This is a genomic window from Paraburkholderia sp. BL23I1N1 (genome assembly GCF_003610295.1).
In the GTDB taxonomy this organism is placed as follows: domain Bacteria; phylum Pseudomonadota; class Gammaproteobacteria; order Burkholderiales; family Burkholderiaceae; genus Paraburkholderia.
This window is the reverse complement of sequence record NZ_RAPV01000001.1, coordinates 861,964-918,122: the sequence shown is the minus strand read 5'-3', so window position 1 is coordinate 918,122 and position 56,159 is coordinate 861,964. Positions and strand designations below refer to the sequence as shown.

Annotated in this window: 53 protein-coding genes, 2 tRNA genes and 1 pseudogene (2 of these 56 only partly in view); 35 read left to right on the top strand and 21 right to left on the bottom strand. The window is 63.4% G+C overall.

The annotated features are described in order from the left end of the window. From plsX to B0G76_RS04400, 3 genes are all read right to left on the bottom strand, one after another. Positions 1-200, bottom strand: the start of a protein-coding gene (gene plsX / locus B0G76_RS04415) for a phosphate acyltransferase PlsX (RefSeq protein WP_120290401.1). It extends 907 nt beyond the left edge of the window; the window shows 200 of its 1,107 coding nt (coding positions 1-200); it begins with the start codon at positions 198-200; the stop codon falls past the left edge of the window. Between the two features lie 172 nt (positions 201-372). Further along, a complete protein-coding gene (gene rpmF / locus B0G76_RS04405) occupies positions 373-552 on the bottom strand; it encodes a 50S ribosomal protein L32 (protein ID WP_006051932.1) in 180 nt (59 codons plus the stop codon). 101 nt (positions 553-653) lie between these two features. Next, complete coding sequence (locus tag B0G76_RS04400) at positions 654-1,298, bottom strand: DUF177 domain-containing protein (protein ID WP_120290397.1); 645 nt, start codon at positions 1,296-1,298, stop codon at positions 654-656. 258 nt (positions 1,299-1,556) lie between these two features. On the opposite strand from B0G76_RS04400, the gene B0G76_RS04395 reads away from it, so the two are divergent. Both B0G76_RS04395 and B0G76_RS04390 read left to right on the top strand, forming a co-directional pair. Continuing rightward, complete coding sequence (locus B0G76_RS04395) at positions 1,557-2,174, top strand: Maf-like protein (RefSeq protein ID WP_120290395.1); 618 nt, start codon at positions 1,557-1,559, stop codon at positions 2,172-2,174. Beyond that, positions 2,171-2,890, top strand: a complete 720-nt coding sequence (locus B0G76_RS04390; protein WP_120290394.1) for an SAM-dependent methyltransferase — start codon at positions 2,171-2,173, stop codon at positions 2,888-2,890. Before B0G76_RS04395 ends, B0G76_RS04390 begins: the two co-directional genes overlap by 4 nt. Before the next feature lie 121 nt (positions 2,891-3,011). Here B0G76_RS04390 and B0G76_RS04385 read toward each other — a convergent pair whose 3' ends face one another. Genes B0G76_RS04385 through B0G76_RS04370 form a run of 4 tightly spaced genes read right to left on the bottom strand, consistent with a single transcriptional unit; the run spans position 3,012 to position 6,137 of the window. After that, complete coding sequence (locus tag B0G76_RS04385; RefSeq protein ID WP_120290393.1) at positions 3,012-4,016, bottom strand: S49 family peptidase; 1,005 nt, start codon at positions 4,014-4,016, stop codon at positions 3,012-3,014. Between the two features lie 33 nt (positions 4,017-4,049). After that, positions 4,050-4,454 carry a Rieske 2Fe-2S domain-containing protein gene (locus tag B0G76_RS04380; protein ID WP_120290392.1) on the bottom strand — a complete coding sequence of 135 codons (405 nt, stop codon included), beginning with the start codon at positions 4,452-4,454 and terminating at the stop codon, positions 4,050-4,052. Next, entirely contained in the window at positions 4,451-5,110 is a 660-nt protein-coding gene (locus tag B0G76_RS04375; protein WP_120290391.1) for an HAD-IA family hydrolase, read from the bottom strand. The genes B0G76_RS04380 and B0G76_RS04375 overlap by 4 nt, the downstream gene beginning before the upstream one ends. Further along, entirely contained in the window at positions 5,103-6,137 is a 1,035-nt protein-coding gene (locus tag B0G76_RS04370) for an RluA family pseudouridine synthase (protein WP_120290389.1), read from the bottom strand. The genes B0G76_RS04375 and B0G76_RS04370 overlap by 8 nt, the downstream gene beginning before the upstream one ends. A 733-nt stretch (positions 6,138-6,870) precedes the next feature. Between B0G76_RS04370 and B0G76_RS04365 the strand changes: the two genes are divergently transcribed. The 6 genes from B0G76_RS04365 to B0G76_RS04340 all read left to right on the top strand — a co-directional run bounded on the left by B0G76_RS04365 (position 6,871) and on the right by B0G76_RS04340 (position 14,417). Then, positions 6,871-10,197: an Rne/Rng family ribonuclease gene (locus B0G76_RS04365; protein ID WP_120290387.1), complete on the top strand. Its 3,327-nt coding sequence runs from the start codon at positions 6,871-6,873 to the stop codon at positions 10,195-10,197. A 242-nt stretch (positions 10,198-10,439) separates the two neighbouring features. Then, positions 10,440-11,549, top strand: a complete 1,110-nt coding sequence (gene moaA, locus B0G76_RS04360; protein WP_120296198.1) for a GTP 3',8-cyclase MoaA — start codon at positions 10,440-10,442, stop codon at positions 11,547-11,549. A gap of 13 nt (positions 11,550-11,562) precedes the next feature. After that, a complete protein-coding gene (gene mobA / locus B0G76_RS04355) occupies positions 11,563-12,177 on the top strand; it encodes a molybdenum cofactor guanylyltransferase MobA (protein ID WP_120290385.1) in 615 nt (204 codons plus the stop codon). A 74-nt stretch (positions 12,178-12,251) separates the two neighbouring features. Then, a complete protein-coding gene (glp, locus tag B0G76_RS04350) occupies positions 12,252-13,553 on the top strand; it encodes a gephyrin-like molybdotransferase Glp (protein WP_120290383.1) in 1,302 nt (433 codons plus the stop codon). Between the two features lie 100 nt (positions 13,554-13,653). Beyond that, positions 13,654-13,929 (top strand): hypothetical protein, encoded by a 276-nt coding sequence (locus B0G76_RS04345; protein ID WP_120290382.1) that lies wholly within the window; start codon positions 13,654-13,656, stop codon positions 13,927-13,929. Further along, positions 13,929-14,417, top strand: a complete 489-nt coding sequence (locus B0G76_RS04340) for a GNAT family N-acetyltransferase (protein WP_120290380.1) — start codon at positions 13,929-13,931, stop codon at positions 14,415-14,417. The genes B0G76_RS04345 and B0G76_RS04340 overlap by 1 nt, the downstream gene beginning before the upstream one ends. Positions 14,418-14,448: 31 nt before the next feature. Here the strand turns inward: B0G76_RS04340 and B0G76_RS04335 are convergent, their stop codons facing one another. From B0G76_RS04335 to pncB, 5 genes are all read right to left on the bottom strand, one after another. After that, complete coding sequence (locus B0G76_RS04335) at positions 14,449-15,897, bottom strand: DNA recombination protein RmuC (protein WP_120290378.1); 1,449 nt, start codon at positions 15,895-15,897, stop codon at positions 14,449-14,451. Further along, positions 15,894-16,883 carry a D-glycerate dehydrogenase gene (locus tag B0G76_RS04330; protein ID WP_120290376.1) on the bottom strand — a complete coding sequence of 330 codons (990 nt, stop codon included), beginning with the start codon at positions 16,881-16,883 and terminating at the stop codon, positions 15,894-15,896. The genes B0G76_RS04335 and B0G76_RS04330 overlap by 4 nt, the downstream gene beginning before the upstream one ends. 67 nt (positions 16,884-16,950) lie before the next feature. Then, positions 16,951-18,378: a sodium:proton antiporter gene (locus tag B0G76_RS04325; RefSeq protein ID WP_120296197.1), complete on the bottom strand. Its 1,428-nt coding sequence runs from the start codon at positions 18,376-18,378 to the stop codon at positions 16,951-16,953. Positions 18,379-18,442: 64 nt separating this feature from the next. Further along, positions 18,443-19,105, bottom strand: a complete 663-nt coding sequence (locus tag B0G76_RS04320) for a lactate utilization protein C (RefSeq protein WP_120290374.1) — start codon at positions 19,103-19,105, stop codon at positions 18,443-18,445. Between the two features lie 148 nt (positions 19,106-19,253). Beyond that, the gene (pncB, locus tag B0G76_RS04315) at positions 19,254-20,450 is read right to left on the bottom strand and encodes a nicotinate phosphoribosyltransferase (RefSeq protein ID WP_120290372.1); all 1,197 of its coding nucleotides are present in this window, start codon (positions 20,448-20,450) and stop codon (positions 19,254-19,256) included. Between the two features lie 278 nt (positions 20,451-20,728). On the opposite strand from pncB, the gene fdxA reads away from it, so the two are divergent. The 8 genes from fdxA to B0G76_RS04275 all read left to right on the top strand — a co-directional run bounded on the left by fdxA (position 20,729) and on the right by B0G76_RS04275 (position 25,523). After that, positions 20,729-21,052, top strand: coding sequence for a ferredoxin FdxA (fdxA, locus tag B0G76_RS04310; RefSeq protein ID WP_020069367.1), 324 nt, complete (start codon positions 20,729-20,731; stop codon positions 21,050-21,052). Between the two features lie 117 nt (positions 21,053-21,169). Further along, positions 21,170-21,245: transfer RNA gene (locus tag B0G76_RS04305), tRNA-Asn, on the top strand. A gap of 62 nt (positions 21,246-21,307) precedes the next feature. Next, positions 21,308-21,383 (top strand) — tRNA-Asn (locus B0G76_RS04300). A 257-nt stretch (positions 21,384-21,640) separates the two neighbouring features. Then, entirely contained in the window at positions 21,641-22,117 is a 477-nt protein-coding gene (locus B0G76_RS04295) for a CreA family protein (protein WP_120290371.1), read from the top strand. 117 nt (positions 22,118-22,234) lie between these two features. After that, on the top strand, positions 22,235-23,062 hold the full coding sequence (locus tag B0G76_RS04290; protein ID WP_120290369.1) for an AraC family transcriptional regulator: 828 nt from the start codon (positions 22,235-22,237) through the stop codon (positions 23,060-23,062). 236 nt (positions 23,063-23,298) lie between these two features. After that, positions 23,299-24,102, top strand: coding sequence for an AzlC family ABC transporter permease (locus B0G76_RS04285; RefSeq protein WP_259460502.1), 804 nt, complete (start codon positions 23,299-23,301; stop codon positions 24,100-24,102). Then, a complete protein-coding gene (locus B0G76_RS04280) occupies positions 24,099-24,422 on the top strand; it encodes an AzlD domain-containing protein (protein ID WP_120290367.1) in 324 nt (107 codons plus the stop codon). Before B0G76_RS04285 ends, B0G76_RS04280 begins: the two co-directional genes overlap by 4 nt. Before the next feature lie 330 nt (positions 24,423-24,752). Continuing rightward, a complete protein-coding gene (locus B0G76_RS04275; protein WP_120290365.1) occupies positions 24,753-25,523 on the top strand; it encodes a DUF4088 family protein in 771 nt (256 codons plus the stop codon). Between the two features lie 126 nt (positions 25,524-25,649). Here B0G76_RS04275 and B0G76_RS04270 read toward each other — a convergent pair whose 3' ends face one another. Further along, positions 25,650-26,093: a hypothetical protein gene (locus B0G76_RS04270; protein WP_120290363.1), complete on the bottom strand. Its 444-nt coding sequence runs from the start codon at positions 26,091-26,093 to the stop codon at positions 25,650-25,652. Positions 26,094-26,400: 307 nt separating this feature from the next. Between B0G76_RS04270 and B0G76_RS04265 the strand changes: the two genes are divergently transcribed. The 4 genes from B0G76_RS04265 to fumC all read left to right on the top strand — a co-directional run bounded on the left by B0G76_RS04265 (position 26,401) and on the right by fumC (position 31,768). Beyond that, the gene (locus tag B0G76_RS04265; protein WP_011489423.1) at positions 26,401-26,619 is read left to right on the top strand and encodes an RNA-binding S4 domain-containing protein; all 219 of its coding nucleotides are present in this window, start codon (positions 26,401-26,403) and stop codon (positions 26,617-26,619) included. 353 nt (positions 26,620-26,972) lie between these two features. Continuing rightward, positions 26,973-28,385 carry an MATE family efflux transporter gene (locus B0G76_RS04260; protein WP_120290361.1) on the top strand — a complete coding sequence of 471 codons (1,413 nt, stop codon included), beginning with the start codon at positions 26,973-26,975 and terminating at the stop codon, positions 28,383-28,385. A gap of 155 nt (positions 28,386-28,540) precedes the next feature. Next, on the top strand, positions 28,541-30,352 hold the full coding sequence (locus B0G76_RS04255; protein WP_259460501.1) for a phospholipase D family protein: 1,812 nt from the start codon (positions 28,541-28,543) through the stop codon (positions 30,350-30,352). Positions 30,353-30,367: 15 nt separating this feature from the next. Further along, positions 30,368-31,768, top strand: a complete 1,401-nt coding sequence (gene fumC, locus B0G76_RS04250) for a class II fumarate hydratase (RefSeq protein WP_120290359.1) — start codon at positions 30,368-30,370, stop codon at positions 31,766-31,768. A gap of 21 nt (positions 31,769-31,789) precedes the next feature. On the opposite strand, the gene B0G76_RS04245 is transcribed toward fumC, so the two are convergent. The 4 genes from B0G76_RS04245 to B0G76_RS42730 form a co-directional block, all read right to left on the bottom strand. Then, the gene (locus tag B0G76_RS04245) at positions 31,790-32,296 is read right to left on the bottom strand and encodes an acyl-CoA thioesterase (protein ID WP_028199238.1); all 507 of its coding nucleotides are present in this window, start codon (positions 32,294-32,296) and stop codon (positions 31,790-31,792) included. Between the two features lie 123 nt (positions 32,297-32,419). Further along, positions 32,420-33,529 carry a GlxA family transcriptional regulator gene (locus tag B0G76_RS04240; RefSeq protein WP_120290357.1) on the bottom strand — a complete coding sequence of 370 codons (1,110 nt, stop codon included), beginning with the start codon at positions 33,527-33,529 and terminating at the stop codon, positions 32,420-32,422. Beyond that, positions 33,529-34,812 (bottom strand): MFS transporter, encoded by a 1,284-nt coding sequence (locus tag B0G76_RS04235; protein WP_259460500.1) that lies wholly within the window; start codon positions 34,810-34,812, stop codon positions 33,529-33,531. Before B0G76_RS04235 ends, B0G76_RS04240 begins: the two co-directional genes overlap by 1 nt. Before the next feature lie 137 nt (positions 34,813-34,949). Beyond that, positions 34,950-35,093, bottom strand: a complete 144-nt coding sequence (locus tag B0G76_RS42730; RefSeq protein WP_183081989.1) for a hypothetical protein — start codon at positions 35,091-35,093, stop codon at positions 34,950-34,952. Positions 35,094-35,347: 254 nt separating this feature from the next. Here B0G76_RS42730 and B0G76_RS04230 point away from each other — a divergent pair, with 254 nt between their 5' ends. Both B0G76_RS04230 and B0G76_RS04225 read left to right on the top strand, forming a co-directional pair. Then, positions 35,348-36,061 carry a helix-turn-helix transcriptional regulator gene (locus tag B0G76_RS04230; protein ID WP_120296194.1) on the top strand — a complete coding sequence of 238 codons (714 nt, stop codon included), beginning with the start codon at positions 35,348-35,350 and terminating at the stop codon, positions 36,059-36,061. 183 nt (positions 36,062-36,244) lie between these two features. After that, positions 36,245-38,713: a DUF6600 domain-containing protein gene (locus B0G76_RS04225; protein ID WP_120290356.1), complete on the top strand. Its 2,469-nt coding sequence runs from the start codon at positions 36,245-36,247 to the stop codon at positions 38,711-38,713. 125 nt (positions 38,714-38,838) lie between these two features. Here B0G76_RS04225 and B0G76_RS04220 read toward each other — a convergent pair whose 3' ends face one another. Further along, positions 38,839-39,810, bottom strand: coding sequence for a thymidylate synthase (locus B0G76_RS04220; RefSeq protein ID WP_120290354.1), 972 nt, complete (start codon positions 39,808-39,810; stop codon positions 38,839-38,841). A 182-nt stretch (positions 39,811-39,992) separates the two neighbouring features. Further along, positions 39,993-41,387 carry a sigma-54 dependent transcriptional regulator gene (locus B0G76_RS04215; protein ID WP_120290352.1) on the bottom strand — a complete coding sequence of 465 codons (1,395 nt, stop codon included), beginning with the start codon at positions 41,385-41,387 and terminating at the stop codon, positions 39,993-39,995. Positions 41,388-41,923: 536 nt separating this feature from the next. On the opposite strand from B0G76_RS04215, the gene B0G76_RS04210 reads away from it, so the two are divergent. The 9 genes from B0G76_RS04210 (at position 41,924) to B0G76_RS04170 (ending at position 50,466) form a co-directional block, all read left to right on the top strand. Then, a complete protein-coding gene (locus B0G76_RS04210; RefSeq protein ID WP_120290350.1) occupies positions 41,924-42,475 on the top strand; it encodes a hypothetical protein in 552 nt (183 codons plus the stop codon). 64 nt (positions 42,476-42,539) lie between these two features. Next, positions 42,540-43,028: a hypothetical protein gene (locus tag B0G76_RS04205; RefSeq protein WP_147394002.1), complete on the top strand. Its 489-nt coding sequence runs from the start codon at positions 42,540-42,542 to the stop codon at positions 43,026-43,028. Further along, positions 43,025-43,675 (top strand): hypothetical protein, encoded by a 651-nt coding sequence (locus tag B0G76_RS04200; protein ID WP_259460499.1) that lies wholly within the window; start codon positions 43,025-43,027, stop codon positions 43,673-43,675. Before B0G76_RS04205 ends, B0G76_RS04200 begins: the two co-directional genes overlap by 4 nt. Positions 43,676-43,704: 29 nt before the next feature. Beyond that, positions 43,705-45,105 carry a hypothetical protein gene (locus B0G76_RS04195; protein WP_120290346.1) on the top strand — a complete coding sequence of 467 codons (1,401 nt, stop codon included), beginning with the start codon at positions 43,705-43,707 and terminating at the stop codon, positions 45,103-45,105. Positions 45,106-45,179: 74 nt separating this feature from the next. Beyond that, a complete protein-coding gene (locus B0G76_RS04190; RefSeq protein WP_120290344.1) occupies positions 45,180-45,890 on the top strand; it encodes a C39 family peptidase in 711 nt (236 codons plus the stop codon). 425 nt (positions 45,891-46,315) lie between these two features. Next, a complete protein-coding gene (locus tag B0G76_RS43460; RefSeq protein ID WP_259460498.1) occupies positions 46,316-46,696 on the top strand; it encodes a hypothetical protein in 381 nt (126 codons plus the stop codon). A 101-nt stretch (positions 46,697-46,797) separates the two neighbouring features. Further along, positions 46,798-48,231 (top strand): hypothetical protein, encoded by a 1,434-nt coding sequence (locus tag B0G76_RS04180; RefSeq protein ID WP_259460497.1) that lies wholly within the window; start codon positions 46,798-46,800, stop codon positions 48,229-48,231. Between the two features lie 185 nt (positions 48,232-48,416). Further along, positions 48,417-49,868: a sigma 54-interacting transcriptional regulator gene (locus B0G76_RS04175; RefSeq protein WP_409076745.1), complete on the top strand. Its 1,452-nt coding sequence runs from the start codon at positions 48,417-48,419 to the stop codon at positions 49,866-49,868. A gap of 97 nt (positions 49,869-49,965) precedes the next feature. Then, positions 49,966-50,466, top strand: a complete 501-nt coding sequence (locus B0G76_RS04170) for a dihydrofolate reductase (RefSeq protein WP_120290338.1) — start codon at positions 49,966-49,968, stop codon at positions 50,464-50,466. 156 nt (positions 50,467-50,622) lie between these two features. On the opposite strand, the gene pmbA is transcribed toward B0G76_RS04170, so the two are convergent. Continuing rightward, on the bottom strand, positions 50,623-51,993 hold the full coding sequence (gene pmbA, locus B0G76_RS04165) for a metalloprotease PmbA (protein ID WP_120290336.1): 1,371 nt from the start codon (positions 51,991-51,993) through the stop codon (positions 50,623-50,625). A gap of 317 nt (positions 51,994-52,310) precedes the next feature. Between pmbA and yjgA the strand changes: the two are divergent. Together yjgA and mog are read left to right on the top strand one after the other, a co-directional pair. Then, positions 52,311-52,932, top strand: a pseudogene (gene yjgA, locus B0G76_RS04160) (ribosome biogenesis factor YjgA). Next, positions 52,913-53,557, top strand: a complete 645-nt coding sequence (gene mog / locus B0G76_RS04155) for a molybdopterin adenylyltransferase (RefSeq protein ID WP_120290334.1) — start codon at positions 52,913-52,915, stop codon at positions 53,555-53,557. The pseudogene yjgA and the gene mog overlap by 20 nt, the downstream one beginning before the upstream one ends. A 34-nt stretch (positions 53,558-53,591) precedes the next feature. Here the strand turns inward: mog and orn are convergent, their stop codons facing one another. Next, positions 53,592-54,209 carry an oligoribonuclease gene (gene orn / locus B0G76_RS04150; RefSeq protein ID WP_120290332.1) on the bottom strand — a complete coding sequence of 206 codons (618 nt, stop codon included), beginning with the start codon at positions 54,207-54,209 and terminating at the stop codon, positions 53,592-53,594. A gap of 188 nt (positions 54,210-54,397) precedes the next feature. On the opposite strand from orn, the gene B0G76_RS04145 reads away from it, so the two are divergent. Beyond that, positions 54,398-55,657, top strand: coding sequence for a M48 family metallopeptidase (locus B0G76_RS04145; RefSeq protein ID WP_120290330.1), 1,260 nt, complete (start codon positions 54,398-54,400; stop codon positions 55,655-55,657). Continuing rightward, a protein-coding gene (gene rsgA / locus B0G76_RS04140; RefSeq protein ID WP_120290328.1) for a ribosome small subunit-dependent GTPase A crosses the window boundary here: on the top strand, positions 55,654-56,159 show its 5' portion. It continues 436 nt past the right edge of the window; 506 of the gene's 942 nt are visible here — the first part of the coding sequence; its start codon is at positions 55,654-55,656; its stop codon lies beyond the right edge, outside the window. Before B0G76_RS04145 ends, rsgA begins: the two co-directional genes overlap by 4 nt.

The window sequence follows — 56,159 nt, the reverse complement described above, 5'->3', positions numbered from 1 at the left end:
ATCTCGGAAGCAGGTACGACGGTCAGCGCCGGCAGGTCCTGAGCCTTCAACTTCTTCAGCTGCGCACGAATCGCACTTTCAATGCCAACGAGCAGCAGCTCAGCATCAGGATGCGAACGAACGAAGGTGACGGCAGCGGGAACGGTCACGGACGGCCCGTGGTCGCCTCCCATGCAATCTATCGTGAGCTTTACTGTCATGGAGTGCGACGAATTTCAGACGCCCCGCATGGGACCGCGGTAAGCGCTATAGCGCCAACTGCGATCGACACAAAAAAGCGGCAATTGAATGCCGCCTTTTTGCCGAGCCGGGAAAATGTCAAGCGAGCCGATCGCCACGCGAAACGCCAAGGGGCGCAACGCAGTGAAACGATTAGTCGTTCTTCGTCTTGACGACTTTCTTGCCGCGATAGTAGCCGTTCGGGCTAACGTGGTGACGCAGATGCACTTCGCCCGTGCTCGGCTCCACGGCCAGCGGCGCTGCCGTCAGGAAATCGTGCGAACGGTGCATGCCGCGCTTCGACGGCGACTTCTTATTTTGTTGAACTGCCATGACTAACTCCTAAAAATTTTCCGAATTCTAACACAGCCCGACCCGGTGTCCGCCATTGGCCGAATGGCCAATGCGCCCGCTTCGCGCTCCCATGCAACTGTTCAGTGCTTCTTGTCGCCCGGCTCACCGCGCTTGAGACTTTCGAGCGCCGCAAACGGATTGGGCCGCTCGGGCTCAGCGCCCTCATCAGCTTCGTCCGGCGCAGCCTCGTCGCCCTCGCCTTCTGTTCCGGCAACACCAGAGACGAGGCTCTCGTGCACTTCGGGACACACCTCGTGCTTGGGCACGAGCGGCAAGGAAAGCAGCAACTCTTCTTCGATCAAGTCGATGAGATCGAACTGGCGCGAGCCCACGATCACTTCGACTTCATCCTCGTCGAGCGGAAACTCTTCGGCTTCCGCCTCAGTGTTGACGATCCGGTAAGTTGCATCGACATTGAACGCCTGTAGATAAGGCGTCATGCACCGCTGACATTCGAGCCATGCCGCACCGTGAATCGCCAGCCTCAAATAAGGCTGCGGACCCTCGGTGCCGTCGTCCTGCAATTCCGGCTGCGTCGCCCCTTCGGCTTGCCAGGTGAACGCGGCATCGCGGTCTGGCGCTTCTGCCGGGACTTCGTTTAACATGCGCGGCAGTTGCGAGACGCGCACGACACCCGCGGCCTGACGCCCACTCCGCGCAAATTCGAACAGATCGATATCGTGCGGGTCGGACAGGCCAGCAGGGTTGCCAGGATGTTGAGTCATGTGCGCTCCTGCGTCGGCAAGGATTTCGCCGGGGGTAAATCAGTTTGCAATGCGGTTTGCAAAGTAGCCCGCGGAACTCGTGCGCAGCCTGTGTTGACCCCACGAGCCGCCCATGCGATGCCCCGCTTGTGCAATAGCATACCGATGAAAAGCCCGAAATCATATCTGTTTTGTCTTTTCGAGTCAAACACTTAAGCCCGTACACGCGCGATAGCCGCGCAATCCCGTACGACCCGCCTCTCTAGCCGTTGTTTGCCCATGCCAGATTCCCTCAATCGCCCGCCACGCCTGATCCTGGCGTCGAGTTCACCCTATCGTCGCGAGCTGCTCGAGCGCCTGCGCATTCCGTTCGATGTCGACGTGCCGGCGATCGACGAAACCCCGCTTGCCGGTGAAACGCCTGAAGCGACCGCCCTGCGCCTCGCCGAGGCAAAAGCCCGCGCGGTGGCTGGTGGACTCGGCGCTGCCGAAGCCGCACTCGTGATCGGCTCGGATCAGGTCGCCACCTACGACGGCCTGCAGATCGGCAAGCCCGGCACGCATGACAAGGCGCTCGCCCAGTTGCAGGCCATGCGCGGCCGCGAAGTGCTGTTTCATAGCGCACTCTGCCTGTTCGACAGCCGTTCGGGCGCCGCGCAAGCCGTCGACGTCATCACCCGCGTGCAATTCCGCGACCTGCCGGATGCCGCGCTCGACGCTTATCTGCGCGCCGAAACACCATACGACGTCGCCGGCAGCGCCAAATCCGAAGGTCTCGGCATCGCGCTGCTCGAAGCCATTCATTCCGACGACCCGACCGCTTTGGTCGGGCTACCGTTGATCGCACTGTCGCGCATGCTGCTCGCAGTGGGTTATCCACTCCTGGGGGCGTCATGAGCGGCACCTTATATCTGATCCCGAACACGCTCGGCGAAGGCGATGCCGACGCCCTCGACGCCGTCCTGCCCGCGCCAGTGCGCGCCCGCGCGGCGTCGCTGCACTATTACATTGGCGAAAACGCGAAAACCACTCGCGCCTTCCTGAAGAAGGTCGGCACCGAAAGGCCGATTCAGGACATCGAGATTCGCGAGCTGAACGTGAATACGCCGGCCGGCGAGATCGATAAACTGCTCGCGCCTTTGCTGGCGGGCACGGACGCCGGCCTGGTGTCAGAAGCCGGTTGCCCGGCGGTCGCCGATCCGGGCGCCCTGCTGGTGCGTCGCGCGCATGAGCGCGGCGTCAAGGTCGTGCCGTTTGTCGGACCGAGTTCGATTCTGCTCGCCTTGATGGCCTCTGGCCTGAATGGCCAGAGTTTTGCGTTCCACGGCTATCTGCCGGTCGACGCCACCGAACGGGCCAAGCGCCTGCGCGACCTGGAGCAACAGTCGCGCAAAGGCAAGCAAACGCAGATCTTTATCGAGACACCCTATCGGAATCGAGCGCTGCTCGACACGTTGCTGACGACCTGCGCGCCCTCCACGCTGGTCTGCGTCGCCGTCGACCTGACGCTGGAGACGGAAACGATCGCCAGCCGGACCGTGGCGGACTGGAAGAAGAAACCGGCCATCGATCTGCACAAGCGGCCGGCCATTTTTCTGATCCTCGCCGTCTGACGGCTGCCGCGTCTCAAGCCAGGCTGATTCGCCTGCCAATCGCCTTCTAGCGGAAAAAAACAAAAAGCCCCTCGCGATCTACATTCGATCGCACGGGGCTTTTTTCATGTTTCGCACTCAATCAGCGCAGGCTCATCTTCCCGCCAAGCGCCATGGCATGAACGGCACCGCTGCCAACCGCCGCGCCGAATTTGCGCGCCACGCGGTCCGTAATGCTCTCCTTGACCGTGTAGTCGACGATATCCGGCGCCTTGAAGAGGTCGCGCGCGACGTAATCCGCGTCGCCGAAACCGTCTGCAAGACCCAGTTCGACGCTCTTCTGACCTGTCCAGAAGAGCCCCGAGAACATGTCCGGCGTTTCGTGCAGGCGTTTGCCGCGACCCTCACGCACGGCGTCAATGAACTGCGCATGAATCTGATCGAGCATGCCCTGCGCATGTTCGTCCATCTTCGGCGTTTCCGGCGAGAACGGGTCGAAAAAGCCCTTGTTCTCACCCGAGGTGTGCAGACGGCGCTGGATTCCAAGCTTATCCATCAACCCGGTAAAGCCGAAGCTATCCATCAGCACGCCGATCGAACCGACGATGCTCGCCTTGTCCACGTAAATCTTGTCGGCCGCCGCAGCCGCGTAATAGCCACCCGACGCGCACATGTCGCCGACCACGACATACAACGGAATCGACGGATACTTGGCGCGCAACCGACGAATCTCGTTGTAGATAATACCCGCCTGCACCGGGCTGCCGCCCGGGCTGTTACAGCGCAGGATCACGCCTGCCGTACCTGCATCGTCGAATGCACTTTCCAGTGCAGTGCTGACATCTTCCGCGTTCGCATTCGTATCAGCGGAGATTTCGCCGTCAAGCGTCACCATTGCCGTATGCCGGCCAGTGGTCGACACCTTGTCGCCGGAGAAATCGAACGCACCCCATACCGCCACCAGCAAGACGATCAGGAACACAAACCGGAAGAAGATCTTCCAGCGGCGTGCCGCTCGCTGCTCGGCGATTGCCGCAAGCGCGATGCGCTCGAGCGCGGCGCGCTCCCAGCCCGGCTCATCGACAGGCGTGCGGGGGCGGCCTGTCAGGGACGGTTCCTTCGGTTCAGGAGTCAAATTGTCGGACATGCGGTGCAGTGGAAAGATCGAAGAGGAAAAAAATCAGGGCGTGGCCGGGCGTAGTTCGCCGTCCGGCAGCCAGAACACGGCACGGCCTTCAGGCGTATCCCGCTCGTCAACCTGGACAGGGCGCAAGCGGCCGCCGCGACACGGGCCGCCAACGCATCTGCCCGTATCAGGCGCGTAAATCGCGCCATGTGTAGCGCACATCAAGTATAAACCGGACGACTCGAAGAACTGCCCTTCGGCCCAGTCGAGCTCCATCGGGACGTGGGCGCAGCGGTTCAGATAGCCGTAAGCACGGCCATCGTAGCGGACAAAAAATACCACGGCCTCGCCGCCACCGAACGTGGCGGCGCGCCGCACGCCCGCGCCGCCGTCGACCAGTTCTTCGGACGCGCAAATGCGGACGGCCTGGGCCACCGCTTCGGTCGTCCCCGTACTCATGCGTTCTCTCGCAACCAGCCGGACAGCGCGCTCACGCTGGAGGCGACGAATTTCGGCGACAGAGCGGTCAGCGAACCGGCAGGATGCGCGCCGTATGTGACACCAATGCCCGCGACGCCCGCGTTGATCGCCATCTGCAGATCGTGCGTCGTATCCCCCACCATCACCGTGCGCACGGGATCCTGCCCCAGTTCACGCGTCAGCTCGTGCAACATGGCCGGGTGTGGCTTCGAGAAAGTTTCGTCCGCGCAGCGGGTGCCATCGAACAGGCTAGTCAGACGCGATTGATCGAGCGCGCGGTTCAGCCCGACGCGGCTCTTGCCGGTCGCCACCGCCAGCAGATAACCCTGATCGCGCAAATCCTGCAGCATTTCACGGACGCCGACGAACAGCTCGGTGGTCTGGTCCTTCACCAAATAGTGAAAACGGTAGCGCTCCGCCAGACGCGGGTAATCGGCCGGATCGAGCGTGGGCGCGGCGATTTGCAGCGCGTCGCGCAAGCCGAGCCCGATCACGTAGCTGGCGGCCTCGTCGGCGGGAACCGGCAGACCGAGATCGCGGCATGCCGACTGGATGCTGCGCGTAATGTGCGCGGTCGAATCCATCAGCGTCCCGTCCCAGTCGAAGACGATCAGATCAAATTGCTCTCTAGCCATGCGGTGACGTCTCCGGGTTTGACCCATTTCGTAATTCACGTAATTCATTGAGCTGCGCCACAAAACTGCGGCATTCGGCCGGCAGCGGCGCCTCGAACTGCACGGGCGCACCGGTTGCCGGGTGCGTCAGCTTAAGACGGTAGGCGTGCAGGAACATGCGCTTCAGGCCGGGTTTTGCGTTGGTGCGGGCCAGCGCCTTGTTCAGCGCGAAGTCGCCGTATTTGGCGTCGCCGACGATCGGCAGCTCCAGATGCTGCAAATGGACGCGAATCTGATGCGTGCGGCCGGTCTTCAGCTCCGCCTCGAGCAGCGCGTACTCCGGCCATCGGTCGATCAGATTGAAAACTGTGTGCGACGCAAGGCCATCGGCCTGGACGCGCACGCGCCGTTCGCCGTCCGCGGTCAAATACTTGTGCAGCGGCTCCTTGACCGCGCGGCGGCGGCCCCAGTCGCTCGCCCACTCGCCGTGGACGCACGCATAGTAGCGCTTATCCATCTTGTTCTCGCGAATCTGCTCGTGCAGGTTGACCAGCGCGGAGCGTTTCTTGGCAAGCATCAGAATGCCGGACGTTTCGCGGTCCAGCCGATGCACCAATTCGAGGAATTTCGCCTGCGGCCGCGCCTCGCGCATCTGCTCGATCACGCCGAACGCGACACCGCTGCCGCCGTGGACCGCCACGCCGGCTGGTTTATCGATCACGAGCATGTGCTCGTCTTCAAAAATAATTTTGAAATCGGCGCTTGGCACCGGCGTCTGGGCGATCGTCTCGTTCGGCTGAGCGACGCGAATGGGTGGCACGCGCACCAGATCGCCCAGTTCGAGGCGGTACTGCGCGTCTATCCGACCCTTATTCACCCGCACTTCCCCGCTGCGCAGGATGCGGTAAATATGGCTCTTTGGCACGCCTTTACAGACGCGCAACAGGAAGTTATCGATGCGCTGTCCGGCCGCGCTGTCGTCGATCTCGATCATCGAGACCTGGTCGCTTGCGACCGATTTCTGGGATATTTTGCCTAACTCTTTCATTATGAATATAATTTGCCCAGCAGTCTGCGGCGGCCGGCGCAGTGTCCGGAATTCGGGCGGATTGCGCGGGCGCAAGCGATAAACCGTTATTTTACTTGCGCCGGGGTCTGGTTGCTCACCCTGAAAATGAGATGCAACATGTTGCACGCACGAGGTCAGTACCCGGCAGGGACGGTGCCCACAGGCGCGTTCGGTCAAGGTCGGCTTCGACGGTAACGGAATTTTGGTAAAAAAGAATTTAACTTTCAGCTTCGGGTTCGGGCGGTCTGACGCCCTGCCGTACGAAGCTGCCGGTTGCGAAAATACGGCGTGCGCCCGAGGCGTCTTGTAGAAAGTACAAGACATGGCGACGTCAAAATGAGGCGAGACACCCCCAGCGAGAAAAGACGCGCCGACTGCGCGAACTTCCCGCTGCGGCATGACCGCAGCCTTCGACCCTCCGGTCACGCGTCCAGTTGGCGCACCGGCGCGAGTGGAAAAAGGCTTATGAAGGTCTGCTGGCAGAACCCGCGGCGTGTCGGGTCGTTATTTGAAGCCGTGTTCGCATGTGCCCTGCGGCACCGTGCCCATTTTTCAATGGGGCCGGGCCCTCTCAGGCAATTCTCCCGCCATTTTTCCCGCTCCAGCGTGCTTGTGAAAACACAATAAGGCGCGGCATGCCGCTGTCCGCCTGGCTCTCGCGACTGACAACCGCGCAGCCAGGGACCACGCTAAGCCGCTCTGGAGCCGTTCAATGAAACGCATGTTGTTCAATGCGACGCAGCAGGAAGAACTGCGCGTCGCCATCGTCGATGGGCAAAAACTCATCGATATCGACATCGAAACCGCCGGGCGCGAACAGCGCAAAGGCAATATTTACAAGGGCATCATCACCCGCATCGAGCCTTCGCTCGAAGCCTGCTTCGTCAATTACGGCGAAGACCGCCACGGCTTTTTGCCGTTCAAGGAAGTCGCCCGTCAGTATTTCCGTGACGGCGTCGACATGCGCTCCGCGCGCATCCAGGACGCCCTGAAAGAAGGTCAGGAACTGATCGTTCAGGTCGAAAAGGAAGAGCGCGGCAACAAGGGCGCAGCCCTCACCACCTTCATCTCGCTCGCCGGCCGGTATCTGGTACTGATGCCGAACAACCCGCGCGGCGGCGGTGTGTCGCGCCGGATCGAAGGCGACGACCGTCAGGAACTGCGCGAAACCATGGCGCAGCTGCAATTGCCGGAAGGCATGAGCATCATCGCGCGCACGGCCGGTATTGGCCGCAGCGCCGAAGAGCTGCAGTGGGACCTGAACTACCTGATGCAGTTATGGCGCGCCATCGAAGCCGCGTCGCAAAGCGGTTCGAGCGGCCAGCCGATGCTGATTTATCTCGAATCGAGCCTGGTGATCCGCGCGATTCGCGACTATTTCCAGCCGGATATCGGCGAAATCCTGATCGACACCACTGAAATCCATGACCAGGCCCGCGCCTTCATGGATATCGTGATGCCGGACAATGTCAGCAAGGTGAAGCGGTATCACGACGATGTGCCGCTGTTCTCGCGCTTCCAGATCGAACACCAGATTGAAACCGCGTACTCGCGTACGGTGCCGTTGCCTTCGGGCGGCGCCATCGTGATCGACCACACGGAAGCGCTGGTTGCGATCGACGTGAACTCGGCGCGCGCCACCAAGGGCGCCGACATCGAGGAAACGGCTGCACGCACCAACCTCGAAGCCGCCGACGAAGTGGCCCGCCAGTTGCGCCTGCGCGACCTGGGCGGCCTGATCGTGATCGACTTCATCGACATGGAATCGGCCAAGAGCCAGCGCGAAGTCGAGCAACGCCTGAAAGACGCCCTGAAGCACGACCGTGCGCGCGTCCAGATGGGCAAGATCTCGCGCTTCGGCCTGATGGAACTGTCGCGTCAACGTCTGCGCCCGGCTTTGTCGGAAGGCAGCCACGTGACCTGCCCGCGTTGTAACGGCACGGGCCACATCCGCGATACCGAATCGTCCGCGCTGCAAGTGCTGCGGATCATTCAGGAAGAAGCCATGAAGGAAAACACCGCAGCGATCCATTGCCAGGTGCCGGTCGAAGTGACCGCCTTCCTGTTGAACGAAAAGCGCGCGGAAATCAACAAGATCGAATCGCGTTTCAAGGTCAACGTCGTTCTGATCCCGAACAAGCACCTCGACACGCCGCATTACAAGCTCGAGCGCCTGCGTCACGACGATGCACGTCTCGACGAGCCGCGCGCATCGTGGAAGATGGCCGAAGAAGCAGCCCGCGAACTGGAATCGGAAACCGGTTACAGCAAGCGCGCTGAGGAAGTGAAGCCGAAGCAGGAAGCGGCGGTCAAGGGCATCACGCCTGAGAAGCCGGCGCCGAGCGCGCCGGTCCGTCCGGCGGCAACCCCGGCTCCGGTGGCCGTTACGCCGGCCGGCGGTGGCTTTATCGGTTGGTTGAAGAATCTGTTCGGCATGCAGCCGGCCGCGCCGACGCCTGTCGCACCGGCTACGACCGAAAAGCAGGCGCGTCCGCAACGCGGCGAACGCACGGAGCGCGGTGAGCGCACCGGCGAACGCGGCGGCGATCGCAACCGCAATCGCCGTGGCGGCGCAGGCGGCCGCGATGCAGCGGGCCGTGGCGAAGGCACGACCGGTAGCCGTCAGGCTCAAGGCCAGCAGCCGTCGCAGCGTCGCGAGGAACGTGAACCGCGTGAAGGCCGCGAGGGTCGTGAACCGCGTGAAGCCCGTGAATCGCGCGAGCCGCGTGGTACCCGTGAACCGCGTGAGGCCCGTGAAGGCCGCGAGCCGCGTGAAGGTCGCGAGGGTCGCGAAAACCGTGATCGCGGCAACGATCGTGTGGAAACCGTTGAAGGCGCACCGCGCGCCGAACGTGGCGAGCGCCAGGAACGCGGCGAACGCCGTGAGCGTGGTGAGCGCGCTGAACGTGGCGAACGCCGTAAGCAGCAGCCCGAAGCGGCAGAAGCACTGACGCAGAACGAGGCGCAATCGACGGAAGAACTGGCGCAAAACCAGGCCGCCTTGAGCGAAAACGGTGCACCGGTCGATCAGGAAGCAGTGGCGCGTGAAGGTGAAGAACGCCGTCGCCGCCGTCGCGGCCGTCGTGGTGGCCGTCGTGAGCGTGAAGAAGACGTGAACGGCAACCTGGCTGCAGACGTCGCAGAAGCTGAAGGCGACAACGTCAATGTGACCGCCGAAGCGCCGGTGCGCACCGCGCATCAGCCTGTCGAACACAAGGCCGACGTCGACGAGGCGAACGTTGTTAAGCCGGTGGAAGTGGTTGTCGCCGCTGTCGCGACGCAAACCACGGTCGTCAGCGAACTGCATGCTGTAACCGAAACGCCGGCTCTGGCCGTCGAGCAGGCTGCAAAGACGGAAACGGCTGCACCGGTCGCAGAAGCGCCGGTGGTGCCGGTTGCACCTGTTGTTGCGCCGGTTGCAGTCGAGCAAGCAGTGGAAGCGCCGGTGGTTCAAGCCGCTGCTCCCGCGCCGGTCGAAACCGCACACGCAGCGCCGGTCGCCAGCGAAACGGTTTCGTTCGCCGAACCGGTTGCTCATGTCGCAGCCCCGGTTGAAGCTCGGGTTGAAGCCCCTGCCGAAGCCCGGATCGAAACGCCGGCAGTGGCTCCGGTCGTCGAAGCGCAAGCCGCACCGGCTCCGGTAGAAACCGCGGCCCACGCGGCAGTGGTTGAAGCACCGGCCGTCCAACCGGCGCCGCAAGCCGCAATCGCCGAGCCGCAACCGGTTGTCGCAACAGTTGCTCCGGCAGTTGAAGCGGTCGCTCCGGCAGCGATTGCTCCGGCAGCAGTCGAAACGGCACCCGTCGCAATTGCGCCGCAGGCACCGCGTAGCGCCGCTGTGTCGGCGGAATCCCTGAAGCCGGTGCTGGAACAAGCCGGTCTCGTCTGGGTGAACACCGACTCCGACAAGCTGCGTGCCGCGCAGGAAGCTGCTGCGCAAGCGGCCAAGCCGGTTCGCGTGGGTCGCGAGCGTAAGGCGTTGCCGCCGGTCGAAACCGCACCGATGCAAATGGTGGAAACCGGTAAGCATCCGCAGTAAGCGAACCGCTGCCCTGCAAAAAGCCCGCCCTCACCGGCGGGCTTTTTGTTTTATGGGCGCGACGCGCCCACCCGGTAGCGCGCTGTATGCCACTCCCCGTATACCCGGACAGCATCGGCAGGCCGTCAGCCGCCGGATGCATTTCCGCTAGAATGAATATCCGGGTTCCAATCGTGACACCGGTCTCAGTCCCGATCACAGCACCTGAGCAGCCCAAAACGAAGCATCAAGCGAAGCAATTCATGTCCCGACGCATCATCCCTGTTGCCGATCTCAGCGCGGTGCCGGTCATTTCCGGCCCCGTGCAGGCGCCTAGCGGCGTGCTGCACGATACGCTGTTGCGCCCGCTGCGCGATCTGCGCATCTCGGTGACGGATCGCTGCAATTTCCGCTGCGTCTACTGCATGCCGCGCGCGGTGTTCGACAAGGATTACGCGTTCTTGCCGCATAGCGCGCTGCTCAGCTTCGAAGAAATCGAACGGCTCGCGCGGCTCTTCGTCGCACACGGCGTTGAGAAAATCCGTCTTACGGGTGGCGAACCGCTCCTGCGCAAAAATCTGGAATTCCTGATCGAACGGCTTGCGCAGCTCACCACGCCGGAAGGCCGCCCACTCGATCTGACGCTGACCACCAATGGCTCGTTGCTGGAGCGCAAGGCGCGCAGCCTGAAAGACGCCGGCCTGACCCGCGTGACTGTGAGTCTCGACGCGCTCGACGACACCCTGTTCCGCCGCATGAACGACGCCGACTTCGCAGTCGCCGACGTGCTGGACGGAATCGCCGCGGCCCAAGCGGTGGGGCTCGCGCCGGTGAAGGTCAATATGGTGGTCAAGCGCGGCACGAATGACAGCGAAATCGTGCCGATGGCGCGTCACTTCAAAGGCTCAGGCGCGGTGCTGCGCTTTATCGAGTACATGGATGTGGGCACGTCGAACGGCTGGAACATGACCGAAGTGCTGCCTTCCGCCGACGTCGTGACGCGCATCGCCGAGCTTTTCCCGCTCGTGCCGCTCGAAGCGCATAGCGCAGCCGAGACCGCCCAGCGCTGGGGTTACGTGCACGGCAGCGGCGAGATCGGCGTGATTTCGAGCGTGACGCGGGCGTTCTGCGGTAGTTGTACGCGCGCGCGCCTGTCGACGGAGGGCAAGCTGTACCTGTGCCTGTTCGCGTCGTCCGGTCACGATCTGCGCGCCTTGCTGCGCAGCGGCGCGAGCGACGCCGATATCGCCACCGCCGTCGCCGAAATCTGGCAAGACCGCGGCGACCGCTATTCGCAATTACGCGGCAGCAACGCAGCCGCGCCGCGCGAGCAGGACGGCCGCCGCGTGGAAATGTCGTACATCGGCGGCTAGAACGGCCGAGCCCATGAACCCGGCACGCGAACACATCACCGGTCTGGTCCTCGCGGGCGGACGCGGCATGCGCATGGGCGGTGTTGACAAGGGACTGCAAACGCTGCACGGCGAGCCGCTTGCCTCCCACGTGCTGAAGCGGCTTGCGCTGCAAACCGGCGCCCTGCTGATCAGCGCCAATCGTCACCCTGACGTCTACGGCGCACTCGGCGCGCCGTTCGGCGCCAAGGTGCTTGCCGATACCCTGCCCGGTTTTCCCGGACCGCTGGCGGGTCTGCTCGCCGGGCTGCGTGCAGCCGGTACTGCTTACGTGCTAAGCGCGCCCTGCGATACGCCCGGACTGCCGGCCGATCTCGCCCTGGGCCTCGCGCAGGCACTCGACTCGAATCAGGCCGATATCGCCACCGTCACGACCACCGACGCCGAAGGCCACGTGTCGCTCCATCCCGTGTTCGCGTTGCTGCACACGAGTCTCGCAGACGACCTGGCGGCCTTTCTGGAAGCCGGGGAGCGCAAGGTCCGCGCGTGGTACGCGCGCCACAAGACGGTCGAAGTCGCCTTTGCCGACGAGCGCGCGTTTTACAATATCAATTCGTTACAAGAACTCGCCGACCTCGAGCGTTGCTGAGGCCCCGGTTGAAATCACGCTCCGGCCGCACAGCAACAGCCGCACCCGCCTCCGGTCGCGACGCCCAGCCCTTCATGACCACGCTTAACGAATTTTCCCGCTGCGTCGCGCAGTACGATCCTCACGCGCTACCTGTTTCGGCTGCCCAGGCGATCGTCCGTCAATGGGCAACGCCGATCGCGGCGGTCGAACGCGTGCCCTTGCGCGATGCGCTCGACCGAGTGCTGGCGGCCGACATCGTCTCGCCAATCGACGTCCCTTCGCACGACAACTCGGCCATGGACGGCTACGCGTTCAGTCGCGCGGCCCTGGCATCCAATGCGTCCACGGTCGATTTGACAATCGTCGGCAAAGCACTGGCCGGTCATCCGTTCGCGGGCCGCGTCAACGAGACGCAATGCGTACGTGTCATGACGGGCGCCTGCATGCCGGCCGGCTGCGACACCGTCGTGCCGCAGGAGCTGGTTGAGCGCAGCGCCGATTCCACCTCGATCCGTTTTGCGGCCAACGCCGTGCGGGCCGGCGCCAACCGGCGCCTCGCCGGCGAAGACCTCGCCCGTGGCCATGCCGCGCTACGCGCCGGCCGGATCATGCGCGCGTCGGACCTCGGTTTGCTGGCATCGCTCGGCATGGGCGAAGTCAACGTGCGGCGGCGCTTGCGCGTCGCATTTTTCTCCACCGGTGACGAATTGCGCTTGCTCGGCGAACCGCTCGACCCGGGTTCGGTGTATGACAGCAATCGCTACACGCTGTTTGCGATGCTCCGGCGCCTGAACATGGATACGCTCGATCTCGGCGTCGTACGCGACGAACCCGCCGCGCTCGAAGCCGCGTTGCGCAGCGCCGCGGCCAGCGCCGACGTGGTGCTGACCTCGGGCGGCGTCTCGGTCGGCGAGGCGGATTTCACCAAGCAATTGCTACAGACATTCGGCGACGTCGCGTTCTGGAGTCTTGCCATGCGCCCAGGCCGGCCGCTCGCTTTTGGCCGCGTCTGGTCAGGGGACCATCCGGGTCTCGGGCTGCCCGCGTTATTCTTTGGCTTGCCGGGCAATCCAGTGGCCGTGATGGTCACGTTCTACCAGATCGTGCGCGAAGCGCTGCTGCTGATGGCCGGCGCAACGCCGCAGGCACTGCCGGTGCTGCGCGCCGCCAGCCGCCAGGTCATCCGCAAGCGCGCCGGGCGCACCGAGTACCAGCGCGGCGTCGCCGGGCAGGACGCGCACGGCCAATGGCAGGTCACGCCAACCAGCTCGCAAAGTTCGGGCGTGCTGAGTTCGATGAGCGAAGCAAATTGTTTCATCGTTCTCGGGCACGATGAAGCCGATATTGCCGAGGGCGAGCACGTCGATATCATGCTGTTCGACGGTCTTATCTGACGCCTGACAGAACGCTTTCGCTGCCGCTTTTCCGCAGCCTGATTTGCGGCTTCATTTGCGGCCTCACTCATTACCACTACGACACACGGGTTTGACTTACATGAAAAAACAGATCTCGTTCATTGCACCGGGACAAACGGCCAAAGCGCTTATCCTCGTGTACCTGACATTCTCGGTGCCGATCGTGCTGCTCGGCGTGCTGGTGGCGTTCATCCGTTACGGCTCGGTCGAATTGAGCACGGTGTTCAGCGCGCTACTGCTGAATGCGATTCTCGGCTTCGTTCTGCTGTGGATTGCCTGCCACGCGTACAACTGGGTGGCGTCGCGCTTTGGCGGCATCGAAATCCAGCTCACCGACGCGCCGGAAGAAACGTAATGACCGCGACGATTCGCGCCGCGACGCCTGCGGATACGGGTGCGATCTTCGCGCTGACGTACGAGCTGGCTGAATTCGAAAGCCTCACGCACGTATTTGTCGCGACCGAAGACGGTTTGCGTGACGCACTGTTCGGCGCGCGGCCCTCGATCGAAGCGCTGGTGGCGGAAAACGAAGAACGCATCGTCGGCTATGCGCTGTTCTTCCACAATTACTCGAGCTTCGCCGGCAAACGCGGGCTGTATCTCGAAGATATCTACGTGCAACCAGGTCAGCGCGGCAGCGGTCTAGGTGCCGCCATGCTCGCCCGGCTGGCGGCGCTGGCCGTCGAGCGGCAGTGCGGGCGCTTTGAATGGACCGTGCTTGACTGGAACAAGCAGGCCATTAGTTTCTACGAGAAGCTGGGCGCGACGGTGATGCCGGATTGGCGTGTCGTGCGCCTGACGGGCGACGCGCTGGAACGACTGGCCGCAGGCGCCGCTGCCTGATCCGGACAACCCCGTCCGTCTCTAGTGTCCTCTACTGCTCATCGGGATCCACGCCCGATAGCGCATCGCCGAGCAAGCCGCTCGCTTCTTCGCCCGGCAAGGCCTCCACGTCACGCAGCTTGCGATTCATGACTCGAGTGCGTGTTTCCGCGGCTTCGATCGAGCGCGTCACGGTTTCAAGCTGCGCCTTGGTTTTTGCCAGCACGTCGCCGAACTTGCCGAACTCTGTTTTCACCGCGCCGAGCACTTGCCATACCTCGCTCGACCGCCTCTCGATCGCGAGCGTGCGAAAACCCATCTGTAAACTATTGAGCAACGCGGTGAGCGTGGTCGGGCCGGCAATCGTCACACGGTAGTCGCGTTGCAGCAGATCCGTCAGGCCGGGCCGACGCAGGACTTCCGCGTACAGGCCTTCGGTTGGCAGGAACAGCAGCGCGAAATCCGTGGTGTGCGGCGGCGACACATACTTTTCCGCGATCGTGCGCGCCTCAGCGCGTATCCGCGCTTCGAGCGCGCGCGACGCTTCTTCCACGGCGACAGAATCGGCACGTTCCTGTGCCTCGATCAGCCGCTCGTAGTCTTCGCGCGGGAACTTGGCGTCGATCGGCAGCCAGACCGGCGTAGCCGATTCACCCGTCTCGGCACGGCCCGGCAGTTTGATCGCGAATTCGACGCGGTCGGCGCTCTTCGGCACCGTCGCGACGTTCTTCGCGTATTGGTCCGCCGTAAGCAGTTGTTCCAGTAGCGCTTCGAGCTGCACTTCGCCCCAGGTGCCGCGCGTTTTGACGTTGGTCAGCACCTTCTTCAGATCGCCGACGCCCGCAGCCAGCGTCTGCATTTCTCCGAGACCGCGATGCACTTGCTCCAGCCGGTCCGACACCAGCTTGAACGATTCGCCCAGGCGTTGTTCAAGCGTGGCGTGCAATTTTTCGTCGACAGTGCGGCGCATTTCTTCGAGCTTGGTCGAGTTGTTCGCCTCGATATCTTTCAACCGCTGCTCGATGGTCGCGCGCACTTCGGCAAACCGACGATCGTTCGCCTCGGTGAGCTGCCCCAGTTGCAAGGTCAGTGTTTCGCCGAACTGCTTGAGCGTGCGCCCTTGCTCGTCGCGCGCCTGCTGCGCCTGTTGCTGCAGGCTGTGACGGACCGCGTCGAGTTGCTGCGCGAAACCGTCGATCTTGCCGCCCTGCACCGTCGTCATACTGCTGAATTGCGATGCCAGCGTTTGCTGGAAGTGCGCGAAGCCACTGCTCTGCTCGGTACGCGAAACGCGCGCCGTTTCGGTGATGTCGTTGCGTAGCTGCCGCTCGAGCCGCTCATAGGCGTGCGACTGCGCATCTGCCGCCGCGTCGATACGTTCGCTGAGAATCTCGAACTGCTCGTCTCCGTCAGCGCGGCTATTGCCGCGCATCAGCAATGACAACGCGATGACCAAGGCGACCGCCAGCACTGCAACGGCCGCCACCAGAATCATTGTCATGAACGCGCCTTGCCGATGACGTCGGGGTTGATCGGATTCGGCGGCCGGCCGGCGCGCGGCCCTTCGCCCAGCGCCGCGATCAGATTGTCTGCGGCGAGGTTCGCCATGGCCCGGCGCGTTGCTTCAGTCGCGCTGGCGATGTGCGGCGTCAGGACGACATTCGGCACCGTCAGCAGATCCGGATTCAGATTCGGTTCGCCTTCGTAAACATCCAGCCCCGCCGCGGCGATCTGTTTCGTGCGTAGCGCCTTGACCAGCGCCGCGTCGTCGACGATGCCCCCGCGTGCGATGTTGGTGAGCGTTGCGGTTGGCTTCATCTGCGCGAGTTCGGCGGTGCCGATCGTGTGATGGTTTTCCTTCGTGTACGGCAGGACGAGCACCACGTGATCGGCGCGTTTCAGCAGGTCCTGCTTGGACGCATATTCCGCGTTCAACTCCGCTTCGATCTCCGGTGCGACGCGCGAACGGTTGTGGTAGATCACCTGCATGTTGAAGCCCTTCGCGCGACGCGCCAGCGCCTGCCCGATCCGGCCCATGCCGATCACGCCGAGTGTCGAGCCGTAGATGTCCGTGCCGAGGAAACCGTCATAGGTCCATTTCTGCCATTTCCCCGCGCGCAGCCAATGCTCCGATTCGGCCATACGGCGTGCCGCGGCCATCATCAGCGCCCAGCCGAAATCCGCGGTCGATTCGTTCAGCACGTCTGGCGTATTGGTACCGAGTACGTTCGCCGCGTTGAACGCGGCCATGTCGAAGTTGTTATAGCCCACCGCCATGTTCGACACCACGCGCAGACGCGGCGCCGCGGCGAGTACCGCTGCACCGACCGGATCTCCCGCGGTCAGTGCGCCGTCCTTATCCACGAGACGGCGCGTCAGTTCGTCTACGGGCAGCACGTCGCCCTGGTGCCAGTCGACGTCGAAATACTGTTTGAGCCGTTCGATCACATCGGGAAAGATCGGGCGGGCGACGAGGATCTTCTTCATTGCAATTCTCCGAATAGCGCGTCGAGTTCTATGGCCTCGGCGTCAGAAACAGGCGTGAAACCCGGCGTCAAAAAAACAGCCAGCCGGCGACGATAAACACCGGCATCAACACGACAACCGACCAGCCGAGATACGAAAAAAAGCTCGGCATGCGGACGCCGCGCGACTCCGCGATCGCTTTCACCATGAAGTTCGGGGCATTGCCGATATACGTGTTGGCGCCCATGAAGACCGCGCCGGCGGAGATCGCCGCAAGCGTGGAAGCGCCAGTGGTCATCAGCGTCTGCGCGTCGCCGCCGGCCAGGTTGAAGAACACTAGGTACGTCGGCGCATTGTCGAGAAATGACGATAGCAGGCCGGTTGCCCAGAAATACATCAAGTCGTGCGGCTGGCCAGCAGGGTTGACCAGGTGGACGATGCCGGCGAACGCGCCCGACTCGCCGGCACGCAGGATCGTGATGACCGGCGCGATCGTCACGAAGATGCCGGCAAACAGTTTCGCGACCTCTTCGATCGGTGCCCAGTTGAAGTCATTGCCCGCGCGTGCCGCGCGCGGCGTCAACACCAGCGAGAGCAAGGTGACGCCGAGCAGCGCGACATCGCGCACGGCATTTTGCAACGCGACGTGCGTACCGAAGACATCGAACTCGACGCCCGGCTTCCAGAGTCCGCTCATCAATACCAGTGCAATCACGGCCGCGAGAAGCACGAAGTTGATCTTGCCGTCGACACCCAGCGGAGACGAATCCGGCGTCGGATCGAGAAAGCGCGAACGCTCTTCTTCACGCCGATGAAAATAGAACGAATCCAAGGCATAGAACGCGACGAGCAGCACCACGCAGACGAACAGCATCGGCAGCGCCAGATGCGTGGTGGTCCAGAAGAAACTGACACCCTGCAGGAAGCCGAGAAAAAGCGGCGGGTCGCCAAGCGGCGACAACGAGCCGCCCGCGTTTGCTACCAGAAAGATGAAGAACACCACCACATGAACGACGTGCTTGCGGTTGTCGTTAGCGCGCAGCAACGGGCGGATCAGCAGCATCGCCGCACCGGTCGTACCCATGATGCTGGCCAACAGGGTGCCGAGCGCGAGAATGCCGGTATTGAGCCGCGGCGTGCCATGCAGATTGCCGCGCACACAGATGCCGCCTGCGACCGTATAAAGCGCCGCCAGCAATACGATGAACGGAATGTATTCTTCGAGCACCGCATGGACCAGCGTACCGAATGCAACGCCCGTCCCGAACGTCAGCGCAAACGGCACCAGAAACAGCAACGCCCACGCTACCGCGATCTTGCCGAAATGGTGATGCCAGAATGCCGGCGCGACCAACGGAAACACCGCGATCGACAACAGCACACCTGCAAAGGGCAAGCCCCACAGCGCCGACAAGGTCGCGCCGTCAAGCGTGGCCGCCGATGCAAGTTGAGGCCATCCGGCCAGCGTCAGAGCAGCGGCGAGCATCATGCTCGCCCACACGGCATGTCGTTTCATATTCTTGAAGTCCTTGTTTGCACGAGTAACGACGCGCGACGGGAGACCCAGCCGCTCGCCGCGCTCAGGCGCCACGTACGACGATCACATGCACCCGGTACGGTCCATGTGCGCCAAGCACGATAGTCTGTTCGATATCCCCAGTGCGCGACGGCCCGGAGATGAAATTGACCGCACGCGGAAGTTCGCCGCGTTCACTACGGATCAGGCCGAACGCCTCTTCATGTCCGGAGACAATGCGCGAAGCCGGCACGATCGCAATGTGCGTTTCCGGCAGCAAGCCGGCCGATGCATAGGTTTGCGGCCCGGATAGCAGAACGAGCGTGCCGGTCTCCGCGGTCGCGCAGAAGCAACCGGTGAGCCCGACCACGTCGCCGTCTTCAGGCTTGCGAAATTCGACGTTGAGGCCGGCTTCGGCCCAATGCAGATCTTGCAGCGCTTGCCATGCAATCGCCTGCAGCGGCAAAGCGTGTTCAGTGAGGTAGCGATACGCGGCGGCAGGCACCTCGCTCAGCGTTTCGACCGTATCGACCGTGGTGGCCATTTTTTGCGCTTCTTCAATGAAGCGCGTGGTCAGATCGGCCGGCATTTCCGGGCGCGGGCCCGGCGGATGGCGCGCCAGATAATCCTCGGCCGCCTCGCGTTCGGAAGCGGACGGCTCGGGTTCGCGCCCCTGCGCCGCGCGGATGCGCGCCAGGATATTACGGAGGGCAATCGATGTATCCATATGCGAAATCCTCGTGTCGACAGCCGTGCGATATGGCGAGGATTATACCGGCCGCCCTGCGCGCGACCACCCTGGCCGAACGGCCAGGTGCCGCGTATCGGGCACACGGCCTGCGCGATATTCCGGCAATATCCGAGCAGGCGCCGCGTTACTTCGCAGCGTCCTCCTCGGGCTGCGCAATGCCGAACACCTGGCGCAGATACGCGAGATAGGCCTTGTCTTCGCACATGTTCTTGCCCGGCGAATCCGACAGCTTCGCCACTGGCTGACCGTTGCAGCGAACCATCTTGATGACGATCTGCAACGGGTTGTAGCCCAGGTCGTTTGTCAGATTGGTTCCTACACCGAATGCCAGCTTGCAGCGGCCACGGAAACGCTCGTACAGTTGCAGCACCTTCGGAATGTCGAGCGCGTCGGAGAACACGAGGATCTTGGTGCGCGGGTCGCACCGGTTCGCCTCGTAGTGCTTGAGCAGGCGTTCGCCCCAGTCGAACGGATCGCCGGAATCGTGGCGCGCGCCGTCGAACAGCTTGCAGAAGTACATGTCGAAGTCGCGCAGGAACGCCTCCATGCCGTACACGTCCGACAGCGCGATACCCAGGTCGCCGCGATACTCCTTGGCCCACATTTCGAAGCCGTAGATTTGCGAATCGCGCAGCCGCGGACCGAGCGCCTGACACGCCTGCAGGTATTCATGCGCCATAGTGCCGAGCGGCGTGAGGCTGTGCTTCATCGCGTAGAAGACGTTGCTGGTGCCGGCGAATTGTTCGCCCAAGCCATCTTTCAGCGTGAGGATCACTTCTTCGTGCCATTGCTTCGAGAAGCGGCGGCGCGTGCCATAGTCGGCGATCTTGCAGTCGGCGAATTCCGGGCGCGCGCCCAGCAGCTTGATCTTCTCGACGAGACGGCCGCGCCCTTCGCTGTAATCGGGCTTTTGCTGGGTGTTGCGGAAGTACACCTCGTTGACGATCGCGAGCATCGGGATCTCAAACAGGATCGTGTGCAGCCACGGCCCCTTGATCTCGATGTCGATTTCGCCATTGCCCTTCGGCGACGGTTCGATCGAAATGTATTTCTCGTTCAGATGAAACAGCGCGAGGAACTCGATGAAGTCGCCCTTGATGAAGCGCATGCGCCGCAGATAATCGAGCTCGTCGTCGGTGAAGCGCAGATCGCAGAGCTTGCGCACTTCATCGCGAATCTCGCCGATGTACGGCACGAGGTCGACATTCGGCGTGCGGCAGCGAAACCGGTACTCGACATTCGCCGCGGGAAAGTGATGCAACACCACTTGCATCATCGTGAACTTGTACAGATCGGTGTCGAGCAGCGAAGTAATAATCATGATGGTGCGAACTGGACTGCAAGAAAAACGGAAAGCCTGGCTCGACCAACCGCGTCAACCCATGCGCGGTCGGCGCGCCCCGTGCGCGCCGACCTGACGCATGTTACCCGAATGCGCCCGGATTCAGCGCGCCGGCGGGCGCTGTGCCGGACGCCATAAACTAATCACGAAAACGTATAAAAGCCGTTGCCCGATGCCGTATGCGGCTCTTGACGTTACGTTACAATACCGCTTTTGGCGTTTCGCCTTCCCTGATTCTGCATGCAGGAGCTGCCTGAATGACTCACGTTGTGACCGAAAGCTGCATCAAGTGCCGCTATACCGACTGCGTCGATGTGTGCCCGGTGGACTGCTTTCGCGAAGGTCCCAACTTCCTCGCGATCGACCCCGATGAATGCATCGACTGCGCCGTGTGCGTGGCCGAGTGCCCGGTGAATGCCATTTATGCCGAAGAAGACGTGCCGGGCGACCAGCAGAACTTCATCGAGCTGAATGCCGATCTGGCGAAGAACTGGCCGAGCATCACCAAGACTAAGGCGCCGCTGCCTGAAGCCGACGAATTCAAGGACGTGAAGGAAAAGCTGGCCCTGCTCGCACGTTGAGCGGCGTAACCTGCCTCCCGCCTTGCCGAATCTGACGCAATTCGAGATGTACGCAAGGTATTGACAGGTGCCTGAGCTGCCCCTACAATTTCGTTTCTCTGCTGTTTGTTGTTCTGTTCCTCGATAGCTCAGTCGGTAGAGCGCCGGACTGTTAATCCGTAGGTCCCTGGTTCGAGCCCAGGTCGAGGAGCCAAGAATTGCAAAAGCCCGTTAACCAATACGGGCTTTTTTATGTAGATCAAGTTGTACTGCTGTTCCTCGATAGCTCAGTCGGTAGAGCGCCGGACTGTTAATCCGTAGGTCCCTGGTTCGAGCCCAGGTCGAGGAGCCAAAAAATTTGGAAGGCCCGCATTCGTGCGGGCCTTTTTGTTTTGGCTTGGCGTTTTACCCTTAGCGTTCTGGTCTGATGTGCTTCAACGCCGGATCGAATAGCGGTGTCGGGGAACGACCATTCGTTCCGGCCAGGAGATCACCCATGACCCCGGGACAACTGCACTGACCCTCTAACGAGCACACCGATATACGATGGTGTTTTACCGGCGCAACACCCTCTCGCGCCCAACCCAAACGCTCATTCCCGGCCATCTCATGAAATCGACCTTGCTGCGCATCGCGCTTGCCGTCACTACCGCCCTGCTGCTGTCTCCGGCACACAGCGAAGAAGTCGGCAGCGTCAACACCAACTTCCGCGTGACAGGTTCCGACCGCGTAGTCGTCGAGGCCTATGACGATCCGCTCGTCCAGGGCGTGACCTGTTACGTGTCGCGGGCGCGCACCGGCGGCGTCAAGGGCACGCTCGGCATCGCCGAAGATCCGACCGAAGCGTCGATTGCCTGCCGTCAGGTCGGCGAAATTCGCTTCACAGGACCGGTGAAAAAGCAGGCCGACGTGTTCTCCGTGAGCATGTCGCTAATTTTCAAATCGCTGCATGTGGTACGGATTGTCGACGCGAAGCGCAACACGCTGGTGTACATGACCTACAGCGACCGCATCGTCAGCGGCAGCGCGAAAAACGGTGTGAGCGCCGTGCCGATACCGGCCGGCACGACGATCCCCGTCAAATAATCGCCGTCCTACGGCAAAACTCACTGCGCAAAGGCGGCCACGCAGTCGCACCGGCTGCAGCCACTGCGCGCTACACTGAAGAACCCTGCCGGACCGCCAGATCGCCCGACGTTCACCATGACAGCCCATCGCTTCCAGGATTCCGCCCGCTACTGGCGTACGCCGCTTCTGCCCGGCGCGGATCTGCTCACGGCCGAATATCACGATCACGAGTTCGCGCCGCATTGGCACGATGCGTACACGATTCCGGTGATTGTCGCGGGTGCCGAGGGCTATCGTTATCGCGGCTCGGACTATGTCGCCGAAGCGGGCAGCGTGCCGATCATCAATCCCGGCGAGTTGCACACGGGGTCGAAGGCTGTCGAGGCAGGCTGGCGGTATCGCGTGATGTATGCGCCGGTGGCATTCCTCCACGAGCTTGCCAACGAGGTCGCCGGCCAGTCACAAGCCTTGCCGTGGTTTGCGCCGGGCGTGATCCGCGATCCCGATCTGGCGCAGCGGCTGGCGCGTGCGCACCGTCTGCTGGAAGCCGGCGACGATCCGCTCGCCGCCGAGGCCGCGATGCTCGACGCGTTGTCCACCTTGCTGGTTCGCTACTCGCAAACGCAACCGGAACCGACGCGCCTCGCCGCCGACGACGCCCGCATCGCAACCATGCAGGAGCGCTTGACGGGTGACCTCGCGGAGCCCGTCACGCTGGCTGAAGTAGCACAGGCGGCGGGACTGTCGCCATTTCACGCCGCACGCCTATTCACACAAACAACCGGCTTGCCGCCGCATGCGTGGCGCAACCAGGTGCGCTTGCAACGCGCACTCGCACCTTTACGAGCGGGTGTTTCCGTGACGGATGTCGCCGCGGCCAGCGGCTTCACGGACCAGAGCCATTTCACGCGGCATTTCCGGCGCATGTTCGGCGTGCCGCCGGGACGTTGGCAAGACGGTTAAGGGCAGGATTCGCGGGAAGATAGGACGCCAGCACCCCGTGCTGGCAGTTCGGCAATGCAATCTCCGGACCCACCTCTTTTGAGGCGCCTCCGATTCGCCCCACCGCCAGCCGCCTCGCAAATTGCACCGTCTCGGCCGTCCACAACCATCGGCCACGACATCTGCGCACCCACCGCAAGAACGTACAAGCCCCGCCCACCTCCACTCGCTATGCTTCCCGCATCAAGGAGGCAAGATTGACCCATTCCAATCCCGGCCAGCCCTCAGGCACAGGCCATTTAAAAGAATTCACCGCCGGCGCGCGCGACATCATCCCCATGATGGTCGGCGCGGCGCCCTTCGGCGTGATCTTCGGCACCCTGGTCGCGTCCGGCCCGCTGCATCTATGGCACGGGCAGTTGATGTCGCTTGTCGTGTTCGCCGGCTCCGCGCAATTCATCGCGCTGGGCCTGATCGCCGGCCACGCAAGTTTTGCGGTGATCTGGGCAACCACGCTCGTCGTCAACCTGCGTCACGTGCTGTACAGCGCGACGCTCGCGCCGTATGTCGCGCATCTGTCCCCGCGCTGGCGCTGGGCACTCGGCGCACTGCTCACCGACGAAGTCTTCGCGGTCGCGTGGGAACACTACCGGCATCGCGAGCCCGGCACGGTTGGCCCGCACTACTTCTTTGGCGCAGGTCTGGCGATGTACCTGAACTGGCAGCTCTGGACCGTCGCCGGCCTGCTGTTCGGCGCGGCCTTTCCGGGTTTGCAGTCGCTCGGACTCGATTTCGCGATGGTCGCCACCTTCATTGCGATCGTCGTGCCGCAACTCGTCGCGCTGCGCTATATCGTGGCGGCCGTCACCGCGGGCACATTGGCCTTCTTCTGGCAGGCATGGCCGTACAAGCTCGGCCTGCTCGGCGCCGTGTTCGCGGGCGTGGCAATCGGTGTCCTGCTGTCGTCGTCGCGATTTGGGCGAGGCACACGGGGAAATCGCGAATCTTCGCAAAATTCTTCGCGCGAAACCTCGCAGGAAACGGCGGGAGCGTCGCAATGAACTACGTCGTTATGATCCTCGGCATGGCCGCCATTACGTGGGTGATCCGCGCCGCCGTCTTCGTGCTCGGCGACCGGCTGGTGTTTCCGCCGCTCGTGCGCACCGCGCTCGGCTTCGTCCCCGTTACCGTGCTGACGGCAATCATCGTCCCGATGGCGGTCTCGCCGCACGGCACCAGCGCCGAACTGACCTGGCGCAATCCGCAACTGGTCGGGGCGCTGGCCGCCATCGTCGTCAGCGCGCTGACGCGGCGGCCGCTCCTGACCATTGCGGTCGGCCTGACGGTTTTTTTTGTCTGGCAAGGCGTCGTGCTTAAATAAGCACGCATCGCATGAAGTCGAGCGCAAAACGGGCGCCCACGTCGCCATAGGCACCGAGCGCAACTGGCTCGGCACGGGGCGACGGGGCCCGCGCACCGCCTTCACACGCGGCGCATCCCTCTAAAGCCACGGCCAAAACCTCGCGCACCCTTAAGTTTCCCTTAATTCCGCCGATATGCAGTCGAGGTCCGCTCGTCGGGATGCATCCCGCTGGTTACGCGGCAACAGGCAGGAATCAACCGCGCCGGCATTTGGCGTCGCGTCTTACTGGGTCCGGATGCAATCGGGCGACGTGACGAGGCCGCGCGGCAGGACCAAACGGGATAACACATGGGTCAAATCACCCTCACGCTCAAAGACGAGACCATTGCGACGCTGCGCAAGGACTTCGACGCTTTTTTGCGGGTTTCACTGAAGCTCGATCCGCAGTTCGCGACGCCGTCGTTTGAGGACTTTTTGCGCGCCAAGCTGCTCGACAACATGGTGCCGCTGACCGAACACGCGGTGCAGCGGATGTTGCAAGGCGGCCAGTACGCGTGGGCGAAACGCACGCTGGACAAGGAATTCCCGGACGTCGTGGCGATTCTGATGCGCCAGGCGGGAGAATTCGGCTTCGGCTTTGCGGCCCGCTCGGAATGGACGCCGGAAGAGCTTGCCAAGCAGTGCCGCGACTGGGCAGCCGCCATCGTCAAGGAAGCGGAAGGGGACGCCGTGCTGATCGATCCGCTCGCGGCGCAGATCAAGAGCGCGGCGCAGGACATCCAGGCGCTCGAGGAAATCATGCAGACGCCGGCCTGGCGTCTGGTGGAATCGCTGCGCCAACGTGTCTACGAGGCCAAAGTGGCGTGCGAAACAGGCGTGGGCAGCACCGCACGCGAAAAGCTCGGCGAACTGCGCGGCCTGTTGCGCCTGGGCATTTCGCACGGCTCGTTCCAGAAGCAGGAAGCACAACAGATCATGGAGTACCTGCGCTTGCTGAAGCCGGAGATTTTCGTCGAAGAACCGTATGACGTGTTCTCGCGTCTCGCCGCATGGCTGCGCAATTTCTTCGTGCCGCCGCGCCCGGTGCCGCAGCAACAGCAACAACGGCAGTCGCGGTAACCGCGTCAATCCCCCATCTTTCTGAACTGCACAAAGAAATGGCCCGGGGCGCAGTTGCGCTCCGGGCCATTTTTGTTCGGCGCGGCAGCTTAGCTCGCCGCCACGCCCGTTGCGTTAAGACGCGGGTTAGTGCTTGACGTCAGCGCCGGCGTCCTGATCGGCTGCCTGGCCTTGCATGTTCATCTTCATTTCATTGTTGGCAGTCTGCTTGTCAGCCTTCTGGTTGATCTTGGCGTCATGCACCTGCTTGTTGTACTGCGACTTGGCAGCCTTTTGCTGCTGCTTCAACTCCGCCTTGGACGCCTTGTATTCGGCATTGGCCTGCGCGTCGGCGTCGCGCTTCTGCACCAGGGGATCGGTCGAGCCCGATGCCGTCAGACGCGTCGGCGCCGGCGTTACCGGCTGCACCCCCTGCGCGGCCGGTACTGCGGGCGCCACATCGGCGCCTTGGGTCTGGACCTGCACCTGGCCGTTCAACCCGGCGGCCGGTTGCGCCGTCTGCGCGAAAGCAGCCGTTGCGGCAAAAGCAGTCAGGGCAGTACCGATCAGGAGCGTACGAATCTGAGTCATGGCTAAATCCTCTCTAAAGTTGTTGTGACGCGGGCGCCATATCCGGCGCAGCACGTTGATCCGTGCTTCAAGCGCGCCTCGCCCGGTCTGGTCGTTGCCGGAAAAAATCCAGCAGGCTTTCCTACAGACCCGCACTTTACGAGTGAAGTTCGTAACTGACGACCGGTGTTACGGAACGTTTCGTTTTCTGACAACTGCATAACATCTGCTTGCAATTGCCTGAGCGAAGTCCGGCACCACGGCGATTTTCATTCAGAGCAAGTTTCTGGCTTATGATGCGAACCCTTTGCTTCAAGGTGCAAGCGCCATGCCCAACCTCGATTTCACACTGACCGGCGACTACGTCGAACTGCACAATCTGCTGAAGATAACGGGGCTCGCGGACAGCGGCGGGTCGGCCAAGATGATGGTCGCGGATGGCGCGGTGACCGTCGACGGCCGGGTCGAAACACGTAAGACCTGCAAAATCCGCGCGGGTCAGGTGGTGCTGCTTGGTGATACGCGAATCGCGGTGCATGAAGCTTGATGGGCTGGCTCGACGGTCCTGACGTGCGCTTACAGGCCCAAGGGCGCTAACCCGGCGACCCGTCGCGATGAACTCGAAATCGAAGACTGACGCCCAGCCAACGGCCCGTCGTCCAAAACGTCGAGTCCGGAAACTCGGAAGACGGCACGCACCAAAATCGTGCCTCTTCCATCGACATCCCCGCGCCTAAGCAATAAGCTGTCAGTTTCGACAGACAAACAATCGGCTGACAGCCGCCCTACGCTTTCGGTGAGCCTCCGCATTCCGCCACCCACCGGCAGCGCGCATGCCTCGCGAGTCGTCCGGCTCGCGCCCGCCGCCACGCTGTCGCCCCATCCGCTTCCAAGCGCTCCATGACTCAATCCGGCTTCACCCGGGTGGCCGCCCGGCCGCCGACCCTGACCCGCCATGCCGCCGATACCGCCCGGCTCGCGGCTCCGCTCGCCATCGCGCAACTTTCACAAATGGCGATGGGCGTCACCGACACGATCCTGCTCGGCTCGCTCGGCCCCGACGCGCTCGCCGCCGGCGGCCTCGGCGCCAACCTGTTCTTCGTCGTCGTCACGCTGCTGCAAGGGGTGCTCACCTCCGTCAGCGTGAGCGTGTCGCATGCGCGCGGCGCGCAGGACGAGGGCCGTGTGCCGCATATCTACTGGACCGGCTTCGTGTTGTCGGTGCTGCTGTCGGTGCCCGCGTTTTTTCTGCTGTCGTTCGCCACGCCGATCCTGCTGGCGTTCGGTGAACCGGCGCTCCTGGCACACAACGTCGGCGAATACGCGGCGGTGTTGCGCTGGGGCTCGCTTGGCAGCCTGATCGGCGTCGGTCTGATGCGCTCGTTCCTGCCGGCCATCGGCGCAGCCAAGCGGCTGCTGTGGGTGTCGCTCGTCAGCGTGTTCGTCAACGGGTTTCTCAACTACGGGCTGATTCACGGCGTCTACGGACTGCCTCGCTTAGGCTTTCTCGGCTCGGCGGCGGCCACCTCGATCACCGTATGGCTGAGCGCGCTCGTGCTGATGGCGTTGTTGCATCTACGGCCACGCTATAAGCATTTCGTCATTGCGACGCGGCCGAACGTGCCGTTGATGGGCGAGCTATTCGGCATCGGCTGGCCGGTCGCGATCACCTACGGCGTCGAGTCGACCCTGTTCCTCGCCACCGGCCTGATGGTCGGCCTGCTCGGCGAGTCGCAACTGGCCGCGCATCAGATCGCGTTGAACGTTGCCTCGGTGGCCTTCATGGTCCCGCTCGCGATCGGCCAGGCAGCCAATGTGCGGGTCGGCTACTGGTCCGGCGCCGGCCAGCCGCTCGCCGCGCGCCACGCCGGTTTCGTCGCGCTTGCGCTCGGCGTCGGCTTCATGACGCTGTCGGGTATCGTGCTGATCGCGGCGCCCCACTGGATCGTCGGCCTGTATCTGCATCTCGACGACCCCGCCAACAAAGCCACGGTCACACTGGCGAGTTCGCTGCTCGGCGTGGCCGCGATCTTCCAGATCGTCGACGGTATGCAGACGGTTGGCTCGGGCTGCCTGCGCGGCCTGAAGGACACGCGCGTGCCGATGATCGCCGCGACGTTCGGCTACTGGGTCATCGGCTTTCCGACCGGTTACGTGCTGGCTTTTCACTTCGGGCTGGGCGCGCGCGGTTTGTGGTGGGGACTCGCGGCCGGCCTCGCGAGCGTTGCGCTGCTGATGACGCTGCGCTTTCACAAACTGAGCTTGCGGCGCGTGCCGGTCACACCAGGCGCACCGCCTACCGCGGCGGAGTGACCAAGGCAATGCCAAGGCGGCGCGCACGGTCGAACCGATCGTGCCACCGATCTTGAAGGCTCGCGCGCCCGATTCCCCTTAGAATGGATTTCCCGACAGCGTGATCGAGCCGTACGCGCTGCCGCCATGAGAAGCCTGCAAAAGGGAGAAACAGCGTGTGGTGGCGTCACAATCACAATCAGACCGCGCTGCATCGCGAGGGCGCGTTCGGCATGCCCAGGGAGAAGTCCTCCACCCTGTCGGAAGTCCTGAGCCCGGAAGGAAATTCGCTGCTCAAAGGGACGTCCTCCACACCGAAGAAAGCCGCTCGCTCCGAAAGAGGTCCCCTTTGGGGATTGGGAGATTGGAAGATCGAGGGATTGCCGGATTGGCGGTCGACAAGACATTTCTTCCTGCTGTGCTGCGCAACGGCATGCTTGACTGCGTGCGCCACCAAGCCTCCCGCCTCCGCGTTCGACCGTCCGGTCACCCACGCACTGCCCGCCACTGAAACAACGCCGCTTCACACGGCCCTCGCGCCGCTCGAAGCCGCGCACCCGAACGAATCCGGTTTCCGGGTCCTGTCGAGCGGCACCGACGCCCTGCAGATGCGCATTGCGCTCGCGCGCGCGGCGACGAAAACGCTCGACATGCAGTACTACATCGCCAATGAGGACACCACGGGCAAGCTTCTGCTCGGCGCCGCCCTCTACGCGGCCGACCACGGTGTGAAAGTGCGCATGCTGGTCGACGATCTGAACTTCAATGACATCGACCGCACGATGGCGGGCCTGAACTCGCACGACAACATCGATATCCGCGTCTTCAACCCGTTCGGCAGCGCGCATGAAGGCATGTTCGAACGCACGGCCAACGTCTTCACGCAGATCGGCCATTTCACGCGCCGCATGCACAACAAGTCGATGATCGCCGACAACCAGTTGGCCATCGTCGGCGGCCGCAACCTCGGCGACGAATATTTCAGCGCCAGCGAAACGCTGCAGTTCCGCGACCTCGACGTACTCGCCGCCGGCCCGATTACCGCCGACGTCTCCGCGAGTTTCGACGACTACTGGAACAGCAGCATCGCCTATCCGCTGCGGGTGCTGAACAAACAGAAGTTCGACGCGAAGGAGCTCGATCAGACGCGCGACGATTTACGTCAGCACTGGCGCACCAACGCCGATCCGTACAACGCGAAACCGCTGAACGCGACGCCGCTCGCCTCGCAGATTGCCCAGGACCAACTCGGCTTGACCTGGGCGTCGGCCGAATTCAAGGCGGACCGGCCGGAGAAAATCGAACATCCATCGCCGGACTACGTCAGCCAGCCGATGCAGCGATTGGCCGAGTTGATGCGCGACGCGCAGAAGGAATTTCTGATCATTTCGCCCTACTTCGTCCCGCACGAGGCCGGCGTCAAAGCGGCTGGCGAACTGACGCATCGTGGCATCCGCATCGCCGTGCTGACCAATTCGCTCGCCGCAACCGACGCGGTGGCCGTGCACGCCGGCTATAGCCCCTTTCGCGTGCCGCTGCTGCAACAGGGCGTGGAGTTGTATGAATTCAAACCGCAGCAAAAACCGTCGCGCACCAGTTTCATCGGATCTAACTCGCGAACCAGCCTGCACGCAAAAACCTATGTCATCGACCGGAAGATCCTGGTGGTCGGCTCGATGAATCTCGATCCGCGCTCGGCCAATCTGAACACCGAGCAAACGCTGGTGATCCATAGCCCACCGCTCGCCGAACAGGTCGCGCAGATGTTCGAGCGTGCCGCCGCGCCCGAAACAAGCTATCGCGTCACGCTCGCGGATCCGGCGCAACTCGCCTATCTGCGCTCGATCGGCGCGCCCCTTTCGCCGCTCGTCTGGACCGACGTCGAGGACGGCACGCGCCGCACCTATATCTTCGATCCGCAGGCGGGTTTCTACCGGAATGCGCTAACGGGTCTATTCTCCCTATTGCCTGTCAACGCAGAACTTTGAAAGCGGAGTTGAACCATGACTGATGACGTACGAATGGAGCGCGACACGTTCGGTGAAATCGCCGTACCGAACGCGCGTCTATGGGGCGCGCAGACTCAGCGCTCGCTGCAAAATTTCCGTATTTCGTCCGAGAAACAATCGCCTGAACTGATCACCGCGCTAGCCGTCATCAAGCGCGCGGCCGCCGAGGTCAACCTCGGTCTGGGCGTGCTCGACGAGAACAAGGCGAAGGCGATCATGCAAGCGGCCGACGAGATCATCGACGGCCAACACCCGGGCGAATTTCCGCTTGCGGTCTGGCAAACCGGCTCCGGCACGCAGACCAACATGAACCTCAACGAGGTGATCGCGAATCGTGCGAGCGAGTTGCTCGGCGGCGAGCGCGGCGAAGCGCGCAAAGTGCATCCGAACGACGACGTGAATCGCGGCCAGTCGTCGAACGACGTGTTTCCGACGGCGATGCACGTGGCCGCCGCCTACGGGATCGTCAAACACCTGCTGCCCGCGCTGAAGACGCTGCGCGATACGCTCGATGGCAAGGCGAAGGCCTTCGTCGACATCGTCAAGATCGGCCGCACGCACCTGCAGGATGCCACGCCGCTTACGCTCGGCCAGGAGTTCTCAGGATACGTTGCGCAACTCGATCACGGCATCCGTCACGTGGAATCCGCACTGCCGCATTTGTACGAACTCGCGCAGGGCGGCACGGCGGTCGGCACCGGATTGAATGCGCATCCGCAATTCGCGGACAAGGTGGCGGCCGCGATCGGCAAGCTGACCGGTTTGCCGTTCGTCTCCGCGCCGAACAAATTCGAAGTCATGGCTGGCGCCGACGCGCTCGTGTTCGCGCACGGCGCGTTGAAGACGGTGGCGGCGAGCCTGAACAAGATCGCCAACGACATCCGCTGGCTCGCAAGCGGCCCGCGTTGCGGACTCGGCGAACTGGCGATTCCGGAGAACGAACCGGGTAGCTCGATCATGCCGGGCAAGGTCAATCCAACCCAATCCGAAGCCTTGACGATGCTGTGCGCGCAAGTGTTCGGCAACGACGTCGCGGTGAATATCGGCGGCGCGAGCGGCAACTTCGAGTTAAATGTGTTCCGGCCGATGATCGCGCACAACGTGCTGCAATCGATCCGTTTGCTCGCCGACGGCACGCACAGTTTCAACGACAACTGTGCAGTGGGCATCGAGCCGAATCGCGAGCGCATCGATACGCTGCTCAACGAATCGCTGATGCTGGTGACGGCGCTTAATCCGCACATCGGCTACGACAAGGCCGCGAAGATTGCGAAGAAAGCGCACAAGGAAGGCACGACGTTGAAGGCGGCGGCGCTCGCACTCGGCTATGTCACCGAGCAGCAGTTCGACGAATGGGTGCGGCCGAAGGATATGGTCGGACATTCGGCCGGGTGATCATCGCATGATCGGCGCAGTTTAAACCTTCCCCTGCGCCACTTCTTCCGGCTTCAATTCGACGATCGCGTCGAGCGCTTCTTTCACGTCCATTGCGTACTTGGCGAGGCGCTTCTGTTCGTCGGTTTCCGGCACGAAAGCCGGCACCGGCACCGGGTGGCCGTTCTCGTTGACGGCCACCATCACCACCAGGCAGTCCGTGGTTTGCAGCAACTCGCCGCCCTTCGGGTCGCCTGCCTGCACCGACACGTGGATGTGCATGCTGGTGCGGCCCGTCGCCACGACCCGCGCGCGCAGTTCGACCAGGTTGCCGACCAGAATCGGCCGGCGAAAACGGATATTGCCGACGCTGACCGTCACGCAGTAACGCCCCGACCACACTGCCGAGCACGCATAGGCGGTCTCGTCGATCCACTTCATCAACGCGCCGCCATGCACCTTGCCGCCAAAGTTGACTGAACTGGGCTCGGCGAGGAAGCGGAAAGTGGTTTCGGAACGGTCCAGCGGCGCTAGGGCAGGGGTGCTCATGTTGACTCCGGTCAATCGAATGCGTGTAAAGGAGGCGATTATACGAGCGCAATATTGACTGCGTCGTGGGTTGAGCGGGCTTATCTTGCTTTGCGCGCCCGGGGTGCGCCTTGGGCACCCTCTTCAACTCGCCTCGGCGGCCGCGCTAGCCGACTCACGACGCGGCACGACGGCGGACTCGAAACGCTCCCGATACTCAAGCGGTAAAACGCCAAAGCGCCGTACAAACGCGCGTCGCAAGTTCTGCTCGCTGCCGAAACCGCAATCGAGCGCAATCTGCTTGAGCGGCCGGCGCGACTCCGCCAGCACCCGCGCGGCCGCCTCCAGACGCAGTGCCGACACGGTCTTAGCCGGCGTGCGGCCGACCTCGTCGACATAGCGCCGCGCGAAAGTCCGGGGACTCATCTGCACGCGCTCAGCCAGCCGCTCGACCGACAGGTCGTCGCGCAAATGGGCCGTCATCCAGCTATGCAGCGCCTCGAACGGCCCGCCTGCCGAAGCTTGGGCCGCGAGCGCCGCGCTGAATTGCGACTGGCCGCCGGGCCGCTTCATGAACACCACCAGCCGTCGTGCCGCCTGCATCGCGACTGCGTGGCCGACGTCTTCTTCGATCAGCGCGAGCGCCAGATCGATGCCCGCCGTCACGCCCGCCGATGTCCAGACTGCGCGCTCGCCGCCCCCATCGCGCACGTCGCGAATGAAGATCGGATCGGCGTCGACTTGCACATTGGGAAAGCGGCGTGCGAGATGTGGCGCGTCGCGCCAATGAGTGGTCGCACGGCGACCGTCGAGCAGGCCCGCCGCCGCCAGATAAAAGGCGCCCGTGCAGACCGAACACACACGCCGTGCCTGCGGCGCACGGCGTCTGATCCACGCGACGAGTTCCGGCTGCAACGTGCAGTGTTCGTCGATCGGGACGCCGGGGACGATCAGCGTATCGATCGGCTGATCGTCGATCGAATCGAGCCGTTCGGTGACGACCGGCAGACCCGGGAAGGTTTGCAATACGCCGCCGTCGATCGACGCGACGGTCGTGCGATAGGCGATCGGCCCGGCGGGTTGGTTGGTCGGGCTGTTCGGGCCGGTTGCTCCGCTTGCCCTGACCGCTCCACCGGCAACGCCAGCCGCAGCCGCCATCGTCAATTCAGCGCGCCAGAATGCTTCGAGCGGCCCGCACGCATCGAGCAACACGAGCTCAGGCGCCACCGCAAAAACGATATGACGTGCAGCCATCAAGACACCCCCTGGGCGGCAGGTTGCCGCTTACTCGACCACGCATACGCCAGCGTGACCAATGCCGCCATCCCGAGCAGCGGAAGAATCGCGGCATTGATCGTCGCCCAGCCGAAGCGCGCCAGCAATTGCCCCGCGAACAGCGAACCCAGCGCGGAAAACGCGAAGGTCGTGAATTCGCTGGTTGCCTGCGTCTTGGCCCGCTCGGACGGCCTGTACGATTGCGCCAGCAGCGTCGATCCGCCGACGAACATGAAATTCCACCCCACGCCCAGGCACGCAAGCGCCGCGTAGAAGTGCGGCAGATCGGTCGAGCGCAGCGCCAGCACACCGCACAGCGCCGACAGCACGATCCCCGTGCCGATCACCCGCAGCACGCCGAAGCGCCCGATCAGCCGTGCGGAAAACAGCGACGGCGCGAACATGCCGACCAGATGCCATTGAATGATCGCCGCGCCGTCGCCGATCGTGTGGCCGCATGCGACCGCCGCAATCGGCGTCGCGGTCATCACGAACATCATCACGGCGTAGCCGAGCGCATTGTTGGCGAGCGCGGCGGCAAAGATCGGCTGCCGGACGATTTCGCCGAGCGGCCGGGCCGGTTCGCGCGTCACGGCCACGCTTGCATGCGGTGCGGCGTCGCGATACAGCAGCGCCAGCATGGCGATCGATACGAGCCCTAAGCCCGTGACAAGCGCATAGGAGCCCGCGAACGCGACCGGCGCAAGCCAGTCCTTGCTCCATGCGGCGAGCAGCGGCCCGCACACGGCTGCCACGACGCCGCCGGTGAGCACCGTCGAAATCGCGCGGCTTTTGCCTTCGATGTCGACGGCGTCCGCGGCCGCCAGCCGGTAGTACTGGGCGAACGCCTGAAACACGCCGACCGTCGCCGTGCCGCTGCAGAACGCCCAGAAGCTGTGATGAAAGATCGCCCAGACGGAAATGGCCCCGCCCAGCGCGCCGACGCCCGCGCCGAGCACGAAACCCGCGCGCCGGCCGATGCGCGCCATCAGGAACGACGCAAAGATCGTGGTCAGCGCGGCGGCGACGGTTATCAGCGAGAACGGCAGCGTCGCGAGCGCCTTGTCGTCGGCAAGCGTGTAGCCGACGAGACCGGTCAAGGTCAGATCGATCGAAACAGATGACGTGTAGAGCGCCTGGCAAACCGCCAGAACGCGCGCGGCGCGCCGGCCGCCAGGATCGGAATGGCCGGAGCCGGTTTGATTGATGGCGAAAGGAGATGCGGCGGAAGCAGTGGGAGCGGGAGCAGCGGACGGCGGCATGAGTAGGCCTCGGGCGACGAAAGTGACGATGCCCAGATCGTCACATGGCCGGAATTGGCAGAAATGCCAATGATGCATCAATTTCAGCCAGTCGCCACGCTCACCCACCTGAAAAAGCGGCCGAGGCCGGCTCGGGCTTACTTGCGGACCGTAACGCCCTCGTCGATCGTGCCGTACATCGTGATGCTGCCCGTGCCGGCACCTGAGCTCGGGCCGGAACCGCCCTGCGCACACGCGCTGAACAACAGAACCGCGGCAGCGGCGGCAAGAAGAATTTTCATGACAGCGTGTTCCCGCAAAGACAGGCTTCGATTCTAGCCTGGCGACCCAGCGCGGCACCGAAGCGGGTTCGAAGCCGGTTCGAGGCAGGTTCGAGTCGGGCTCGAAGCACCGAAGTAAGCACTAACCTGCCCGCCCGCCAGGTTTTCGTAACCACTACATTCGACAATTCACGCTAAGCTGAAACATCGAATACAGCAGCCAGATACAGTGCACTGCATGGCGCGCTATCCGCGCCCCAAACCGGAGACGCATGATGCCCGCGAATTTCACCGACGAGCAAAATCACTTTCCAGGCTTGAGCCGCATCGGTGCGCTGCTCGCCGATCCCGGCCGCGCCGCGATGCTCTGGGCGCTGATGGACGGCAGCGCGCGCCCGGCCGGCGAATTGACGATGATCGCCGGGCTTTCGCCGTCGGCGGCCAGCGCGCATCTGGCGCGTCTGACCGACGGCGGCTTACTCGCGCTCGAAGTGCGTGGCCGGCATCGCTATTTCCGGATCGCCTCGCCGGATATCGCCGCCTCCATCGAAGCGCTCGCCAACGTCGCGCAGGTCAGCGCGCCGCAACGCGCCGTACCGCGACCGGCGCGCACCGTGCCGGTCGACATGCGCTACGCCCGCACGTGCTACGACCATATGGCGGGCGAATTGTCGGTGCGGGTGTTCGAACGGCTGGTCGAGCGCGGCCTGCTGACACTGCACGGTTCGTCGCTCGATGCCACCGCCGACGGCGCCGCCCGATTCGCCGAATGGGGCATCGACATGTCCGCCCAGAAAAGCCGCCGGCGCCGCTTTGCCTGCACCTGCCCCGACTGGAGCGAACGGCGTCCGCACCTGGGCGGCGCGCTCGGCGCGGCGCTACTCGATTCATGGTCGGCTCATGGCTGGGTCGAGCGCACCGACCGCCCGCGGATCTTGCGCATCACGCCAGCGGGCCACCGGCATTTCGGCGCGTTCCTGGCCGCGTAAGTCATGCTTAACCGCTTGAGACGATTACGGAATTTTCGCAATCAGCTTACGAATCGCCTTATCGAGACCTTTTGTTACACGCTCGCGAGGGGGCCTTACAAAGTCGGGGGTCTTGAAACAAACCGTACGGGTAGAGTGATTCTCACGGATGCTGCAAAATGCCGCGCCCGTCGGAGATAAATCATGAGAACAGTGACCACACCCCAACACTTGAAACGCCGGATGACCGGCTACACGCTGATCGCCGCCGCGGCATTCCTGTTCGCGGCGCAAGCCACCTTCGCGCAGGAAGCTGAACAGGCGCCGCCGGGTGCTGCCACGCAGAATACCGACCCGCCGGGACGTGTGGCGCGCCTCAATTACACGGCCGGCGCCGTGACCACCGAGCCGGCCGGCGCAACCGACTGGTCGTACGCGCAAATCAATCGCCCGCTCACCACGGGCGACCAGTTGTGGAACGATCAGAGCGCGCGCTCCGAGCTGCATATCGGCTCGACCGCGGTGCGCCTCGGCCAGTCCACCAGCCTCGACATCCTCAATCTTGACGACAACAGCGCGCAGCTGAAGGTCGCGCAGGGCACGTTGTCGGCGCGGGTACGCGATCTGGCGCCCGGCTCCTCCTATGAAATCGACACGCCCAATCTGGCGCTCGGCCTGAACGGCCCCGGCGACTACCGCGTCGACGTCGCGCCGGACGGCAGCAACACCACCGTCACCGTGCGCAGCGGCAGCGCGACCGTCTACGGCGACAGCGGCCAGGTACCGGTCGCGGCCGGCCAGCAGGTCCGCTTTGCCGGCACCAACCTGCAACAGGTCGCGGACGACGGCGCACCTGGCCTCGACGGTTTCGATCAATGGGCGGCGAGCCGCGACGCCGCGGAAGACCGCTCGGTGTCGGCGCGCTACGTGTCGCGTGACATCCCCGGCTATCAGGATCTCGACGCCAACGGCACGTGGCGTAGCAGCCCGCAGTACGGTGAAGTGTGGGTGCCGCGCGCGACGCCCGCCGGCTGGGCGCCTTATCACGACGGTCATTGGGTGTGGCAAGCGCCGTGGGGCTGGACCTGGGTCGACGATGCGCCGTGGGGCTTCGCGCCCTATCACTATGGCCGCTGGGCTCAGGTCGACGACTCGTGGGCGTGGGTACCCGGACCGGTCGTGGTCAGCGAACCGCCCTGCTACTCGCCGGCACTGGTTGCCTTCGTCGGCGGCGGCGGGGTCAACTGGGGTGTCAGTCTGGCGATTGGCGGAGCCGTCGCAGCCGGCGTCGCGTGGTTCCCGCTGGGCCCAGGCGAACAGTGGCACCCGCACTGGGGCGATCACGATCACTGGAGCCCGGGTTACTACAATCGCGTCAACAACACGACCGTCGTCAACAACTACAACCGCAACGTGACGAATGTGAATGTGACCAACATTCACAACACGTACATCAACTATCACCCGGGTGGCGTGACCGCGGTGCCGGCGACGGCCTTCGTGCACGGTCAATCGGTCGGCCGCTTCGCGCAGAAGGTCGATCCGCAGCAATGGCGCAACGCACAGATCAATCCGGGTGGCCCGGGCATCGCGCCGGTGAAGGAAAGCTTCGGGCCGGGCCTGCGGAACGCGAATTACCGGCCGCCGGCCGGCGTGATGGCGCGTCCGGTCGTCGCCACGCGTAGTCCGGCCGTGCCGGCCGCGTATCACGACAGTCTCGCGCAGCGCTTTGCGCAGAGCGGCGGACGGGTGCCGGGCGCGGGCGAGCCGATCGTGCGGACCTCGGTGCCGGCTCGCATGGCCGGCGCTCCGGGAGCCATGCCCGCGCAGAACGTGCGGGTCGTGCAGTCGCATATGGCAGGCCGGACGCCGGGGGCAGCACCGGGTGCGCCGGGTATTCCAAACGGCATGCAACAGGCTGGTCAGCGGCCCGGCGAAGCGCCGGTCAACGGTCAGCCGCAGCGTGGCGGCGAACCGCAAGCCCGGCCGGGCATGCCGCCGCCAGTGGCCAACCTCCACCAGCAACCCGGCGAGGCGGTTCGTCCGTCCAATGGCGTGCCGCGTCCACCGCAAGCGAACGGCGGCAACCCGAACGCTTATGCGCAGCAGCACGGCATGTCAGGGCAAGCAGCGGGACAACAGCCGGGCGCGGAAGGTCGGCACGAGCCTGCATGGACACAGCCGCACTCGCCGATGGCCCAACAGGCGCAGGAACAGGCACGCCAGCCGCAGGGTCAGGCCCGTCCTGAGCCGCAGCAACAGGTTCAGCGTCAGCCGGAAGCGCAGCCGCAGCGCACGCCTGAAGTACGCGCCCAACCGCAGGAGCCACGGCCGCAACCGATGCAACAGGCGCAGCAGCAACCGCGTCAGGAATTTCATCCGCAGCCACAACAGGCGCCGCAGCCGCGTCCTGAGCCGCAGCCGCAACAGGTACAGCAGCCGCGTCCGCAACCGCAGCAGGTACAGCAGCCGCGCCCTCAACCGCAGCCACGTCCTGAACCGCGCCCACAGCAGGTGCAGCAGCCGCGCCCTGAACCGCGTCCGCAGCAGGTGCAGCAGCCGCGCCCTGAACCGCGTCCGCAACAAGCTCAACAGCCGCGTCCTCAACCGCAACCGCAGCACGCCGAACAGCATTCGGGCGGCGGCAACCGCGACGAGCACCACAAAGGCTGACGGTTACGCGCTCAGCAAAGCGCGCTGACAATGTGACAGTTGCAAGGCGCCAAGAAAAACCCCCCGCGACGCGAATCGCGGGGGTTTTTCTTTGAGCAAGCTGCGAGCAAACGCTCAGACCGTGTTCAGACCGCCATCGGCGCCGTGAGCGGCTCGTGATGCCGGTAGCCGACCAGCGAGAAGTCCGACGGTTCGATTTTCTCGAGCCATTCAGGCTCGTACACGCCGGTTTTCGCGTAGTCCGGCACACGGTCCGAAATCGCGAAGGCCGGGCTTTCGTAAGGTTCGCGCGTGAGCTGTTGCTGCAGCATCTCGAGCTGGTTCTCGTAGATGTGCGCGTCGCCGATGAAATAGGTGAACCAGCGCGGCGTATAACCCGTCAGGCGCCCGACCAGATGCAGCAAAGCCGCACCTTCGGTCAGATTGAACGGTGTGCCGAGGCCGACATCGTTGCTGCGGATGTACAAACACAGCGAAATTTCACGGCGCGCGACGTTCGGCAGGAACTGATAAAGCAGGTGACAAGCCGGCAACGCGATCTGGTCCAGCACGGCGGGGTTCCAGGCGTGAAACAAAATTCGCCGGTCGGCAGGGTTCTGCATGATCGTGTCGAGGCATTGCCGCAACTGGTCGATCGCTTTGTACAGCAGCACTTTGCGGCTGCCGTCTTCCTCGAATTCCGTCACGACCTGGAAGCCACGCGCGGTAGCGTCAGCCAATTGCGCGCTCGCGTCTGCGTCCAGCACCTTGTAGGCCGGCCACTGGCGCCACTGCACGCCGTAGACGTCGCCAAGGTCGTCCGGACCCTGACGGTACGGATTGGCCAGCCACTGCGGATTCTGGTTGGCGTTCGCGTCCCACACTTTGCAGCCCAGGTCGCGAAAATCCGCGGCGCTGCGCGACGCGCGCAGAAACCCAACCAGTTCGCCCACCGCCGACTTGAACGCCAGCTTTTTCGTGGTGACCGCGGGAAAGCCCTGCTGGAGGTCGAAGCGCAACATGGCGCCCGGCATGCTGATGGTGCGGATGCCGGTGCGGTTCTCCTGCCACGTGCCGGTGTCGAGAATCGTGCGGACGAGGTCGAGATATTGTTTCATGCGGGTTCCTTCGACGAAACGCGCCCCGGCCCTTGGGTCAGGAGCATGCGCCACGGAGATTGAGCGGAAAACCCGATTTTAACAAGCGCGGCCGGACGGCGCCCGCTCGGGGCGCGCGGCGGAGAAAATATCGGCGGCTAAGTGGGCAACTGAGTGAGCAACTACGTGGGCGACCAAGCTCGTCAAAGATGCGGCACCGAGGCTGGCAGCTCGCCGTGCGGCGTGGCTAGCGGTTCGCCTTCCATATGGCGCATGCCGTGTGAGCACAGCAGCCGGTACAGCGTCACGCGCGAAATACCGAGTTCGTGCGCGGCGTCGCCGAGACGGCCACGATGACGCAGAAGCGCGAGCTCGATCGCCTGACGTTCAGCCGCTTCGCGCGCCTGCGCGAGCGACACGGGCACGATTTCCACGTATTCAGCTAACTCGAGATCGCGCGCCGTGATCGCGCGCCCTTCCGACATCACGATGGCGCGCCGCACGCGATTGATCAACTCGCGCACGTTGCCCGGCCAGCCGTAGTTATGCAGCGCCGCGATGGCGTCGGGTGCGAAGCCGCGCAAACGGCGGCTTGCATCTTTCCTGAAACGTTCCAGCATGTGCCGCGCAAGCAGTTCGATATCCTTACCACGTGCGCGCAGCGGCGGTTCGTCGATTTGCAGCACGCACAAGCGGTGATACAGGTCGGAGCGGAACCGTCCCTCGATCATCGCCGCGGTCATATCCACGTGAGTGGCCGAAATGATGCGCACGTCGACGTCGATCGAACCGTGGCCGCCCAGCCGCTCTACTTTGCGCTCCTGCAGGAAGCGCAGCAGGCTCGCCTGGCTTTCGAGCGGCAGATCGCCGATTTCGTCGAGGAACAGCGTGCCGCCGTTGGCCGCTTCCACGCGGCCAATCTTGCGCTGATTGGCGCCCGTGAACGCACCGCGCTCATAGCCGAATAATTCGGATTGCAATAGATGCGGCGGGATCGCGCCGCAGTTGATCGGCACAAAAGGCGCATTGCGGCGCGCCGAGCGTTCGTGGATCGCGACCGCGGTCAACTCCTTGCCCGTGCCCGATTCGCCCGAAATAAACACCGGCGCGTCGGTCATCGCCACTTTGCGAATCGAACGGAACAGCGCGAGCATCGCGTCGCACGAACCGACCATTTCGCCTTCCGCGCCTTGCGACCCGTCGTTCGACGCCGGCTCGCCGAGCGAGATCATGCCGTAGGCGTGCCCAACCGAATCGACGATCCTATCGCCCGAATAGGGCACGGTTACATAGTCGAAGCAATAGTCCCGTACGAGCCGGCGCAAGGCCGCGTCCTGCAATTGTCCAGACGTGGTGGCTGCGACCCAGCCAACGTTCGGAATGGTCAGACAGGACTCAAAAGCGGCGATTTCGTGTGGCTGAAATTCGCTAGACAGATCGAGCAAGCCACCCGCTGCCATTCCGGCGCGAACAGCACGGCGTACGTCGCGCGCCGACCCCACGACTTCGACATGCCAGCCGCGTTGAAGGAAGCGTGTATTCAGTTCCGCGCTCGGATCGCGTGAAACGTAAATCAGTTGCCGCGTTGCGGGTTCCATTATTCAGATCCTCTCGTCAACGAACGTTAAGGATGACGCACGCACCTGAACCGAAGTTCAGACACGCTGACTCGTTCGGGATTCGCGAAATAGCAAAACCCGAACGGCCATTCCATTCCGTGCGGACAGCTGATCCCCAAGAAAGCGGCGTGTGTGTTTGAGACGGCCCGTTAGCGGGCTTTTTTAAATCTGAAGCTGTTTTCGAGAGCTTACTATACACGCGCCACTTGGAAAACAATTATGCGAATTTAATCGGGGACCCCTTATCCAGCAAGGCCAGGAGACCGATAAATACTTATTCAGCTTATGAATAAAACCATTGTGGAAGCGCTTTTCCTGGCGTTCACCCCAAGGTAGTTCATACCGTCCGATTTAACGAATTATAGGTATTTTCTGCCTGCCGTTTCAACGCTGAAACGTTTTTGTCCGATTTCTCAGCCTTTACTGCGAGGTATGCGGGTCACATCCAGGCGCACCAATGGATTGCGACTCATGGCACACGTTTCGCTAAATGCTGTGCACCAAGGAGACACATCATGCGACTCGTTTTCCGCATCGACCTGAGCAGCATTGCACCGTGCGTCACATTGTGCGCCGCCGCGGTGGCCTTGATCGTGCTGCCCGTTGGCGTCAATGCACAGGAACCCGCACTGGTTCAATCCTCCACGATGGCCGAAACCGCCGATGCGGGTTCCGTCACCCTCGCGAGCACGACGCTCGCAGCGGTGGCGGCCCCGGACACGGCGGCCACCCAAACGGCGAGCGTCCCTGCGGTGGACAACACCGTGGCCGGCACGGACGACGGCGCCGCGTCCCACAGCGATCTGGCCGGCAACGCGCTGAGCATTCCCGCCGACACCGCGTCGGTGGACGACCTCGCGCTGGACGATCAGGCGTTGTCCCGCCAGCGCGGCGGCTTCAGCGGCATGTTGATGGTCGCGGCCACCCCGCAGCTGATGCGCGGCTTTAACAACGGTGGCAACGGCGTGACGTTGTGGGACGAGATCGCCCCGCCGTCGCAGTTGCCGGTTCCCGTCGATGTTGCGCGCTCGGCGCAAGGCAACGTCACGAGCTACCAGAGAAATTAGTGGAACGACGCCCGCTCGACGCCATCAGCCGCACCGGCCGATCGTCCGCTTGCAAGGAACTGACATGAACGCCTCAACCCGGATGCCGCGTATTTGCAGCCCCCGCGCAGCCCTGCTGTCCGCGCTGCTCGGCGTGCTCGCTGCCAGCGCCGCCACGAATGCCGCCGCGCAGGCGACCGAGCCGGGCAACCTCGTCATCGAGCGTGACATCACGCCGCGAGATGCGTTTGTCCCGGTGCCGAAGAGCCAGGACCCGATTTCCGTGCAGGTCCAAACCTTCCCGAAGGCGGCTTTCGATGGCTCGATCGGCACGATGGCAAGCGACCTCGACCTCAACGGCGCGCACGGCACCACCGGCATTACCGGCAACGGCTTCATGCCATCGCTGGTCGGCGCAAACGGCATCCAGCACATGCTCGCGGGCAACGGCAACTCCGTTCCGGTTGGTGCGGGCGCCAGCTTCGGCGGCGCCGGCGGAATCGGCAGCTCGATCGCCCAGTCGGTCAACAGTGCACTCGCCCCTCTCGGCGCGGCTTTGGGAGCCATGAAATGAAGACGACATACGCACCGGCAGCGAAACGCCTTCCGTCACGCAAGCATCTGCGCCGGACCCTGATGGCCTGGGCGATCCTCGGCCTGACAAGCGTCGCGGCGCATGCTCAAACACCACCCGCGCTCGTCGACGTGCAGTCGCTGATCGGTAACGGTGCGGCCGCCGGTGCCGTCGGCGTCGTGGCCATCAACGAGACAGCGGGCCTCGACAACGCGCAAGCGAACCAGGGCGTGTTCACCAACGGACAGGTCCCTCTCAATCTGATCGGCAGCTCGCAGAGCGCGAACACGAACGCCAAAACGACGGCCGCGAAAAGCACGATCAGCAGTAATGCATTTTCAAACACCTCTGGCCTTATCGAAGTGAATCAGTCGGCGGGTGTAGGGAATCTCCAGCGGAACAGTGCCGTTGTCGGTTCTGGATCGATTGGAGCGGAGATCGTAGCGGATGGGGTGCTATCCGCTACGACCGCCAAAGGCGGTGGCCTGGGAAGATCCGGCGATAGCCACAACGCACGTGAGGTATCCATCGGTGCGGACGCATTCAAAAACGTCAATGGCATTGTCCAGATCAACCAGACAGCCGGCTCAGGTAACGTCAGTTCAAACAGTTTTGTGCTCCGTCCCCCGGCGGGCACCTTTTTCTAACGAGCCACACTCTTTATCGGAGCGTCATCATGAAGCGCACAATCATTGCAGCGGCTGTCCTGTCGACGATGGCAGCAGGTTCGGCTTACGCCGAATGCACGGCCGGCTGCGACCCGGCTGAGCTCTTTACGGCAACGAACGTCTATACCGACATCGGCGAATTCGGCTTCATTACGCTGCGCGGCAAGGTCGACGTGTCGAGCAGTTCCGGCGCCACGGTCAACAATACGCAGAACGTGAGCATCGGCGGCGTCGACATGAAAACGCCTCCGCAAAGCTACACCTCCGGCAAGGTCACCACAACGATCGACACGACGAAAGCCTGGGATCATGAAAGCGGCAGCGGCGGCGGCTGGGGCGTGAGCCAGTCGTATAGCAATAACGCCTGGGCCTACAACAAGAGCAACACGCAAACTAACTCGGCCTCCTCGAGCGCCGCGTTTATCGCAGGTGGCGGCTTCGCGGCGGGTGTCGAATCGTCGTACAAGGGCTACAACTATGTGAACACCCATGCCTCCGCGAACGGCTTCCTCGCAGCGGGCTTTATCGCCGGCCTCGGCCATGTCGGAAGTGTCATCTTCGGCGGCGCAGCAGCGGGTTTCGCCGGCGCGCTGAACACCCACGCGTCCGACAACTACGGCGGCGGCTTCGCTGCCCAGGCAGCCGGCTATGGCGTGGCGTATGGCGGCTACGCAGCAGCCAGCCAGAGCACGGCGACGCAAACTCGCAGCGGCTATGGCGACGAGGCCCATGCCAGCTTCTCGGAAGGCAGCCACGCTTACGGCTGGTCCCATAACTTCGACGAAAATTCGGGATCAGTGACGGTCATGGGCACCATCACCGAGCACATCAACACCGAAAAGGCGACGAAGATGACCGCCAGCGTCGGCAACGGTGCGCTGGGTAACGCAAGCGGCAACATCGGCGTCAACATCTCCTCCGGCGTAGACAACGCCCAGTCCAACGACGCCGCGCTGTCGAACATGGATGTCGGCCCCGTGTTCGGTACCGCTCAGATCTACTCGACCCAATCGTCGATGGGTAAGGCGGAAGTGGGAGACTTCAACTTCGTTGCATCCGTCGGCGCAAACGCACTGGCCAATGCAACCGGCAACATCGGCGTGAACGTGGCCTCGGGTGTGGGCAACGTGCAAAACAACAGCCTGGCAGCATCGGCTACGACGGACAGCAGCAGCGGCGGTATGGGCTGGGATCACGACAAGGGCGGTATGCAAGGTGGCGAAGTCATCGCCAGCGACCAGAACTGCCAGACGGCTGACGCAGGTGTCAGTGGCCAGTTCACCGGCTCGGCGATGCTCGGCGCGGGTGCTCTTAACCACGCCAACGGCAACATCGGCGTGAATATCGCATCGGGTGTAGGCAACCTGCAGCACAACGGCCTTGCAGTCGCCAGCGTGTCGCATCAGTAATTAAAGCTGCATCGCAGGAAGACACCGGTCAGCCTTCGTGCTGACCGGCTGTCTCCGCAGTGGGGGGATATACCATGTTCGGGGTGAGCAGGGTAACGCGTGGCTTTTTTCTGGCACTCTTCGCCGGACTCGTGCTGTCGCAGACGGGTCATGCGCAGAGTGCTCTTTACATGAACGCTGCAGCGGGCGTCCCGTTCAACGTGAACGTGCGCTCGATCCGCGAGCTACGCTACAACCACATCGTTTCGCAGCGTTACGACTACAGCTGCGGCTCGGCCGCTCTGGCCACGTTGCTGAAGTACGGCTACGGCATCGACATTCCCGAAACCGAAATGATCAGCCGCATGATGGTGTTCTCGACACCTGAAGTGGTGGTGAAGAACGGCTTCTCGATGCTCGACATGAAGAAGTTCGTCGAAACGCTCGGCCTGCGCGGCCGGGGTTTCCGCGTCACCTCTGAAGCGCTCTACCACCTGCAGATTCCCGTGCTCGTGCTGATGAACAGCGACGGCTACGAGCACTTCGTCATCGTCAAGCACGCGGAAAACAGCCGTATCTTCATCGCCGACCCGGCGCTCGGCAACCGCATCGTCATGGAAGACGACTTCGTCAAGAAATGGAACGGCCTTGTGTTCGCGGTCGTCGGCAAGCCATTTATGGAGGATTCACCGCTCTTGCAAGGCAACGAGTCGCTCGCGCTCAAGCTGCGTGAACGTGCGCTGGAAAACGGTACGGCTGCGACTCCCTTTGTTGAATACGGTTTGATAAAGGCAGAGTTGTTCTGACTCATCATGGACCGAAACTTACTCACCATTGGCTGTGCGTTGTGTTTCACAACGTGCGGCCTTGCTTCAGTCGCGCACGCTGCCGAGCAGATGTCGACTGTGTTTGAAGACGTCAGTGCCCTCAAGCTGCAACCCGTTGACGACGCCGTCCTCGCCAACCAGACCGGCAAAGGTATTGTCGGGGACATCATCTCGGGGTCGTCATCACCCTGCTGTCGCAATGGCAACTGCCCAATGGCGCCACCGCTGTCGCCTCGGGCGCACTCGCCATCGGTACAAACAATCCCAACCAGCCGAGCGTCCAGTTCAATTCAACGGCCTCCGTAAGCGGCCCAAATGGTAGCTGGGGCAACGGCGCCAACCGCAACGCCAGCGCGAGCGGCGGGCAGAACGTCAACGTCAACGGCATCTCGCAGACCACCCAGGTGGCCGGCAACGGCAACCTCGGCACCAACCAGGCGCTGATCGATTTCGACGCCTCGCCAGGCAGCCTGACGGGAGGCTCCTATAACAACGCAACGTCGGCTGTCGCAAGCAATGCGAACGGTTCGGTGAAAGCGTCCGTCACGCTCGCCAACGGCGGCATTTCGATCGCGCTGCAAACGCCGAACGGCATCGCCACCCAAACCATCGCGCCGGCCAGCGCGCAACAGGCCGGCATGATCGCCCAACTCTTGCAGATTGCAGGTAATAACCAGCAAGTCGCCAACCAGTTGCAACTGCATTTGCAGACGCAACAGATGTCGGCCTCGATGCTGCGCCAGATAGGCGTCCTGCAAGCCCTGCAAAACAGCGTGAGGAGATAACACGGGCCGCCACCCGGACATGAAGGAGACCAAGTACCAAAGCGACCGCGCGACGCATAAGGAGACATGCGACGCGCAGTCAGAATACCGGGGGAACAAAAATGATCAGATTCTCAAGGACCAGTGCGCCGCGCATGGCGTTAGCGGCGATTCCAGCCGCGGCCATGCTGTTTGCGCTATCGCAGGGGGCCAGCGCGCAGACGCTCGCCGATCAATCGGTTGAAGACCGGCTGAATACGCTCATGCGTGTTGTCAGCGAGCAGCAAAAGCAGATCATCTCTCTCGAACGGCAGGTCACGAATCTCGAAATGGCGCAGCGCGGCCGCGGCGCACCAGGCTACGGCGAGCCGGCCGGCAATGGCGCCGTCGCCGAGCAACCCGGCGCAGACGGCCTGCCTGTGCCGCTGCCGCCGCTGGCCCAGGTGAACCCCGGCACTCCCGCGCCTGGCAGCAGCACGGCAACAGGCGTGCCGGTCAATCCGCCGGTGCCTGAAAACAGCGGCGGGGGCGGCCTGCCGGCCGCAACCGACGGCAGCGGCGCGGTCGGCCAGACGCAGAAGGCCGCGCAACCGGTGCGCACGCAATCGGAAGATGCGGTGGTGCAGAGCCAGCAGCACACGCCGCTGTTCGAACACAAGCTGACTCTCGACTGGGGTATCAACGATACCTACTACGACCGCCGCCAGTTGCAACTGTCCGGCTTCCTCGCGCTCGACGCGATTTTCCTCGGCAACATCAACCTCGGCGAAACCAAGTCGCACCAGGTGATGGCCGACCTCGACACGCGCTACGGTCTGACCGACCGCATCAGCGTCGACGTCGACGTGCCTTATATCTACCGGCATAGCAACTTTATCGTTGGCGGGGCCGGCGGCGCGGCGAATACGGTCTCGGACGCCTCGGCAAATTCGAGCGATATCGGCGACGTCAACTTCGGGATCTACTACCAGTTCCTGAAGGAAACCAACAATCTGCCGGACCTGGTCGCCAGCCTGCGCATCAAGGCGCCGACCGGTTCGTCGCCGTTCGGCATCAAGCTCGCGCAGGTCGATGCCAACAACACCAACCTCGTCGCGCCCACCAAGCTGCCCACCGGCACCGGCTTCTGGAACATCACGGCGGGCCTCTCGGTGTTGAAGACCTACGATCCGGTCGTGCTGTTCGGCAGCGTTTCGTACACCTACAATATTGCCCGTTCGTTCTCGGACATCTCATCGGTCATCGGCCAGACCGAACCGGCGACGGTCAAGATCGGCGACGTCGTGCAGTTCGGCGGCGGCGCGGCACTGGCATTCTCGGACAAGGACTCGGCCAGCATCTCGTACACGATGGCGCTGGAACCCGAGTCGCAGACCAAGGCGCCGGGCGGAACCTATTCGAAGGTGCCGGGCAGCGAGACCACCGCTGCCGCGTTGACCTTCGGTTTGAATCACGTAGTGAACAAGCACTTGACGATCAACGGTTCGGTGTCTGTGGGCCTCACGCCCGACACGCCGAATTTCGTGATCGGCGTGCGCTTTCCCTACACTTTTTGACGTGCCAACGATACGAGGTTGATCGTGCGCGAATCGCCCCATCTGAGCAGCGTTACACCGCCCTCCGGCGCTCATCTGTCGATTGCCCGGGCGCAGGAGGTTCCTGTGAAACGAGCAACGGAAGTCCTCGGGGGTGTCCGTCGGAAGTCTCTTTGGCGCACCCTCAGGAAGCCACTTTGGGGCGCTTGCACGAGCCTTCTGCCGCCGCCGCGAAGGAGACCGGTCTGCCGCACACGCAGACCGAACGGGTGCTGCTGTACGTCGCGCGCACGCCGGACGAAACGCTGATCGCCCATCTGAAGAGCCGCGGCTGGCACGTGATGGCGGCCCGCTCGGCGCATGAGGTCGCGCGCCTGCTCAAGCCTGACGTGGTATGCGCCGGCATTGTCGACCTGGCCAGCTTTGCGTTGCGCGACCTTGGCGGCCTCGAAGCGAGCCTGCGTCAACAGCAGATCGGCTGGATTGCGCTCGCCACCTCGGAACGCCTCGCCGACCCCGGCGTGCGGCGCCTGATCCGCCACTACTGCTTCGACTACGTCAAGACGCCGGTGGCCCACGCCACGATCGACTACCTCGCCTGTCACGCATTCGGTATGGTGACATTGTGCGATGCCGACGATGTCGCGCCGGCCACGCCCGCCGCCGACGACGACGAAGACGAAATGGTCGGGACTTGCGAAGCAATGCAGCAACTCTTTCGCACCATCCGCAAAATCGCCAATACCGATGCCAGCGTATTTATCTCGGGTGAATCCGGCACCGGCAAGGAACTCACCGCGCTGGCGATCCACGAGCGCTCGCCGCGCCGCAAGGCGCCGTTCGTCGCCATCAACTGCGGCGCGATTCCGCACCATCTGTTGCAGTCCGAACTATTTGGCTATGAACGCGGCGCGTTCACCGGCGCGAACCAGCGCAAGATCGGCCGGGTCGAGGCCGCGGACGGAGGCACCTTGCTGCTCGACGAAATCGGCGACCTGCCGATGGAAAGTCAGGCCAGTCTGCTGCGCTTTTTGCAGGAAGGCAAGATCGAACGGCTCGGCGGCCGCGAATCGATCCAGGTGGACGTGCGAATCATTTCGGCGACCCACGTGGATCTCGAGGTCGCGATGCGCGACGGACGGTTCCGCGCCGACCTGTTCCATCGCCTGTGCGTGCTGCGCGTCGACGAGCCACCACTACGTGCCCGCGGCAAGGACATCGAGATTCTGGCGCATCACATCATGCACAAGTTCAAGACCGACAGCGCGCGAAAGATCCGCGGCTTTGCGCCGTCGGCGATCGAGGCCATGTACAACTACAACTGGCCCGGCAATGTGCGCGAACTGATCAACCGGGTGCGCCGCGCGATCGTGATGGCGGAAAACAAGCTGATTTCCGCCGACGACCTCGACCTCACGCAGTTCACCGAGCAGCAGACCATGACGCTCTCGCAGGCGCGCGAAGCCGCTGAGAAGCGCACGATCGAAGCGGCGCTGCTGCGGCATCGCCACCGCCTGAACGAGGCGGCGATCGATCTGAATATCTCGCGGGTGACGCTATACCGGCTGCTGGGACACCACGGCTTGCGGGATCCGAGCGCCGCCGACGAGAAAGCGTCGCTTGAATCGTTAGCCGCCGACGAGCCTTTGCAGGAATGAGGGGGGCGCCTAGCCAGGGGCGCCTAGCCGGCTGACTTGGCGGCGCCGTTTTGCGCCTCAGGTAGAATCATCCCGGTTACGTTCCCCTTTCCATTCGATGACGACGCTCACCCTGATCGTCGCTCGCGCCAATAACGGCGTGATCGGCCGCGACAACCAGTTGCCTTGGCGACTTCCCGAAGACCTCGCGTTCTTCAAGCGCACCACGATGGGCGCGCCCATCATCATGGGCCGCAAGACGCATGAATCGATCGGCCGGCCGTTGCCGGGACGCCGCAACATTGTCGTGACACGGGATGCCACGCGGCGCTTTCAGGGCTGCGACGCGGCCACCACCCTCGAAGACGCGCTGAAGCTCGCCGCTCAGGATCAGGCGCCGGAGGCGTTTCTGATCGGTGGCGCGCAACTGTATGCTGAAGGGTTGCGTCAGGCGGACAAGCTGATCATCACCGAGATTTCCGCCGACTTCGAAGGCGACGCCACCTTCCCTGAACTTGATGAAGACGAGTGGGAAGAAGTCGCGCACGAGACACATCGCGCGGACGCGCCGAATGACTTCGATTACGCGTTCGTGACGTATAAGCGTAAGGGCGTGTGAGGGTGTTGCGCGGCGTCTGACTGGCGGGCTGCGCTTCGCGAATTCGTCACCGGCCACTACACATGCACGCATAAAAAAACGCCACGCAATGACTTGCGTGGCGTTTCTGTTTGCAGCCTTCCTGCGGCCCCGCTGCGGCCGCTACAAGCGTCGCGCTTACTGCCCCGCGATCGTCATCCGTTCGATCAGCACCGAACCCGTTTCCTTGGTGCCGCGCGTGATCGTATCCGCGCCGATCGCGACGATATGGCGGAACATCTCCTGCAGCGTGCTCGCCACGGTGATTTCCTCGACCGGATACTGGATCTTGCCGTTCTCGACCCAGAAACCCGACGCGCCGCGCGAATAATCGCCCGTCACGTAGTTCACGCCCTGCCCCATCAGCTCGGTCAGCAACAGGCCCGTGCCGAGCTTCTTCAGCATTGCCTCGAAGTCGTCTTCCGGACGCGTCTTCGAGCTGCGCAGCGACAGATTGTGCGAGCCGCCGGCGTTGCCGGTGGTCTGCATGCCGAGCTTGCGCGCCGAGTAGGTGGACAGGAAGTAGCCTTCCACCACACCGTCTTTCACCACCGAACGCTGTTTGGTCCGCACGCCTTCCTCGTCGAACGGCGCGCTGCCCATGGCACGCGCGACGTGCGGATCTTCGACCACCTGGACGTGCGGCGCGAACACCGGCTTGCCGAGGCTGTCGACGAGGAACGAGGTCTTGCGGTACAGCGCGCCGCCGCTCGTTGCCTGAACGAACGCGCCGAGAATGCCGGCGGCGAGCGGCGCCTCGAACAGCACCGGCACTTTGCGCGTGTCGAGCCCGCGCGCGCCGATGCGCGAGAGCGCCCGTTGCGCCGCGTAACGGCCCACCGCTTCCGGATTGGCAAGATCGGCCGCGCTGCGGGTCGACGTGTACCAGTCGTCGCGCTGCATGTTGCGGCCGCTGCCGGCGATCGGCGCGCACGCAACGTAGTGGCGCGAGTACGGATAGCCGGCGAGGAAGCCGCGCGAGGTGGCCAGCACGAATTGCGAGTGCTGCGCCGAGACGCTCGCGCCCTCCGAATTCTTGATCTGCGGATCGGTCGCGAACGCGGCGTCTTCCGAGCGGCGGGCGATTTCCACTGCTTCGTCCGCGGAGAGGTTCCACGGGTGATACAGATCGAGATCGCGCGGCGCGGTTTCGAGCAATTCCGCTTCGGCGAGACCCGCGCAGTCGTCTTCTGCCGTGAAGCGGGCGATGTTGTACGCCGCCGCGACCGTGTCCTTCAAAGCCTGCGACGAAAAGTCCGAGGTGCTCGCGTTGCCGCGCTTGTTGCCGATGAACACCGTCACGCCGACCATCTTGTCGCGGTTGTGTTCGATCGTCTCGACTTCGCCGCGCCGCACGGAGACGGACAGCCCGTCGCCTTCGGAAATCTCGGTCGCCGCGTCGGTACCGCCGAGCGACTTCGCGTGACGAAGGATGTCCGAGGCGATTTCCTTCAGTTCATCCTGGGTATGCGGAAAAAAGCGCTGCTTGACGTCCATGTCTGCTGCCATTGTCGTTGCCGTCCTGTTCGGGGCCGAGCGGCCCTGTGTGTTCGCCCATGCCACGCACATGCGCTCGCATTTTACGCGCGCCCTGTGCGTGCTCATTTGCGTGCTTATTCGCGTAGTGACGCATCCCGCGATCATAGCAAGGTACGCGAAGCTGTACCTGGCATTCGCTGAGCCTTGATGCGCCGCGGCGCTGTGCCCGGCTTTGGCCTGGATTGCCGGGATTGCCTGGCTTGCCGCGATTCTCCAAAACGCGCGCGCGAAGCCTTGTGCACAGCAGCACGGCGGGTTCGGCGTGCGCGGCACGCTACAATATCGGTATGACACGCAAAACCCGCATTCAACCCATCGAGTCCGCCGAGCCGGAAGTCGACGAGAACGGCTACGACCGTCCCAGCAAGTCCCAGCTCAAGCGCGAAATGCACGAGCTGCAGGAACTGGGCTCGGCGCTGATCGCCCTGCCCAAAGACGCGCTCAAGCGCATGCCGATGCCCGAAAAGCTCGACGACGCCGTGCGCGAAGCGCGCCGCATCACCGATCACGAGGGCAAGCGCCGCCAGGTGCAGTACGTCGGGCGCGTGATGCGCTCGCTGCTGGAAGAGGAAACCGCCGCGCTGCGCACCGCGCTCGACACCTATAACGGGGTTAACAAAGCGGAAACGGCCAAGCTGCACTGGATTGAGCGCACCCGCGAAAAAACTGCTCGCCGACGACGCCGCGCTGACCGACTTCATCCGCCAGCACCCGAACGCCGATCCGCAGCAGGGCCGCACGCTGATCCGCAACGCCCGCAAGGAAGCGCAGCAAAGCAAGCCGCCGCGCTATTTCCGCGAGCTGTTCCAGTGGATCAAAAACGCCGACGGCCCGTCCGCCGCGACCGATTCCGATGCCGAAGACGGCCTGGAAGGAGACGATAACAACGATGACGACCGCGACGCGTAAGGCGACACGTCAGCATCCGGACGAAATCGTGATCGGCCTCGTGTCGATCAGCGACCGCGCGTCCGCCGGCGTGTATGAGGACAAAGGCATTCCGGCCCTGCAGGAATGGCTCGGCGCGGCCCTGACCTCGCCGTTTCAGGTGGTGACGCGCCTGATTCAGGACGACGCGCCCACGATCTCCGCCACGCTGATCGAACTGGTAGACGAAGTAGGCTGCGATCTGGTGCTGACCACTGGCGGCACCGGCCCGTCGCGCCGCGACGTCACGCCGGAAGCGACCCTGGCGGTAGCGACAAAGGAAATGCCCGGTTTCGGCGAGCAGATGCGGCAGATCAGCCTGAGTTTCGTGCCGACCGCGATTCTGTCGCGCCAGGTGGCGGTGATTCGCGAAACCGCGGAACATGCGGCGCTGATCGTCAATCTGCCCGGCCAGCCGAAGTCGATCAAGGAAACGCTCGAAGGCTTGCGTGACGCCGAAGCGGGCGGCGCCGTGAAGGTGCCGGGCATTTTCGCCGCGGTGCCCTATTGCATCGACCTGATCGGCGGCCCGTATGTCGAGACGAACGCCGACGTGGTGAAGGCGTTCCGGCCGAAGAACGCGCAGCGCGCGCCTCGGCAGGGTTGAAGCTGGAACGGCCGCTGATGGGCTATTCCACGAGTTATTCCGCGGCGGGCGTTTCCGGAACCTGCGAGGCCGCCGGAATCAGGAAGTGCTCGCGGTAGTATTTCAGCTCGTCGATCGATTCGTGGATGTCGGCCAGCGCGGTGTGCATCGCGCGTTTCTGGAAACCCTTGTAGATTGCCGGCTGCCAGCGGCGGCACAATTCCTTCAGCGTGCTGACGTCGAGATTGCGGTAATGGAAGAAGCGTTCCAGATCCGGCATCCAGCGCGCCATAAAGCGGCGGTCCTGGCAGATCGAATTGCCGCACATCGGCGATTTGCCAGGCGGCACATAAGCGCTAAGAAAATCGCGAATCTGTTCGGTGGCATCGGCTTCGCTCACCGTCGAGGCCTTCACGCGATCGATCAGGCCCGAGCGGCCATGCGTGTTCTGGTTCCACTGATCCATTTTGGCGAGCGTCTCGTCGCTCTGGTGAATCGCCAGCACCGGGCCTTCGACCAGCCGGTCGAGTGTCGAATTCGTCACCACCACCGCGATTTCGATGATGCGGTCGGTGTCCGGCTCGAGCCCGGTCATTTCCATGTCCAGCCAGACGAGATTCATGTCGCTGCGCACGAGCGGCGGCTGTTCGGTGGATGCGAGGATGTCAGTCATGAAGGCAACCCTGATGGCCGGGCAAACGGCTTCGCTGGAAGCGAGGCTTGCCGCGGCGATTGTTCGTATGAGATCGGTTTGAGGTGGCTTGAGCCGGTTCGGGCCGGCTCGGGCCGGTTTAGCCTTATCCCCCGCCGCCAGGCGGGAAGAAACATATAATTCTCGCATAGATACCACGGAATCCCCGGATGCCTACCCTGTACTTCACTGTTCTGTTCGTCGTCGCCGTCGTGGCAATGGTCGGCACCAAATTGTGGCTCGCGTCGCGGCAGATCCGCTTCGTCGCCGGCCATCGCGGGCAGGTGCCGAGCCAGTTTGCCGGCACCATCGCGCTCACCGCGCACCAGCGTGCCGCGGACTACACCGTTGAACGCACGCGCCTCACGATGATCGAGATCGTCGTCGGCGCGGCGGTCCTGATTGGGCTGACGCTGCTGGGCGGCGTTCAGGCGCTCGATCTGGCCATCTCCAACTGGCTCGGTCGGGGCTACGCCGGCCAGATCGCACTGGTCGCGGCGGTCATCGCGATCACCGGCGCGATCGATCTGCCGTTCGAGTACTACCGTCAATTCGTGGTCGAGCAGCGTTTCGGCTTCAACCGGATGAGCAAGGGTATTTTCTTTCTCGACCGGATCAAGGGCCTGCTGCTCGGCGCCGCGTTCGGCCTGCCGCTGCTGTTCGTCGTGCTGTGGCTGATGAGCGAGGCCGGCAGCCTGTGGTGGCTGTGGGCGTGGATCGTCTGGGTTGTGTTCCAGATGCTCGTGCTCGTGCTGTATCCGTCGTTCATCGCGCCGCTCTTCAACAAGTTCGAGCCGCTCAAGGACGAAGCCCTGAAAAGCCGCATCGAAGCGTTGATGCAGCGCTGCGGTTTCGCCGCGAAAGGCCTGTTCGTGATGGACGGCAGCCGCCGTTCGGCGCATGGCAACGCCTATTTCACCGGCTTCGGCGCGGCCAAGCGGATCGTGTTTTTCGACACGCTGCTCGCGCGCCTGTCGGGCAACGAGATCGAAGCGGTACTCGCGCACGAACTCGGCCACTTCAAGCGCCGTCACGTGATCAAGCGGATGGTTGTCATGTTCGCGATCAGCCTCGCAATGCTCGCGCTGCTCGGCTGGCTGACGCAATGCGTGTGGTTCTATGAAGGACTGGGCGTGCGACCGTCGCTGATCGGCGGCAATAGCGGCCTCGCGCTGGTGCTGTTCTTCCTCGCGCTGCCGGTGTTCCTGTTCTTCGTCACGCCGCTCGGCAGCCTCAGCTCGCGCAAGCACGAGTTCGAAGCCGACGCGTTCGCCGCCACGCAAACCGATGCGCAAGATCTCATCAACGCGCTCGTCAAACTGTATGAGGACAACGCGTCGACCCTGACGCCCGATCCGCTCTACACCGCGTTCTATTACTCGCATCCGCCGGCGTCGCAGCGGATCGACCGCCTGCTGCGGCACGCATGAGCGGCCGCTCCCCGAAAGCGCCGCGCGCGCCGTCCAGCACGCGCGTAGGCGGCCTCGTCATTGCCGCGCATGGGCGCCACTACCTGGTCGCGCCGGAAGACGGCAGCCCGATGCTCCAGTGTTTCCCGCGCGGCAAGCGCAGCGAAGTCGCGGTCGGCGATCGCGTGATTTATGAGCCGACTTCGGCGGATCAGGGCGTGATCGTCGAGATCGGCGAACGGCGCAATCTGCTGTATCGCTCGGATCAGTACAAGTCGAAACTGTTTGCCGCGAATCTCGATCAGTTGCTGATCGTGCTCGCTACAGAGCCGCATTTCAGCGAGGACCTGTTGGGCCGCGCGTTAGTCGCTGCTGAGGCGAACGAACTGAAGCCGTTGATCGTGCTGAACAAGATCGACGTGACCGGTGCGCTCGAGAGTGCGCGCAAGCGGCTCGAATCGTATCGCGCACTCGGCTACACCGTCGTCGAAGTGTCGATCAAGACGCTGCCTGACGCCGCACG

Excerpts from the sequence above, each read along its gene's own strand:
- rpmF (WP_006051932.1), bottom strand. The coding sequence starts at position 552 with ATGGCAGTTCAACAAAATAAGAAGTCGCCGTCGAAGCGCGGCATGCAC.
- B0G76_RS04400 (WP_120290397.1), bottom strand. The coding sequence starts at position 1,298 with ATGACTCAACATCCTGGCAACCCTGCTGGCCTGTCCGACCCGCACGAT.
- B0G76_RS04395 (WP_120290395.1), top strand. The coding sequence starts at position 1,557 with ATGCCAGATTCCCTCAATCGCCCGCCACGCCTGATCCTGGCGTCGAGT.
- B0G76_RS04390 (WP_120290394.1), top strand. The coding sequence starts at position 2,171 with ATGAGCGGCACCTTATATCTGATCCCGAACACGCTCGGCGAAGGCGAT.
- B0G76_RS04385 (WP_120290393.1), bottom strand. The coding sequence starts at position 4,016 with ATGTCCGACAATTTGACTCCTGAACCGAAGGAACCGTCCCTGACAGGC.
- B0G76_RS04380 (WP_120290392.1), bottom strand. The coding sequence starts at position 4,454 with ATGAGTACGGGGACGACCGAAGCGGTGGCCCAGGCCGTCCGCATTTGC.
- B0G76_RS04375 (WP_120290391.1), bottom strand. The coding sequence starts at position 5,110 with ATGGCTAGAGAGCAATTTGATCTGATCGTCTTCGACTGGGACGGGACG.
- B0G76_RS04370 (WP_120290389.1), bottom strand. The coding sequence starts at position 6,137 with ATGAAAGAGTTAGGCAAAATATCCCAGAAATCGGTCGCAAGCGACCAG.
- B0G76_RS04365 (WP_120290387.1), top strand. The coding sequence starts at position 6,871 with ATGAAACGCATGTTGTTCAATGCGACGCAGCAGGAAGAACTGCGCGTC.
- moaA (WP_120296198.1), top strand. The coding sequence starts at position 10,440 with ATGTCCCGACGCATCATCCCTGTTGCCGATCTCAGCGCGGTGCCGGTC.
- mobA (WP_120290385.1), top strand. The coding sequence starts at position 11,563 with ATGAACCCGGCACGCGAACACATCACCGGTCTGGTCCTCGCGGGCGGA.
- glp (WP_120290383.1), top strand. The coding sequence starts at position 12,252 with ATGACCACGCTTAACGAATTTTCCCGCTGCGTCGCGCAGTACGATCCT.
- B0G76_RS04345 (WP_120290382.1), top strand. The coding sequence starts at position 13,654 with ATGAAAAAACAGATCTCGTTCATTGCACCGGGACAAACGGCCAAAGCG.
- B0G76_RS04340 (WP_120290380.1), top strand. The coding sequence starts at position 13,929 with ATGACCGCGACGATTCGCGCCGCGACGCCTGCGGATACGGGTGCGATC.
- B0G76_RS04335 (WP_120290378.1), bottom strand. The coding sequence starts at position 15,897 with ATGACAATGATTCTGGTGGCGGCCGTTGCAGTGCTGGCGGTCGCCTTG.
- B0G76_RS04330 (WP_120290376.1), bottom strand. The coding sequence starts at position 16,883 with ATGAAGAAGATCCTCGTCGCCCGCCCGATCTTTCCCGATGTGATCGAA.
- B0G76_RS04325 (WP_120296197.1), bottom strand. The coding sequence starts at position 18,378 with ATGAAACGACATGCCGTGTGGGCGAGCATGATGCTCGCCGCTGCTCTG.
- B0G76_RS04320 (WP_120290374.1), bottom strand. The coding sequence starts at position 19,105 with ATGGATACATCGATTGCCCTCCGTAATATCCTGGCGCGCATCCGCGCG.
- pncB (WP_120290372.1), bottom strand. The coding sequence starts at position 20,450 with ATGATTATTACTTCGCTGCTCGACACCGATCTGTACAAGTTCACGATG.
- fdxA (WP_020069367.1), top strand. The coding sequence starts at position 20,729 with ATGACTCACGTTGTGACCGAAAGCTGCATCAAGTGCCGCTATACCGAC.
- B0G76_RS04295 (WP_120290371.1), top strand. The coding sequence starts at position 21,641 with ATGAAATCGACCTTGCTGCGCATCGCGCTTGCCGTCACTACCGCCCTG.
- B0G76_RS04290 (WP_120290369.1), top strand. The coding sequence starts at position 22,235 with ATGACAGCCCATCGCTTCCAGGATTCCGCCCGCTACTGGCGTACGCCG.
- B0G76_RS04280 (WP_120290367.1), top strand. The coding sequence starts at position 24,099 with ATGAACTACGTCGTTATGATCCTCGGCATGGCCGCCATTACGTGGGTG.
- B0G76_RS04275 (WP_120290365.1), top strand. The coding sequence starts at position 24,753 with ATGGGTCAAATCACCCTCACGCTCAAAGACGAGACCATTGCGACGCTG.
- B0G76_RS04270 (WP_120290363.1), bottom strand. The coding sequence starts at position 26,093 with ATGACTCAGATTCGTACGCTCCTGATCGGTACTGCCCTGACTGCTTTT.
- B0G76_RS04265 (WP_011489423.1), top strand. The coding sequence starts at position 26,401 with ATGCCCAACCTCGATTTCACACTGACCGGCGACTACGTCGAACTGCAC.
- B0G76_RS04260 (WP_120290361.1), top strand. The coding sequence starts at position 26,973 with ATGACTCAATCCGGCTTCACCCGGGTGGCCGCCCGGCCGCCGACCCTG.
- fumC (WP_120290359.1), top strand. The coding sequence starts at position 30,368 with ATGACTGATGACGTACGAATGGAGCGCGACACGTTCGGTGAAATCGCC.
- B0G76_RS04245 (WP_028199238.1), bottom strand. The coding sequence starts at position 32,296 with ATGAGCACCCCTGCCCTAGCGCCGCTGGACCGTTCCGAAACCACTTTC.
- B0G76_RS04240 (WP_120290357.1), bottom strand. The coding sequence starts at position 33,529 with ATGGCTGCACGTCATATCGTTTTTGCGGTGGCGCCTGAGCTCGTGTTG.
- B0G76_RS04235 (WP_259460500.1), bottom strand. The coding sequence starts at position 34,812 with ATGCCGCCGTCCGCTGCTCCCGCTCCCACTGCTTCCGCCGCATCTCCT.
- B0G76_RS42730 (WP_183081989.1), bottom strand. The coding sequence starts at position 35,093 with ATGAAAATTCTTCTTGCCGCCGCTGCCGCGGTTCTGTTGTTCAGCGCG.
- B0G76_RS04230 (WP_120296194.1), top strand. The coding sequence starts at position 35,348 with ATGCCCGCGAATTTCACCGACGAGCAAAATCACTTTCCAGGCTTGAGC.
- B0G76_RS04225 (WP_120290356.1), top strand. The coding sequence starts at position 36,245 with ATGAGAACAGTGACCACACCCCAACACTTGAAACGCCGGATGACCGGC.
- B0G76_RS04220 (WP_120290354.1), bottom strand. The coding sequence starts at position 39,810 with ATGAAACAATATCTCGACCTCGTCCGCACGATTCTCGACACCGGCACG.
- B0G76_RS04215 (WP_120290352.1), bottom strand. The coding sequence starts at position 41,387 with ATGGAACCCGCAACGCGGCAACTGATTTACGTTTCACGCGATCCGAGC.
- B0G76_RS04210 (WP_120290350.1), top strand. The coding sequence starts at position 41,924 with ATGCGACTCGTTTTCCGCATCGACCTGAGCAGCATTGCACCGTGCGTC.
- B0G76_RS04205 (WP_147394002.1), top strand. The coding sequence starts at position 42,540 with ATGAACGCCTCAACCCGGATGCCGCGTATTTGCAGCCCCCGCGCAGCC.
- B0G76_RS04200 (WP_259460499.1), top strand. The coding sequence starts at position 43,025 with ATGAAGACGACATACGCACCGGCAGCGAAACGCCTTCCGTCACGCAAG.
- B0G76_RS04195 (WP_120290346.1), top strand. The coding sequence starts at position 43,705 with ATGAAGCGCACAATCATTGCAGCGGCTGTCCTGTCGACGATGGCAGCA.
- B0G76_RS04190 (WP_120290344.1), top strand. The coding sequence starts at position 45,180 with ATGTTCGGGGTGAGCAGGGTAACGCGTGGCTTTTTTCTGGCACTCTTC.
- B0G76_RS04180 (WP_259460497.1), top strand. The coding sequence starts at position 46,798 with ATGATCAGATTCTCAAGGACCAGTGCGCCGCGCATGGCGTTAGCGGCG.
- B0G76_RS04170 (WP_120290338.1), top strand. The coding sequence starts at position 49,966 with ATGACGACGCTCACCCTGATCGTCGCTCGCGCCAATAACGGCGTGATC.
- pmbA (WP_120290336.1), bottom strand. The coding sequence starts at position 51,993 with ATGGCAGCAGACATGGACGTCAAGCAGCGCTTTTTTCCGCATACCCAG.
- mog (WP_120290334.1), top strand. The coding sequence starts at position 52,913 with ATGACGACCGCGACGCGTAAGGCGACACGTCAGCATCCGGACGAAATC.
- orn (WP_120290332.1), bottom strand. The coding sequence starts at position 54,209 with ATGACTGACATCCTCGCATCCACCGAACAGCCGCCGCTCGTGCGCAGC.
- B0G76_RS04145 (WP_120290330.1), top strand. The coding sequence starts at position 54,398 with ATGCCTACCCTGTACTTCACTGTTCTGTTCGTCGTCGCCGTCGTGGCA.